General features: G+C 35.7%; 59 protein-coding genes and 9 pseudogenes (1 of these 68 running past the window's edge). 24 read left to right on the top strand and 44 right to left on the bottom strand.

Annotated features, from left to right (window positions below):
* Positions 1-22, top strand: the 3' portion of a protein-coding gene (locus tag CIB29_RS16870) for a DUF2935 domain-containing protein (RefSeq protein WP_198543958.1). It extends 743 nt beyond the left edge of the window; only the last 22 of its 765 coding nucleotides appear in the window; its start codon lies off the left edge, out of view; the stop codon is at positions 20-22.
* A gap of 118 nt (positions 23-140) precedes the next feature.
* On the opposite strand, the gene CIB29_RS16865 is transcribed toward CIB29_RS16870, so the two are convergent.
* From CIB29_RS16865 to CIB29_RS16820, 11 genes and pseudogenes are all read right to left on the bottom strand, one after another.
* Entirely contained in the window at positions 141-902 is a 762-nt protein-coding gene (locus tag CIB29_RS16865) for an alpha/beta hydrolase (RefSeq protein WP_094551670.1), read from the bottom strand.
* 38 nt (positions 903-940) lie between these two features.
* Positions 941-1,069, bottom strand: a complete 129-nt coding sequence (locus tag CIB29_RS19540) for a hypothetical protein (RefSeq protein ID WP_278335875.1) — start codon at positions 1,067-1,069, stop codon at positions 941-943.
* 59 nt (positions 1,070-1,128) lie between these two features.
* On the bottom strand, positions 1,129-2,319 hold the full coding sequence (locus tag CIB29_RS16860) for an O-antigen ligase family protein (protein WP_094551668.1): 1,191 nt from the start codon (positions 2,317-2,319) through the stop codon (positions 1,129-1,131).
* Positions 2,320-2,612: 293 nt separating this feature from the next.
* Positions 2,613-3,779, bottom strand: coding sequence for an LL-diaminopimelate aminotransferase (locus CIB29_RS16855; protein ID WP_094551666.1), 1,167 nt, complete (start codon positions 3,777-3,779; stop codon positions 2,613-2,615).
* A 916-nt stretch (positions 3,780-4,695) separates the two neighbouring features.
* Positions 4,696-5,040, bottom strand: a complete 345-nt coding sequence (locus tag CIB29_RS16850) for a YmaF family protein (RefSeq protein ID WP_094551664.1) — start codon at positions 5,038-5,040, stop codon at positions 4,696-4,698.
* 144 nt (positions 5,041-5,184) lie between these two features.
* Positions 5,185-5,499, bottom strand: a pseudogene (locus CIB29_RS16845) (HD-GYP domain-containing protein); the annotation flags it as partial.
* Between the two features lie 89 nt (positions 5,500-5,588).
* Complete coding sequence (gene dgoD, locus CIB29_RS16840) at positions 5,589-6,479, bottom strand: galactonate dehydratase (protein WP_094551660.1); 891 nt, start codon at positions 6,477-6,479, stop codon at positions 5,589-5,591.
* 783 nt (positions 6,480-7,262) lie between these two features.
* Positions 7,263-7,652, bottom strand: coding sequence for a HepT-like ribonuclease domain-containing protein (locus tag CIB29_RS16835; protein WP_094551658.1), 390 nt, complete (start codon positions 7,650-7,652; stop codon positions 7,263-7,265).
* Positions 7,642-7,944 (bottom strand): nucleotidyltransferase family protein, encoded by a 303-nt coding sequence (locus CIB29_RS16830; RefSeq protein WP_094551656.1) that lies wholly within the window; start codon positions 7,942-7,944, stop codon positions 7,642-7,644. Before CIB29_RS16830 ends, CIB29_RS16835 begins: the two co-directional genes overlap by 11 nt.
* Positions 7,945-8,289: 345 nt before the next feature.
* Entirely contained in the window at positions 8,290-10,776 is a 2,487-nt protein-coding gene (locus CIB29_RS16825; RefSeq protein WP_094551654.1) for a CHASE4 domain-containing protein, read from the bottom strand.
* Between the two features lie 202 nt (positions 10,777-10,978).
* Positions 10,979-11,329 (bottom strand): hypothetical protein, encoded by a 351-nt coding sequence (locus tag CIB29_RS16820; protein ID WP_094551652.1) that lies wholly within the window; start codon positions 11,327-11,329, stop codon positions 10,979-10,981.
* Positions 11,330-11,585: 256 nt separating this feature from the next.
* Between CIB29_RS16820 and CIB29_RS16815 the strand changes: the two genes are divergently transcribed.
* The 4 genes from CIB29_RS16815 to CIB29_RS16800 all read left to right on the top strand — a co-directional run bounded on the left by CIB29_RS16815 (position 11,586) and on the right by CIB29_RS16800 (position 16,564).
* The gene (locus CIB29_RS16815; RefSeq protein ID WP_094551650.1) at positions 11,586-12,827 is read left to right on the top strand and encodes an HD-GYP domain-containing protein; all 1,242 of its coding nucleotides are present in this window, start codon (positions 11,586-11,588) and stop codon (positions 12,825-12,827) included.
* Between the two features lie 379 nt (positions 12,828-13,206).
* Positions 13,207-14,283, top strand: coding sequence for a Fe(3+) ABC transporter substrate-binding protein (locus CIB29_RS16810; protein WP_094551648.1), 1,077 nt, complete (start codon positions 13,207-13,209; stop codon positions 14,281-14,283).
* 17 nt (positions 14,284-14,300) lie between these two features.
* Complete coding sequence (locus CIB29_RS16805; RefSeq protein ID WP_198543957.1) at positions 14,301-15,941, top strand: ABC transporter permease; 1,641 nt, start codon at positions 14,301-14,303, stop codon at positions 15,939-15,941.
* Positions 15,938-16,564: an ABC transporter ATP-binding protein gene (locus CIB29_RS16800; protein ID WP_094551644.1), complete on the top strand. Its 627-nt coding sequence runs from the start codon at positions 15,938-15,940 to the stop codon at positions 16,562-16,564. The genes CIB29_RS16805 and CIB29_RS16800 overlap by 4 nt, the downstream gene beginning before the upstream one ends.
* On the opposite strand, the gene CIB29_RS16795 is transcribed toward CIB29_RS16800, so the two are convergent.
* The 5 genes and pseudogenes from CIB29_RS16795 to CIB29_RS16785 all read right to left on the bottom strand — a co-directional run bounded on the left by CIB29_RS16795 (position 16,545) and on the right by CIB29_RS16785 (position 18,223).
* On the bottom strand, positions 16,545-16,748 hold the full coding sequence (locus CIB29_RS16795; protein WP_198543956.1) for a PAS domain-containing protein: 204 nt from the start codon (positions 16,746-16,748) through the stop codon (positions 16,545-16,547). The genes CIB29_RS16800 and CIB29_RS16795 overlap by 20 nt on opposite strands.
* Positions 16,749-16,808: 60 nt before the next feature.
* Positions 16,809-17,498 (bottom strand): rhomboid family intramembrane serine protease, encoded by a 690-nt coding sequence (locus CIB29_RS16790; protein WP_094551640.1) that lies wholly within the window; start codon positions 17,496-17,498, stop codon positions 16,809-16,811.
* A gap of 86 nt (positions 17,499-17,584) precedes the next feature.
* Positions 17,585-17,710, bottom strand: coding sequence for a hypothetical protein (locus CIB29_RS19535; RefSeq protein WP_278335874.1), 126 nt, complete (start codon positions 17,708-17,710; stop codon positions 17,585-17,587).
* Between the two features lie 78 nt (positions 17,711-17,788).
* Positions 17,789-17,953, bottom strand: coding sequence for a hypothetical protein (locus tag CIB29_RS18730; protein ID WP_198543978.1), 165 nt, complete (start codon positions 17,951-17,953; stop codon positions 17,789-17,791).
* Positions 17,944-18,223, bottom strand: a pseudogene (locus tag CIB29_RS16785) (DUF4320 family protein). The gene CIB29_RS18730 and the pseudogene CIB29_RS16785 overlap by 10 nt, the downstream one beginning before the upstream one ends.
* Positions 18,224-18,338: 115 nt before the next feature.
* Here CIB29_RS16785 and CIB29_RS16780 point away from each other — a divergent pair.
* Positions 18,339-18,611 (top strand): AbrB/MazE/SpoVT family DNA-binding domain-containing protein, encoded by a 273-nt coding sequence (locus CIB29_RS16780; protein ID WP_094551638.1) that lies wholly within the window; start codon positions 18,339-18,341, stop codon positions 18,609-18,611.
* Positions 18,595-18,861 carry a type II toxin-antitoxin system RelE/ParE family toxin gene (locus tag CIB29_RS16775; protein ID WP_094551636.1) on the top strand — a complete coding sequence of 89 codons (267 nt, stop codon included), beginning with the start codon at positions 18,595-18,597 and terminating at the stop codon, positions 18,859-18,861. Before CIB29_RS16780 ends, CIB29_RS16775 begins: the two co-directional genes overlap by 17 nt.
* Before the next feature lie 41 nt (positions 18,862-18,902).
* Here CIB29_RS16775 and CIB29_RS19335 read toward each other — a convergent pair.
* A pseudogene (locus tag CIB29_RS19335) lies at positions 18,903-19,049 on the bottom strand (type II toxin-antitoxin system Phd/YefM family antitoxin); the annotation flags it as partial.
* Between the two features lie 178 nt (positions 19,050-19,227).
* Here CIB29_RS19335 and CIB29_RS16765 point away from each other — a divergent pair.
* The 3 genes from CIB29_RS16765 (at position 19,228) to CIB29_RS19330 (ending at position 22,117) form a co-directional block, all read left to right on the top strand.
* Positions 19,228-20,439, top strand: coding sequence for a transposase (locus tag CIB29_RS16765; protein WP_094551634.1), 1,212 nt, complete (start codon positions 19,228-19,230; stop codon positions 20,437-20,439).
* A gap of 242 nt (positions 20,440-20,681) precedes the next feature.
* Positions 20,682-21,074 (top strand): hypothetical protein, encoded by a 393-nt coding sequence (locus tag CIB29_RS19060; RefSeq protein WP_198543955.1) that lies wholly within the window; start codon positions 20,682-20,684, stop codon positions 21,072-21,074.
* Positions 21,075-21,322: 248 nt separating this feature from the next.
* The gene (locus CIB29_RS19330; RefSeq protein WP_094551630.1) at positions 21,323-22,117 is read left to right on the top strand and encodes a transposase; all 795 of its coding nucleotides are present in this window, start codon (positions 21,323-21,325) and stop codon (positions 22,115-22,117) included.
* A 421-nt stretch (positions 22,118-22,538) separates the two neighbouring features.
* Here CIB29_RS19330 and CIB29_RS16750 read toward each other — a convergent pair whose 3' ends face one another.
* Positions 22,539-23,771: an IS110 family RNA-guided transposase gene (locus CIB29_RS16750; RefSeq protein WP_094551628.1), complete on the bottom strand. Its 1,233-nt coding sequence runs from the start codon at positions 23,769-23,771 to the stop codon at positions 22,539-22,541.
* 51 nt (positions 23,772-23,822) lie between these two features.
* Here CIB29_RS16750 and CIB29_RS19050 point away from each other — a divergent pair, with 51 nt between their 5' ends.
* The 3 genes from CIB29_RS19050 to CIB29_RS16735 all read left to right on the top strand — a co-directional run bounded on the left by CIB29_RS19050 (position 23,823) and on the right by CIB29_RS16735 (position 26,153).
* Positions 23,823-23,981 carry a hypothetical protein gene (locus tag CIB29_RS19050; RefSeq protein ID WP_198543954.1) on the top strand — a complete coding sequence of 53 codons (159 nt, stop codon included), beginning with the start codon at positions 23,823-23,825 and terminating at the stop codon, positions 23,979-23,981.
* 208 nt (positions 23,982-24,189) lie between these two features.
* Positions 24,190-25,536 (top strand): hypothetical protein, encoded by a 1,347-nt coding sequence (locus CIB29_RS16740; protein ID WP_094551624.1) that lies wholly within the window; start codon positions 24,190-24,192, stop codon positions 25,534-25,536.
* 95 nt (positions 25,537-25,631) lie between these two features.
* On the top strand, positions 25,632-26,153 hold the full coding sequence (locus CIB29_RS16735; RefSeq protein WP_157910349.1) for a hypothetical protein: 522 nt from the start codon (positions 25,632-25,634) through the stop codon (positions 26,151-26,153).
* A gap of 274 nt (positions 26,154-26,427) precedes the next feature.
* Here the strand turns inward: CIB29_RS16735 and CIB29_RS16730 are convergent, their stop codons facing one another.
* Positions 26,428-27,714: a transposase gene (locus tag CIB29_RS16730; protein WP_094546734.1), complete on the bottom strand. Its 1,287-nt coding sequence runs from the start codon at positions 27,712-27,714 to the stop codon at positions 26,428-26,430.
* A gap of 394 nt (positions 27,715-28,108) precedes the next feature.
* Between CIB29_RS16730 and CIB29_RS19690 the strand changes: the two genes are divergently transcribed.
* The 3 genes from CIB29_RS19690 (at position 28,109) to CIB29_RS16720 (ending at position 29,251) form a co-directional block, all read left to right on the top strand.
* The gene (locus CIB29_RS19690) at positions 28,109-28,276 is read left to right on the top strand and encodes a Spo0E family sporulation regulatory protein-aspartic acid phosphatase (RefSeq protein ID WP_117434616.1); all 168 of its coding nucleotides are present in this window, start codon (positions 28,109-28,111) and stop codon (positions 28,274-28,276) included.
* Positions 28,277-28,381: 105 nt separating this feature from the next.
* On the top strand, positions 28,382-29,065 hold the full coding sequence (locus CIB29_RS16725; protein ID WP_094551620.1) for a GntR family transcriptional regulator: 684 nt from the start codon (positions 28,382-28,384) through the stop codon (positions 29,063-29,065).
* Positions 29,066-29,119: 54 nt separating this feature from the next.
* Positions 29,120-29,251 carry a hypothetical protein gene (locus tag CIB29_RS16720; protein ID WP_423241315.1) on the top strand — a complete coding sequence of 44 codons (132 nt, stop codon included), beginning with the start codon at positions 29,120-29,122 and terminating at the stop codon, positions 29,249-29,251.
* Between the two features lie 157 nt (positions 29,252-29,408).
* Here CIB29_RS16720 and CIB29_RS19530 read toward each other — a convergent pair.
* From CIB29_RS19530 to CIB29_RS18720, 7 genes and pseudogenes are all read right to left on the bottom strand, one after another.
* A pseudogene (locus CIB29_RS19530) lies at positions 29,409-29,597 on the bottom strand (helix-turn-helix transcriptional regulator); the annotation flags it as partial.
* 489 nt (positions 29,598-30,086) lie between these two features.
* Entirely contained in the window at positions 30,087-30,632 is a 546-nt protein-coding gene (locus CIB29_RS19600; RefSeq protein ID WP_341444444.1) for an SEC-C metal-binding domain-containing protein, read from the bottom strand.
* 170 nt (positions 30,633-30,802) lie between these two features.
* Positions 30,803-30,901, bottom strand: a pseudogene (locus tag CIB29_RS18420) (SEC-C metal-binding domain-containing protein); the annotation flags it as partial.
* Positions 30,902-31,401: 500 nt separating this feature from the next.
* Complete coding sequence (locus tag CIB29_RS16700; protein WP_094551616.1) at positions 31,402-31,818, bottom strand: hypothetical protein; 417 nt, start codon at positions 31,816-31,818, stop codon at positions 31,402-31,404.
* Between the two features lie 27 nt (positions 31,819-31,845).
* On the bottom strand, positions 31,846-32,409 hold the full coding sequence (locus CIB29_RS16695; RefSeq protein WP_242965313.1) for a YkgJ family cysteine cluster protein: 564 nt from the start codon (positions 32,407-32,409) through the stop codon (positions 31,846-31,848).
* A gap of 155 nt (positions 32,410-32,564) precedes the next feature.
* On the bottom strand, positions 32,565-32,789 hold the full coding sequence (locus tag CIB29_RS16690) for an HNH endonuclease (RefSeq protein ID WP_198543953.1): 225 nt from the start codon (positions 32,787-32,789) through the stop codon (positions 32,565-32,567).
* A 291-nt stretch (positions 32,790-33,080) separates the two neighbouring features.
* Entirely contained in the window at positions 33,081-33,254 is a 174-nt protein-coding gene (locus CIB29_RS18720; protein WP_157910348.1) for a hypothetical protein, read from the bottom strand.
* Between the two features lie 234 nt (positions 33,255-33,488).
* On the opposite strand from CIB29_RS18720, the gene CIB29_RS16685 reads away from it, so the two are divergent.
* The 3 genes and pseudogenes from CIB29_RS16685 to CIB29_RS16675 form a co-directional block, all read left to right on the top strand.
* Positions 33,489-33,758 carry a hypothetical protein gene (locus CIB29_RS16685; protein ID WP_094551610.1) on the top strand — a complete coding sequence of 90 codons (270 nt, stop codon included), beginning with the start codon at positions 33,489-33,491 and terminating at the stop codon, positions 33,756-33,758.
* A gap of 18 nt (positions 33,759-33,776) precedes the next feature.
* A complete protein-coding gene (locus CIB29_RS16680; protein ID WP_094551608.1) occupies positions 33,777-34,187 on the top strand; it encodes a transposase in 411 nt (136 codons plus the stop codon).
* 12 nt (positions 34,188-34,199) lie between these two features.
* Positions 34,200-34,889: pseudogene (locus tag CIB29_RS16675) on the top strand (IS4 family transposase); the annotation flags it as partial.
* 46 nt (positions 34,890-34,935) lie between these two features.
* Here CIB29_RS16675 and CIB29_RS16670 read toward each other — a convergent pair.
* From CIB29_RS16670 to CIB29_RS16650, 6 genes and pseudogenes are all read right to left on the bottom strand, one after another.
* Positions 34,936-35,139, bottom strand: coding sequence for a hypothetical protein (locus CIB29_RS16670; RefSeq protein WP_094551604.1), 204 nt, complete (start codon positions 35,137-35,139; stop codon positions 34,936-34,938).
* Positions 35,140-35,166: 27 nt separating this feature from the next.
* A complete protein-coding gene (locus CIB29_RS16665; RefSeq protein WP_094551602.1) occupies positions 35,167-35,397 on the bottom strand; it encodes a hypothetical protein in 231 nt (76 codons plus the stop codon).
* 34 nt (positions 35,398-35,431) lie between these two features.
* On the bottom strand, positions 35,432-36,427 hold the full coding sequence (locus CIB29_RS16660) for a hypothetical protein (RefSeq protein WP_094551600.1): 996 nt from the start codon (positions 36,425-36,427) through the stop codon (positions 35,432-35,434).
* Between the two features lie 340 nt (positions 36,428-36,767).
* A pseudogene (locus CIB29_RS19780) lies at positions 36,768-36,892 on the bottom strand (PC4/YdbC family ssDNA-binding protein); the annotation flags it as partial.
* 22 nt (positions 36,893-36,914) lie between these two features.
* Positions 36,915-40,454: an Eco57I restriction-modification methylase domain-containing protein gene (locus tag CIB29_RS16655; RefSeq protein ID WP_094551598.1), complete on the bottom strand. Its 3,540-nt coding sequence runs from the start codon at positions 40,452-40,454 to the stop codon at positions 36,915-36,917.
* A complete protein-coding gene (locus tag CIB29_RS16650) occupies positions 40,451-41,560 on the bottom strand; it encodes a helicase-related protein (protein ID WP_094551596.1) in 1,110 nt (369 codons plus the stop codon). Before CIB29_RS16650 ends, CIB29_RS16655 begins: the two co-directional genes overlap by 4 nt.
* Positions 41,561-41,652: 92 nt before the next feature.
* Here CIB29_RS16650 and CIB29_RS16645 point away from each other — a divergent pair, with 92 nt between their 5' ends.
* On the top strand, positions 41,653-41,985 hold the full coding sequence (locus tag CIB29_RS16645) for a helix-turn-helix domain-containing protein (protein ID WP_094551594.1): 333 nt from the start codon (positions 41,653-41,655) through the stop codon (positions 41,983-41,985).
* 95 nt (positions 41,986-42,080) lie between these two features.
* A complete protein-coding gene (locus CIB29_RS16640; protein WP_094551592.1) occupies positions 42,081-42,275 on the top strand; it encodes a SymE family type I addiction module toxin in 195 nt (64 codons plus the stop codon).
* On the opposite strand, the gene CIB29_RS16635 is transcribed toward CIB29_RS16640, so the two are convergent.
* The 11 genes and pseudogenes from CIB29_RS16635 to CIB29_RS16590 form a co-directional block, all read right to left on the bottom strand.
* Positions 42,270-43,055, bottom strand: coding sequence for an HNH endonuclease (locus tag CIB29_RS16635; RefSeq protein WP_094551591.1), 786 nt, complete (start codon positions 43,053-43,055; stop codon positions 42,270-42,272). The genes CIB29_RS16640 and CIB29_RS16635 overlap by 6 nt on opposite strands.
* Positions 43,056-43,341: 286 nt before the next feature.
* Positions 43,342-45,135, bottom strand: coding sequence for a UvrD-helicase domain-containing protein (locus tag CIB29_RS16630; RefSeq protein WP_242965311.1), 1,794 nt, complete (start codon positions 45,133-45,135; stop codon positions 43,342-43,344).
* Positions 45,120-47,171, bottom strand: a complete 2,052-nt coding sequence (locus CIB29_RS16625; RefSeq protein WP_117434614.1) for an ATP-dependent nuclease — start codon at positions 47,169-47,171, stop codon at positions 45,120-45,122. Before CIB29_RS16625 ends, CIB29_RS16630 begins: the two co-directional genes overlap by 16 nt.
* A gap of 112 nt (positions 47,172-47,283) precedes the next feature.
* Positions 47,284-47,463 carry a helix-turn-helix domain-containing protein gene (locus CIB29_RS16620; protein ID WP_094551587.1) on the bottom strand — a complete coding sequence of 60 codons (180 nt, stop codon included), beginning with the start codon at positions 47,461-47,463 and terminating at the stop codon, positions 47,284-47,286.
* A 175-nt stretch (positions 47,464-47,638) separates the two neighbouring features.
* A complete protein-coding gene (locus CIB29_RS16615; protein WP_198543951.1) occupies positions 47,639-49,069 on the bottom strand; it encodes a recombinase family protein in 1,431 nt (476 codons plus the stop codon).
* An 86-nt stretch (positions 49,070-49,155) separates the two neighbouring features.
* The gene (gene ltrA, locus CIB29_RS16610) at positions 49,156-50,931 is read right to left on the bottom strand and encodes a group II intron reverse transcriptase/maturase (protein ID WP_094550212.1); all 1,776 of its coding nucleotides are present in this window, start codon (positions 50,929-50,931) and stop codon (positions 49,156-49,158) included.
* Positions 50,932-51,443: 512 nt separating this feature from the next.
* Entirely contained in the window at positions 51,444-51,659 is a 216-nt protein-coding gene (locus CIB29_RS16605) for a recombinase family protein (RefSeq protein WP_198543950.1), read from the bottom strand.
* 83 nt (positions 51,660-51,742) lie between these two features.
* Entirely contained in the window at positions 51,743-51,904 is a 162-nt protein-coding gene (locus CIB29_RS19045; RefSeq protein WP_198543949.1) for an SHOCT domain-containing protein, read from the bottom strand.
* Positions 51,905-51,918: 14 nt separating this feature from the next.
* Positions 51,919-52,308, bottom strand: a complete 390-nt coding sequence (locus CIB29_RS16600) for a recombinase family protein (protein WP_094551583.1) — start codon at positions 52,306-52,308, stop codon at positions 51,919-51,921.
* Between the two features lie 552 nt (positions 52,309-52,860).
* Complete coding sequence (locus tag CIB29_RS16595; RefSeq protein WP_094551581.1) at positions 52,861-53,271, bottom strand: sigma factor-like helix-turn-helix DNA-binding protein; 411 nt, start codon at positions 53,269-53,271, stop codon at positions 52,861-52,863.
* A gap of 215 nt (positions 53,272-53,486) precedes the next feature.
* Positions 53,487-53,693, bottom strand: a pseudogene (locus tag CIB29_RS16590) (IS200/IS605 family transposase); the annotation flags it as partial.
* Positions 53,694-53,857: 164 nt separating this feature from the next.
* Here CIB29_RS16590 and CIB29_RS16585 point away from each other — a divergent pair.
* Genes CIB29_RS16585 through CIB29_RS16575 form a run of 3 tightly spaced genes read left to right on the top strand, consistent with a single transcriptional unit; the run spans position 53,858 to position 57,106 of the window.
* Positions 53,858-55,117 carry a tyrosine-type recombinase/integrase gene (locus CIB29_RS16585; protein WP_094551579.1) on the top strand — a complete coding sequence of 420 codons (1,260 nt, stop codon included), beginning with the start codon at positions 53,858-53,860 and terminating at the stop codon, positions 55,115-55,117.
* A complete protein-coding gene (locus CIB29_RS16580; RefSeq protein ID WP_094551577.1) occupies positions 55,101-56,078 on the top strand; it encodes a tyrosine-type recombinase/integrase in 978 nt (325 codons plus the stop codon). Before CIB29_RS16585 ends, CIB29_RS16580 begins: the two co-directional genes overlap by 17 nt.
* Positions 56,075-57,106 carry a tyrosine-type recombinase/integrase gene (locus tag CIB29_RS16575; protein ID WP_242965309.1) on the top strand — a complete coding sequence of 344 codons (1,032 nt, stop codon included), beginning with the start codon at positions 56,075-56,077 and terminating at the stop codon, positions 57,104-57,106. The genes CIB29_RS16580 and CIB29_RS16575 overlap by 4 nt, the downstream gene beginning before the upstream one ends.
* 100 nt (positions 57,107-57,206) lie before the next feature.
* On the opposite strand, the pseudogene tnpA reads toward CIB29_RS16575, so the two are convergent.
* Positions 57,207-57,458, bottom strand: a pseudogene (gene tnpA, locus CIB29_RS16570) (IS200/IS605 family transposase); the annotation flags it as partial.
* Between the last annotated feature and the right edge of the window lie 213 nt (positions 57,459-57,671).

Raw genomic sequence — 57,671 nt, 5'->3', positions numbered from 1 at the left:
TAAGGAATTGAGACGCAAGTAATCTAAAGCCAAAATAAAGAAATGGAAGTAATGCCCACTGCAACTCCTCCCATTTCTTTATTTTATATCTCCCTATAGTAATAAGAAAAATAGCATCAAATAATCCTTGTAATACTCTCTTATGTATGTCTAGCTATAAAGTCTATAGTCGTATCGATTAATTCATTCTTCCAGTCCATTCTCTGAAATGTATGGTCGGCACCTTCAATTTCAATCAACTGGGCCTTTTCCCCATAAGTTTCCTTATATTTATATGAAGCCTGTATAGGTACAGTAGCATCTGCAGTTCCATGAACAAGCAATACATCACCTTTATAATGAACAGCCCTTCCATATACATCAATACCCTTTACGTCCTCAAGAAAATGCGGCCCTAACCATAAACCTCCAATGTCTATCCTGCCTTTTTCATCTACATAATATTCATTTTTTTGGGAAGCATATTCTGCAATTTCTGCCATATTCCCTGCCGGCGCCCAAAGGACCAGCGCCTTTACCCTATCAACTTCAGGTGCGGCCACGCTGGCAACCAACCCTCCCATACTCAGGCCTACCATAAATAAATTATTCTTGTCAGCATATTCAAGCTCAGACATAAATTTAAAGATATGCTTTGCCTCTTTAATTTCATTTGAAACACTCATCTCCTCGAACAACCCATCACTTTCTCCCGAACCGGAAAAATCAAACCGCACACTTCCCACACCCGCTTTTTCCAATTCCCTTGAGAGACGCACAAACATAAACTGAGGTTCCATCTTATTTCCTGTGAATCCATGATAGATTGCAACAAAAGGATATTTGCTTTTTCCTAGTTCTGGAATATGAATCATACCTCTTAAAGTTAAACCATCGCATCTTAATTCTATAGCTTGCTGCATAAAATATACCTCCTCTTATCTTATTTTCTTTATAATATTCACGCCTGAACTGGTTCCAATCCGGTCTGCTCTCTCATCATTGCACCACCCTTAACCTTTCTTCTAATTTTATCTTCCATCCCATTAAATAATATCTCAAATAGAAATATTGTCAATACTTCCAGCAAAATAAATAACCGACGCTTTTAACCTTAGTTACCGATAACCTCCTAAAAATGGTAATAATTTATCGAATATAAAAATATTGTCCAATAATTCTATTGCTATACTGAAACGCCAAACCATTGATGATTGCTGAACAACTAATGAATATAATACCTGCCTGTGGATTCATTATTGTAAAATCCAATAATCCTTGTCCTAAAACTGCGACTTCTATGCCGGCTAGCAAAGGTGTCAATCTGCAATGATATTGGTTAAGTACTTTAATCTGTTCAAACAAATAATATTTCATATATATAAAAATACCTAATCCTACTATCCCCATGGTGGTTGCTATCGTAATCCAAATATTATGCCCGTGAAAGGTTTTTAAATAATGGTAAACGCTATCGTTTGCAAAGTAAATTCCCATTAACCCCCATCCAGTAATAGGTTTATACTTAAACATATTGAAACAATTTGCCCAAATTGCCCCGCGGTCCTTGACTGAGTTAAATAGATTATGCCCCCTGGGAAACCATTCCGGAAAAATAAACATTAACGCTACCCCTGATATTAAAAGAAGTATTAGGAACACCATCCTTTTTTTATGTCCTGTAAAATAGGCATATACAGCTAATCCTAATATTAAGCCAATTATGGCCCCACGCGATCCCGTCATCAGTAAAACACTAATAAATAATCCTATTCCAAGTACATAAAACCCTTTCTTAGGTTTAGAAGAATTTTGATAAAAATAATAACATATAAGTGTCATGACCGCATACCAAATTCCTGCTACATTTGGATTACCAAAAGTTCCAGAAATTCTACTGCTTTCCCTGAATGAAACCAGTGGGTAAATTCCAAACAGGTGCTTCCACCATGCGGGCTCATAATGGATTGTTGTGTATCTCTCTATAATTCCAATAAAAGCAGACCCTATTGAAACGAATAAAAAATTTCCTAAAAGTTTTTCAATTTCTTCCTCATTATTGTAGTAATTTTGCAAATATACACTAAGAAAAAAATAAAACAGTATCGCCAGTGAGGCTACTGCAGAAATTTCATTTGTATTTATAACACCTACAAATAAAGACCAAATAAAAAGAAAAAACAATCCTATATCCCAAACAGTAACTAATATAAAATCGCCTTTTTGTAACATCCGAAATGTCGTAAAAATAGTGGGCACGAATGCCAGGTAAGGCGAAAATACTATCAACAAGGCACTAAATAATACTATATGCACTGCACCTCTTTCTATCTCTGCCATTTTCCGGTCCTACATACGCACCGACAGTAGGTAGCAAACTATTTATGTCATATAGTATTATTTTCACCAAATATTTTTATATTAACCGCCACGATCTACCTTTACAGATCACAAATATAGATGAAAATAGCCTGTACAGTAGCTTTACTCCCCACTCTTCCGTCGCATGAAAAGCGTATGCGACAGACCAACCGTTCCCAAGCCGCATTCCTTCTTTGTGCACCAATGAAAATTCTTTAATGTAAAATATATAGCTTATATAATTCCAGGAACTGAGCTGCAAGGCTTAATATCTATTTACCAATTGGATTGCTATTAACCCTTTCAAAAGCCTCTTTAAGCCTCTCATCACTTATCGTTAAGGATATTCTTATATACCCTTCTCCATAATCTCCATACCCATTTCCAGGCGCAACAACGATACCATACTTTTTTAAGAGCAATGATGCAAATTCACTGGATGAATACTGCCCCGGTGCCTTAACCCAGATATAGAATGCGCCTTCAGGCCTCACATATTCCCACCCAAGACGATCTAGACAGCCAAGTACGTAATCCTTTCTTCGCTCATAAATTTTTACCATATTTTTGATAAAAGAGTCACCATTATCCAGAGCTTCTATTCCTGCGACCTGGAGTGCCGTAAAAATTCCCGAGTCAATATTATGCTTCATCTTCTTCAGTTTTGCGATTGCATCACTGTTTCCTACTGCATAGCCCAACCTCCAACCTGTCATATTATAAGATTTGGATAAGGAGTGAAATTCTATCGCCGTATCCATTGCACCTTCCACTTGCAGTAAACTGGGCGCAACTACCCCATCATATGTAAATTCAGAATATGCATTGTCATTGCAAATGAGTATTTCATATTTCTTACCTATCTCAATTACTTTTTTATAAAAATCCAGGTTTGCTACCACTCCTGTAGGATTATTCGGGTAATTTATAAATAGGATTTTCGTCCTCTTTAATACTTCGATAGGAATCATTGAAAAATCGGGTAAGAAACCATTTTCTGGGATAAGAGGCATTGGATAGGGAATGCCCCCCGTTAGGGATGTGGCAAGCCTATATACTGGATACTGGGGATCCGGCACAAGCGTAAAGTCCCCATCATTTACAAGGGCAAAAAATATATGTGCTATTCCTTCCTTTGAACCTAGAAGAGCTACTATTTCATTCTCAGGATCAAGCTCGACTCCGAATCTTCGTTTATAGTATCGTGCTACAGCACTCCGGTACTCAATGCAGCCATCGTATTCCGGATAACAATGATATGTAGGATTTTTTATAGCCTCTATTGCTTTATTCACTATAAAATCAGGAGTTGAAATATCAGGATCTCCAATACCAAGGTTGATTACATCTACTCCCTTTTTTTGAGCCTCCTTAATCTTATTTTCTATTTCGACAAACAGGTACGGCGGTGCATTATCAAGTCTTCTTGCTTGCTTCATAAACAGCCTCCTTTAAAATCAGATTCAGGTTAATATATAAAAAGTGCTTGCATGATACATTAAGTCCTTCAACCTCATAAAAGTTTAACAAAATATAGTTATATTACATTAATATGCAGCGCCTATCATGTCCTAATCCTAGAACTTTCATTTATATATATACAGGTAATTCTTCTGCCTATGAAAACAAAAAAGGTTTTTATTATGATAAAAGTGTGAAAAAATGTATAAATATTAAAGGGCAGAATTTTCGCTCTGCCCTTGCACGGTTACCTCTATCACCAACAGAGGTAATCTCATGGAATATAGAATTATTTATATTACATTCTATGTTATGTGAATTATTTTTGTTACATTTTTATGTGTAAAAATCCTATTTTTTTGCTGCATATTCCTGGCAAGTATTAAAAACCTTATTTTTAACCTAAATGTACCTTATATAATCTTGCATAATGTGGAATTATTTAAAAATATTAACATTGTTTTCCGCATATGTTGATAATTCTGTGGATAACTCTGTGGATACTGTTGTTAACTTGTTGTGGAAGAACAGTCATCTACTATATATTGGGTTAACAAAATCTTTCCTTTAAAATCAAAACAAAAGAATATCCCTTAAATGGCTAAGGGATATTCTATATCTATATAAAAAAGGAGGGGAAATGAAAAATCTTTCTTATCTGAACTTTTGTAGGATAATAAACCAATGTATCCAATAAAAGTTTCAACAGTAAAATATTTCTTTAATGCTATAATACTACTAATTTCGCTATTTTTCAAGATATTTTTCTGATTTTAGGAATAAAAGACTATGGTACTAAGTCTTTAGAACCATATAGTTTCTGAACAAAACAATGCTTTTTCGTGTTTGTTGTATTTTTGAATCAAAATAAAAGAGCCCTTAAAAGCTCTATTGCTATTCAACAGAACTAGGACCAATAAGTGTAGCAAAGGTAAATCTATGTCTATGTCCTTCATCAACTGTTGTAAACGAGTCAACAAAGTGTATATGTTTGTTATCTCCTACCATAATATCAGGCCCTGCCTTTCCTTGAACCACATGTATATGATTTTCGACAAAATCCGTGTTACTACGAAACTCATGGACATGCCTACCGTTTCCTAACGGAATAGCTTCCCCTGTAACTCCAGCAAAACGATGGTTGTGCCTTTCTTCACCCGGCTCGGCAAACCCGGTACTTCCTAAGAACTCATGAACATGCATCCGTTCAGCAGTTTTAGATGGATTGTATATATTCATAGTTCTAACCTCCTTATTAATATTACATAATATAAAATATGTAAATATATCTGATCTTGTTACAACTATGAAAAAATTTTTCTCTATGCCCATGCTGAAGCTATTGATTGTAGGCTTTTCTCCAGCAGGATAGAGTTTATTCATTCAGGCTTTTACTTTACTGTGCAGGTTCCTGTCTTCTAACATCTGTACAAATATTAATACCAACTGTGGATCAAACTGGGTTCCAGCACACCTTAAAAGTTCTGCCACGGCTTCCTCGCAAGACATGGCTTTACGGTAGGGCCGGTCGCTGGTCATAGCATCATAGGCGTCAGCAATGGCCAGGATACGGCATTCTAACGGAATCTCTTCCTCCTTTAGCCCGAGAGGATAACCTTTACCGTCCCACCGTTCATGATGCTTGAGGACCCAATCAGCAATGGGAACCAGGTCGGGTGCGGACTGAGCAATTCGATGGGTATCCAGTGTAATCTCAATAGCTCTAATACCTCCATCATATAAAGCCTTCACTGTTTTATAAATTTTTGATTCATCTATTCCTCTTACTATAGAAACAATACCGCTTGTATAATATCTACCCCGCCATCATGTAACAGCTTTTTGAATCCCCAGCGGGTATAGTTTCTCTCTCCTGTTGCAATTGGTGTGCTTGTATATCGTTTGAGTTCAACAAATGCCTCTTCGTTTTCGCATAATACTGGCTCTTCTATAAACATTAATTTATATGGCTCTAATTCTTTCATTAGAACCTTTGCCATACCTTTGTGGACACGTCCATGAAAATCTACTGCTATATCCAATTTGTATCCGGCTACATCACGTATAGCCTGTACTCTTTCCAGCACATCCTGTACCACTGTAAACGAATCAATCCACCCTATTTCAGGAGTAGCATTCATTTTTATTGCCGTATATCCCTGCTCCATCTTTTCTTTAGCTGCCTCAGCAATATTCTGAGGCCTGTCTCCGCCAATCCAGCAGTAAACCCTGATTTTATCTCTTACAGCTCCACCAAGTAATTCATATACCGGTACACCAAGGGCTTTACCCTTAATATCCCAAAGCGCCTGTTCTATTCCTGAAATAGCACTTGTTAGTATTGGTCCTCCGCGATAAAATCCTCCTCTGTAAAGCACCTGCCATATATCTTCAATATCACCGGCACTTCTTCCTATAACATATTCTTTAATAGTATTTATAATCGATTTACATACAAATGTTCCCTGCCCTTGTCTAGTAATTAAAACTCCTATGGCACTTAATTTCTGAATAGCACTTCTCACCGTATTTCTACTTACATTAAACGATTTAGCTAATTCGTGTTCTGAAGGTATTTTACTATCCGGCTCCCAGTCACCATTCACAATAAGTTCCTTCATTTGAGCATATACTTCATCCACAACATTCTTTTTTTGAATTGATTTTATTTTTCCCATTATTCCCTTCTCATTCTTCCATTAACATATTGGTTGTTCTACAAGTTATATGCATATTACATTTCGCCACTAATTGTAAAAATCCTTCTTTATTTTAAAAAATTTTTTAATAAGGGAATTTTATGCAGGAACAGCAAGGGCATTAGAGATAAGGGTATAAAAAATGCACTTGGAAAAAAGACAAAGAAAAACAAGAGATTCGTTGCATTCATCTCAAACAAAAAGAAACGCCAAACAGTGCATTGCCTTACGTTTTGCTTAAATCCTCGAAGAGTCTGCCCTCATCTATGGCAATCTTACAGCCCTGGCAATCACTTGATTATTGTGGTTGCGGTATGGCTCAATGGAATCGGCGCTGCGGCCGCTGTGTGTCCTTATTTTTGCGGCGTCTATGCCTGCTCTCCGGACACAGCCTTTAAGGATGTCGAGGTAGTTGCGGTAGGAGAGAGGCATTCCATAGCATTTTCCCTTTCTGAGATTAAGGAAAAGGTACTGACTGATAATGCCCTTTCATTTCGCAAATGAGCCACATCCTAATATCTTCTTGATTTCCTTGATTACGACAGGTCTTACCCTGTGCCCGAATTTATATCTGATAACCCTTGCTATCACTGATTTAAACTGATGTCATTTTATCAAAAAACGCACTTTCCTAGACAATTAAAAAGCTTGGTATAACTATAGTCTAATTTTATACTTTCTTATGCAATAAAAAACACGCTCAATCACTTCAGATTAGCGTGTCCTTCTACTTGCTTAATCCATTGAAATACCTGTAATTTTTTATTCATCTTCGGGTTCATTGGTGCTCTCCTGCATTAGAACATCAAACTGTTGAATAATGCTGGAACAATAATCTTTCAGTTTCGGAATATCGCTTGTAATGGTTTCCCACAAGCTCTCATCGTCAATTTTACCATAGTTGTGAGCAACCACATTGCGTAATGCCTTGATTTGTGTCCATGGCATTCCGGTATAGGTTTGTTTGAAATCATCCGTGAGATGTGTGGTTAGTTCTCCAATCTGCAACACGCAAAGAGCTGTGGCATTCTTATAAACGGAATCTCGTGCAAACACCGTATAATCCTCTCCAAACCGCTGGATTGCCTCTGAAATATCATTGCAATATGAAATGATACGCCGGAGTACATCAGCGTTTCGGTTATCCCCCATATAAAAGCACCTCCTCCTTCTGTATTTTACGAAGAAAGTCATCCTCCAGACTTCCCGTTGTCAGAATATCGACTTTCATCTGCAAAGCTTCTTCAATTTCTGTATACAGCCCGCATAGAGCAAACATCCCTTTAAGGGACCCTTTATCTATTCGTAAATCCACATCACTGTTTTCAGTAACATCTCCACGGGCATAAGAGCCAAACAGATACACACGTTCCACACCGTATTTCCGTGCAATCGGTTCTACAATAGTCCTGATTTCTTCTATCGTATACTTTTTCGCTGACATAGCTCTTGCCTCCTTTGAACTTTACTGTATCTATAGTGCTGTTTATTATATTATATCACAGCCCTTTTCAGAAAATCCACCCGAATCTGGAATGGGTTTGTGTCAAGTAGAAGTTTGCAATTTTCTTATTGATTCATCCTGTATAGAGTATAAATGTTATATTATTATAATTTTTTTATATTATTACAATATCTAAGAAAAAACCTTATTAATCCATCATAAGCGTTAAGTTAAGCCACATTATGGTAAGTTTACAATAATTACAACTTGAAAAATGACAAAAAATATGGGAACCTCGAAGCTATTGATTGCAGGCTTTTCTCCAGCAGGATAGAGTTTATTCATTCAGGCTTTTACTTTACTGTGCAGGTTCCTGTCTTCTAACATCTGTACAAATATTAATACCAACTGTGGATCAAACTGGGTTCCAGCACACCTTAAAAGTTCTGCCACGGCTTCCTCGCAAGACATGGCTTTACGGTAGGGCCGGTCGCTGGTCATAGCATCATAGGCGTCAGCAATGGCCAGGATACGGCATTCTAACGGAATCTCTTCCTCCTTTAGCCCGAGAGGATAACCTTTACCGTCCCACCGTTCATGATGCTTGAGGACCCAATCAGCAATGGGAACCAGGTCGGGTGCGGACTGAGCAATTCGATAGCCAATCTCACAGTGTCGCTGCATTTCGGCAGCTTCCTCAGAAGTAAGGGGACCCGTTTTAAAGAGAATGCGGTCCGGTATGCCCACCTTACCAATATCATGAAACTGGGCCAGGAGACGCAGGTCTGTTGCCTTGTGCTCAGGCAATCCGGTGGCCTCAATCATATCTATCATTAGGTCTTGCAAACGATCAGCATGACCCTCAGTGATAAAATCCCTTGCCTCCAATGCCTTCATCAGGGCCTGGACAATCGCACTGCGGTTACTTTGGTTATTACAAAGTTTTTTTCGATACATGTTGTTGTCTGCCTCCTTGAAAAGGTCAGTTATACTTGTAGATGTTTCACTGCTAACTGCAAACCCGACGGATATACTCAGAGGAAGTTCCGGGTTTAACGCGTTATACCTGGCAACGGTCTCCTGGATCCTGTGGCAGGCATTTTCTACTGCAATCTGGTCACTTTTTGGAAGCAGCACAGCAAATTCGTCCCCTCCGATGCGGGCCACTACATCTCCTTCGCAAAAGGATTCCCTGATTAGGTTGGCTGCAACCACAAGCAGGGAGTCTCCGGCTTTGTGCCCCAGGGTATCATTAATAAGTTTAAGCCCATCCACATCACACAGGATTATGCCTACCGGAGCAAGGCGTCCATGATCAAGGTGGCACATCTCTTCTTCGAAATAGGCACGATTATAGAGCCCGGTAAGGGAATCGTGCAAGCCAAGATATATTAATTTTTTCTCCATCTGTTTGCGCCCGGTAATGTCCCGGCAGATAACTTGCATCGCAAGCTTACCCTCATAGGTAATGGGAGCGGACGCAACCTCAACATCTACATCTGTCCCATCGAGTCGGATAAACTTTCCTTCAACCAGCGACGTTTCTTTTCCCTCTTTCCTTATATCCCGAACCCGTTGCCTGGCAATTTCCCGGAAATCCGGGTGTACTATATCAGTTAATGATTTGCCAATTATCTCCTGATCACTTACCGCTCCCATAAGTTTTACTCCTGCATTATTCACAAATACAACCTGGTCTTCTATATAGTCATAGACGGCAATTGCATCAGGAGATAGTTCCACTAGGCGGCGGTAACGATCTTCGCTCTCCTGCAGTTTCCACTGGGACTGCTCCAGTGCTGTGAGCATCCCATTAATAGAATTGGCTAGAGATGCCAATTCATCTCTTCCAGTCATCGACACACGCTGCGAAGGATCACAGTTTACACCAATTCTACTGACGCTGGCAGTAAGACGAGTTAACCGAGAAAGCACCGCCTTCTCCAAAAGCAGCAGGATTACCAAACCAAACACCAAACCGGATGTTAGGAGTGATAAAATAAGATAGAGCATGCTATTCTGGCCTTGCTTGTATATTGCTCTGGGACTATCCACTCTCAACATAAGACCAGGCTTTCCGTAAATATCCTTGATCACACTATATCCCGCTATGGAATCTTTGCCCAGCGGGCGGATGCAAATAGGTTTCTCATCCGTCAAAGAGGAAAAGGCCGCCTGGAAATCGGGTATTCTTTGTATATCAGCGATTTGGTACATTGTGAGAGATAAATGTGTTATTTCAGCCAGCCGCTTAATTTCTTCAGAATCCAGATATCGTCCCATAATCAATGCCCCGCGGATAGGACCTTTATATTCACTGGTCAGGATAGGTTGCGAAGCAATAAGCATGGGACCTTCAGGTAGGAGAATGATCCCTGTTATGCTGCTTTCTGTAGCAGTGTGACGCAGCAGTGGGCTGTTGTCCGAGAGGTGTTCCTGTAAACTCTTAGGAACGGGTAACTCTTTCCCCTTCTTCAGGTCAAATCCTTTACCAAATACAATCCGGCCGGAAGAGTTGACAAATAGCATAAGATTGAGCCTTAGCTTAGCAAAAGTCTCATCAACGAGATTTGCCTCAACATAGCCTTTGTCCTCGCTTTCAATGAAGGCGTAAGTATCGTCCCACCCGGCGTAATCGCCAGTCGTAATATTCAAAGTTGAGAGTTCATCGTACAAGGCACTCAGAATTCGTTCCACATTCCGACGGGTAATTTGTTCCTCTAATTTGATAAAACTGTCCAGTAAAATAACTTTCAATGTGGCATATAAGACTACCATCAAACCCGCAAGTGTTGCGCCAATGATAATCAGTGTTTTTTTACGTAGTGTCATATGTTTGCACTCCAAATCCAAGCTGTTGAAAAATTAAGTTTTGTTGTAGTTAAAACTTTTTCTATTATCAGTTGCTTTGATCTTATTGCTATTATAATTATAATTTAAATTCCACTGCAGAAAGTAAGAGTTCTTGTATCTTTAACATTTGTATTATCTATTCGACATATTAATAGACCGATACCCTTTTAATATTAGGACATCAATTTATTAATAAATTTCGATAAAAATTCCAAAATTCCTTCTTGTTTTTTTCTATTTTTTCTATAAAGACTCTTTCAATATTCTCAAGAATTTTTGATATAAATCTATCCTTATCTTTTATCCGGCGGTTGACCACCCTGATGATGAAAGCTGCCTTCAGATTTTCTCCATCCACCGCCTTGATACTGCAGCCTTCCGGCCCTTTTTTATCACGATTCCTGCAAATCCGCACGTACTTTATACTTTGGTTGCCTGCCCCAGCGGATTTTCCGAAAATGGGCGCCGTAGTTGCCGCAAATAATTTTTCCACAAAAGGCATACTTGTTGCTGTGCCTGCTGCGTTTTTCATCGGTAACGCCTTTTAGCCTGGGCTTCCGCTCCATTTCCTGTTGCACCTTCTCAAAGGTTTCCTTTATAGACCTTCTTGTATTTGTTCGTTGATTTTATGCTAAACTATCTTTTTACATATAGTAAATATTCGTATATATTGGCAAGTAACAATTCATCAAGAAGAGGAATTTTTAAATTAGTATAGAATAATAAATAATAATGCAAAAGTGAAAGTACCAAAAACTATATTTGAATTATTTAAGGAGGATTCTATAATGGTTAGCGAAAATGATGTTTATCCCATAAAGAATTCAATTCCTAGTAACTATATTCGAAAGCAAATCAAAGATCTTTTGCCCGGTGATATTGTTTTACATCCTATTTATCGATCAGATGGCTTAATGCTAATTAATAAATATAAAAAGCTATCTTCATCACTAATTAAGATAATACATAGACATATTACTCCGGACTTACCAGTTTTGGTTGCTTCATCAGAAAGTGATTATGAAATATTTTTACAAGGCACAGGGTCTTCCAATGCAGAATTTATTGAAAATTTAAGCAATTTAGCGGAGGAGTACAATAGTGTTGCTTCGATAGCAATATCTACGGATTCTTTAATGCAAGAACGCTCGACTGTAGTCGAAACTAACGAAATGGAGCAAAAAACAAATATGCCGTCAGAAAATAACTATTTTATAAAATTATTTTCATCTTCACCTTTATGGATGACTTTCGATAATAGATTGGAATCAGATGTATCCAAAACTAGGGCAGCTAGTATTAAGAATGATTTACTAAATACTCTATCCAGTGATAATATTTTTCTTAAATTATTAAATAAAATTAAAGAATATAATGATGTACTACTAATCCACAGTATAAATACTACTTGTATCTCTCTTATGATTGGACTAGTTTTAGAACTTAATAATGGTGACTTAATTGATTTAGCAATTGCCTCACTATTCTCAAATGTTGGCTTTACAGAGGTCCCTAAAGATAGCTTTAAAGACTACCTACGAGATATTAATAGTCATACGCACCTGTTAAAGAAACATCTTGAACTATTTACAGAGCTAACTTCTGAGTCTATTATGCTTAGAAAAAAGTCAATTATATACGGTATTCTGGATCATCACGAATATTATAATGGTAAAGGCTATCCAAATAGGAAAAAGGGTAATCAAATTAGTCTATTTGGAAGAATACTTTCAATTGCTCAATCCTATGATGAAATGGTAGGAGGATATTTGGATGGTAGGGTACTTTTACCTAGAGAAGCTTTAAAAGTTATTTATGAAAATAAAGATATGAAATTTGATCCAAAGATTTTAAATATTTTTATTTATAGAACTACTTATTATAAGATAGGTGAAACAATATTCCTTTCTAACAATCAAAAAGGTGAAATAATTGGCTTTACAGATTTTTTAGAGTCACCCCACCTTCCAATTGTACGATTAGAAAATGGGAAAATTATCGATCTATCCAAAAATACTTCGTTTTATTAAGCAAAAAATCCCCGGAAGAACTCCGGGGATTTTTTATTTATTTCTTGCAGGGCAACACACGGGGACAGGCAACACACGGGGACAGGTCCTCTGTCTTGTAAAAACCGCACAAGACAGGATGTCCAGTCCCCGAGTCCTGTAACGGTTGTTTAAAGCGTATAGCACCTCAACCCGCGAACAAACCGCCCTGCGCTTTAAACTTCTGTTAATTACAATGAGACCGGCAATAACGAGGACAATAACATCTAAAAAGTTTTTATGATTAATCCCTAGTTTTCTTATAGGTTTACACACAATAGGACTTGACAATTCAAATTTTATGATTATAATTAATATTGATAATGATTATCAAATTCATTTTTTTGGGAGGTACATACATATGAAAGTTTTTAAATCTACTACTCTACTTGCGATGGGTCTATCTGCAATCATGTTATTTACAGGGTGCTCATCTACTTCTGAAAGACCATCAGAAAACAACTCAAAAGCTGATGAAACAAAGCCTAAAGTTGTTAACCTTTATACAGACAGGCATTATGACTCAGATGACAAGCTCTACAGCGCTTTTACAGAGGAAACCGGAATTAAAATAAATGTTGTCAAAGGAAAATCCGACGAGTTAATTGAAAGACTCAAAACTGAAGGTGCAGACACAGAGGCAGATCTACTTATTACAGCAGATGTAGGCCGATTACATAGGGCTAAGGTATCTTCGCTTCTTCAGCCTGTTGACAGCCAGGTACTTAAGACCAACATACCTGAAAACTTAAGAGATAAAGAAAACTACTGGTTTGGATTAACTAAAAGAGCCCGTGTCATCGTTTATGCTAAAGACAGGGTAAAGCCTTCAGAGCTATCTACTTATGAGGATTTGGCAAATCCTAAGTGGAAAGGTAAAATACTGGTCAGGGGTGCAGACAGTGTTTACAACCAGTCGTTACTTGCATCCTTTATCGAGACCATGGGTGAAGAAAATGCTAAGAAATGGGCTTCCGGAATCGTCGCAAACATGGCAAGAGCGCCTAAAGGCGGCGACAGAGATCAGGCAAAAGCAATAGCTGCAGGTGAAGGTGATATTGCAATCATGAATACCTATTACTTTGGCCATATGTTAAATTCATCCGACCCGGAGGAAAAGAAAGCAGCTGAAAAATTGGCAATATTCTTTCCTGACCAAAATGGCACTGGTACACACATCAATGTATCCGGTGCAGGTGTAGTAAAAAGTGCAAAGAATAAGGAAAACACAGTAAAGCTTCTTGAATTCCTGGCAAGTGAGAAGGCTCAGAAGTCCTTTGCAGAAGCCAACTACGAATATCCTGTCCTTAAAAGCGTTGACTCCTCCGACCTCTTGAAGTCATGGGGTTCCTTTAAAGAACAGCCGATAAGTTTGTCAAAGCTGGGTGAACTCAACGAAAAAGCAGTAAAGATTTTGAATGAAGTTGGTTGGAAATAATGAGTATTCAAGGAAAAATGAATATACAAAGAAAAGTCAGTATGCGCTCCGTGCTGGCTTTTCTCTCAATAATAATAATAAACCTACCGATTATAGCCATCGTAAGCAGGGTTAATTTTTCATCAAATAGTAATTGGAAGCATTTTAAGCAATATCTTCTGCCGGATGCAGTCAGCAATACACTTCTTCTAGTTATAATTACATTATTGCTCTCAGGGACTATAGGTGTACTACTAGCTACTGCTGTTGCGCTTTTTGACTTCCCATTGAAGCGTTTTTTTGAGTGGGTTCTTTATATTCCAATAACCATTCCACCCTATATAGCTGCTTACGTTTATGCAGGAATGCTGAGCTATACAGGCGTAATTCAGCGATTATGCAGAGATTGGGACATATCGCTTCAGCCTCAATGGCTGGATATTATGAATATACGAGGTGCAGTTTTTATTTATTCTATCACACTGTACCCTTACATTTATGGAGTAGTGAAATCTTTTTTGGAGAATCACTCTGGAAACTTTATTGATACTGCAAGAGTACTTGGTTACAAACCAATAAAGCTTTTTTTGAAAGTCATTCTCCCTCTGATTCGCATTCCTCTCATTGGTGGATTCATGCTGGTTATGATGGAGGTTGTGAGCGATTATGGCGTCATAAAATACTTTAATATTCAAACAGTGAGCTCCACCATCTTCAATTCATGGTTTGGCATGGGAGAAACAGGAGTTTCTATACGCCTCTCTTTCTATGTAATGATTTTTATAATTGCACTACAGGTAATAGAAGAAATAATGAGGGGAAGAAAAAAATATAATCTAGGCAGCGGACGTGCAAGGCCAATTACTGCAATAAAACTGAAAGGGTTCAAAAGATATGCGATGATTTTCTTTTTAATTCTGTTTATTACTGTTGCATTCCTGATCCCTGTAGGTCAAATGGTGGTCTGGGCAATCCTTGCCTTCCAAAAGGTAAGCCTTGCAAACCTAAGCCAGATAATATTCAACACCTTGCTTTACAGCACTTTGGCTACCATAATCATTCTCATACTCAATATTTTGATTGCTCACAGCCGAAGATGGATGAGTACAAAATCCGGTTTTATTATGAGCAAGCTGACTCAATTAGGCTACTCTATGCCTGGCGCGATCATAGCAATAGGTACTATAACAATTTTCGTTGCCTTTGATGGCTTGTTGCATCCACTGTACCGCTTTTTTGACCCAAATGCTAAAAAGCTGCTGCTTAGTACCAGTGTTACTATGCTTGTGTTTGCATTTGTAGTCCGTTATATGGCTATAGGGTACAATAGTGTAAACTCTGCCTTTGCAAAGGTCGGTCTAAAATATAACGATGCTGCAAGGACTTTAGGAATAAGCAGAACAAAAGCAATGCTGAAGGTTGAGCTTCCCATGCTAAAAAACTCCTTAATCGCCGGTTTTATACTTACGTTTATTGATATCTTAAAGGAGCTTCCACTCACTCTGCTTTTGCGTCCATTTAACTATAATACCCTTGCAAGCAGAGTCTATGAATATGCAAATGACGAAAGAATTCACGAAGCTTCGGTACCCGCACTGATAATTATTTTCTTGAGTATCCTGGCTGTAATATTGCTTGTAAGGATAAATTCCAGAAAAGGAGGGATAAAGAAAAAATGAAACTTGTCATCGAAAACTTAAACTTCAGCTACCATACAAAGGCAGAAAGGATATTTAACGGATTTAGTCTCTCAGTTGAGGAGGGTGAGATTCTAGCTGTTTTAGGAAGCAGCGGTTGTGGAAAAAGCACACTGCTTCGCATAATATCGGGGTTGGAAGAGAACGCGCAAGGAATCATAAGGGTTGGAAATACAATTTTTCAGGACCAGTCAGTCTTTGTACCGGTTGAAAAAAGGAACATAGGGTTTATGTTCCAGGACTACGCCCTTTTCCCTTTTATGACAGTTGAACAAAACATTAGATTCGGTATGAAGAAGCCATGTTCTGAACAGTTACATCAATTGCTGGAGTTAACGCATTTGGAAGGCTTGGAAAAAAGATATCCTCATGAATTGAGCGGAGGCCAACAGCAAAGGACAGCTTTAGCCCGAACCCTTGCTTCAAAGCCAGCGCTTCTTTTAATGGATGAACCCTTTAGCAACCTTGATACAAATCTGGTGGATGAATTACGAAAGGATTTAAAGCAAATTATAAAATCGCAAAAAATCACTACTGTTCTCGTTACACACAATAGAGATGATGCAGACTACTTTGCTGATAAAGTTATACAGCTATCTTCTTAAAGTTTAAGACAGGTATATTGAGTGAATACGTTTTGCCGAGGATGGTTTCTCTTTTTAAGCCGGTCATTTCTTCAAAAGCAGAGTTTGTATCCAGGAAGATATAGTCTACGGCCTCACCCTGCTCATTAAACAATATTTTGTGGTAAGCATAACCAAAGGGTGCCTGCTGCAAAACTTCCTGCATTGAGAAAGATAAATGCAGTTTATAAAAAAATTGAAATATAACTTTTAAAATTCTTTTGTTTTATATATACCTGTAACTTCTTCGTTTTAGGAAAAACTTATGAAGAACTGCTCCTCCAATAAAACCTCCAATATGAGCCCACCATGCAATCCCACCTGCCAATCTACCGTCAAAAAGTGTATATACTGCTCCTGAGTAAATTTGCGTTAAAAACCATACTAAGAGATATATAATTGCTGGAATATCAATAAAAAATGGTATAAAGAATAAAGGTATAAGAGTTACAATACGAGAATATGGGAACATTATAAGATAAGCTCCCATTACACCTGCTATTGCCCCGGAAGCGCCTATTGCAGGCACTGGTGATGTTGCGTTGAATATAAAGTGAGCAAAATTAGCAATTATACCGCATAAAAGGTAGAAGACTAAAAAGCGGGAATGTCCCATCAAATCCTCTACATTATCCCCAAATATCCACAGTGCCCACATGTTACTTATTAGGTGAAACAATCCTCCGTGAAGAAATACACCGGTTATAAGTGGATAATAGCTAAATATTGATACAGGTTGATTCTGTAATAACTCGTTAAATTCTCGTGGAATAAACCCGAAATAACAAACTAATCCGCTCAGTTGATTGTCAGGAATAATAAACTGAAGTAAAAAAACAAATATATTTGCAGTTATAATATAACGTATCATTAAAGGCTTGTGTCTACTTGGTATAGTATCTCTAATTGGTATCATTATGTATCCCCCGACTTTAAATCATTATTATACCAGTCTATTATTCCCGGTAGTGTCAAAAGTTTTTATATCTTAATCGCACGAACTTAAGTATTATCAGTATGTTGAGCCGCTTTTAGTGCATCCCCCCATACATTTTCCCTTTCCATCCTCTTAACTGTAACAAATTGTGCTTTTAAATCTTTGTCAAGCCCGGGCGTAAGCCCGTTCATTTCAGGCTTTACAAAGATTTATAAAGCATAATAGAATTCTAAAAGAGGATGGGTATATCTTAAGTATAGTATTGAAAGCTATCTAACAACAGCATCCCGAACACCGGAAGCAATAATCATCAGCCGCATGTATTCATATGTCCCGCACATAATGAATACTAATGCAAAGGCAACGGCAACCGCCAGCGGAAACGAGGAGCCTTTCTTTTCCTTTATTATACACTTTATTCTATTCATTTCCAATATACTTCCCCCTTTCCACTAGCCTTTGCCGTCAAAGTGATAGGAAAGGAGCCGAAGCACCTGCGCTCTTGCGCTGGTTTCGCTGCCCACACGTCCCGCAATTTCAGCCTCCCTGCACAGTTCATTGGCGAAGGTATCCGGCTGGTTTTTGGCAATGTAGAGAGGGAAAATCTTGACCGCAAGAACAATGACCAGCATTGCGCACAGCACCAGCACCGCCACATCAATGTAGCCTTCGCCATGTTTGGATTGCATGATTTTAATTAACATTATTCACCTCCAGTTTAAAGCGGATAGGTTTCGGGAACGCTATAGTTGACAAATTGCATTACTCATCATATAATGAAATCAGAAAGTATGAATTTCAGAAAAGGAGTTGTTTGCAATGTTGGTAGAGCTTCGTTCCCGTTCCCAAATTACCATTCCTGCTGAAATACTAAAAAAAATAGGGGCTGTAGAAGGCGATAAATTTGAGGTAATTGAAAAAGACGGCGGAATTTTTCTATGCCCGGTGGTTGTCTATCCTAAATCAGAAATGGAGAGGATCGCTAAGCTCATCAAGGATACCGATATTGAATCTCGCAATATTAAGGCTTATGATGATGTTTCCAAGATGTTTAGCGACATGGGTATAAACCTCGATGAAATACAAGATTAAACCTACAAAAACTTTTGAGAAAAACTTCAAAAGATTAACAGCAAAAGAGCAGAAAATCGTAGCAAAGAAACTCATGCTGATGATGGAGAATCCATTCTATCCATCGCTTCGCACCAAAAAAGTGCAAGGCTTTCAAAATTTATTTGAATGCAGTGTGAATATGGATATACGGATTCTCTGGCGGTATGACGGCGAAGATATTATCATTACCCTCGATATCGGCCATCACTCGGTAGTAGATAAGATTTGACGGCAATCTTATGTCTGCCGTTTTTCTTTGCCAAAATACCTTTCTCGCTTTGTGAACGCTTCAATATCCATAACAACCAGGTCGCCCTCACCATTTTTGGTAAGATAGACAGGTTCTCCTGATCTTTTGCACAGCTCCGAAATTTCATTATAGTTTTTTCTGATTGCTGCCGACGGCTTTATATTGATAAATTGTACTCCTTCCGTAGCATTATTTTACTCTTATCATATTTTTATTATACTGAGTTAATTTCATAATTTCTAACCCTTGAAATCAAAGGATTAGAAAAGGTTATAAAAAATAGTTTACCCCAATCCGATAAATAATTCGTCCAAATAATCCACAGAAAGGAGTAAACTACGAATTATGTATCGGCAAACAACATTATTTACTTTAGATCAAATTTTAGAAATTCAACCATTAACAAAATTACAAGCTATTTTAACATTTGTTGATTATTCAATTATGCTTGAAGCTTTTAAAATTGATGCCAGCAAGCGAGGTCCTAAAGGTTTTTCATATTCCAGCTTGCTCAATGCCTTGCTTGCAATGCAGATTGAACAACTTCCTACCGTTAAGGCATTGGTTAAAAGGTTAAAAACCGACCCTGTTTTAAGAGTAACCTGTGGTTTTGATGCTGTTGGTAAAACACCCAGTGCAGCAACTTTTTCAAGATTTATTGAAAAGCTTTCTAAAACAAATGTGCTTGAAAAGACTTTTCACCGAATGGTACGTAGAGCTAAAACCTTGGGACTTATTGATGGTACTCACGTTTCTATTGATGCATCAAAAATTGGTGCTTTTGAGCATGCTATACCAAAATCGAGGATACTGGAAAACAATCCTGAGTTTCCTCACTGGGGTGCCAAGCAAGATACCAACGGTAATATGATAAAATGGTTTGGCTGGAAGATGCACGCCGTAGTTGATACAACAAGCGGTATACCATTAGGGTATATCATAACCCCTGCAAATATAGCAGATATGGTAATGGCAATACCACTCATGAATAAGCTTAAAGAAGATTATGAAAACTTATTCAAACCATCATATTACATTATGGATACAGGCTATGATACACCAGCCATCTATCAGCATGCCATATTGCTTGGTGCTCAAGCCATCATATCCATTAATTGGAGAAATACAAAAATTCCGCCTGAAGGCATCAACTGGGAAGGTCAACTTGTTTGCACCATGAATTTTCCATATGTGAATGGCGGCAATGATAATGGAACCATTCGGTTATTATGTCCTCATACTTGCGGAAAAGCTAATTGTCCTATGGGTTCAAATTGGTGTACCACTGCAAAATCAGGGTATGTGGGCAAGGTTAAAATCAAAGACAATCCAAGGTTTATTTCTTATCCATTACGAGGAACAGAAGCATGGGATAATCTATATGACGAAAGAACATCTGTTGAACGTTTCTTTGGTAATGGAAAAGAAAACTATGCTTTGAATAATCTACGAGTAGCAGGATTAAAAAAAGCAAAAGTATTTGTGGACTTGACCTGCATTGCAATTATTGCTGCAAGAATTGCAAAAGCAGAACAATCAAAAAATATTGCAGCTTAATAATTTAATGATCAAAGAACAGGAGATGATATTTCATTAATTTAGAAACTTCATAATTGTGGATAACTATCTATTGCAGGGATAGTCTACCCTTTTTTGCACATTTTCAGTTATTTTAGCAAATGTTATCCACATTCTTGATTTTTGAATTATGAAATATCCTCAAATTAAAAAAAGTACTATACTTAAATAGTGGTGAAGTTTTCCTAACTAAAGAAAGTGCAGAAAAAATTGAACATGAATTGCTTAGTCTTGGAATAGATACGAACAGTATAAGAATCGATTCTGTCAATGCAGAGTATGATATTGTAAAGGGAAATAAACAATTGGCGCTTTACAACTCACTTTTTTATATGACTATCAATCTATTGTCTTTTTTACTCTGCGTTGTATCGATAGTTACAGTTTTTTTGGAATTGCGAAAAAAAGAATTTGGAGTTTATAAATTAATTGGAAAATATCCAATGAAAGTGATTGGTGGATTTATAATATTAAATTGGCTAAGTACCATCTTTACTGCTTTGGTTGTGAATCCGATTTTATTGCTTTTATTGTTCATCGAAGGAGCTGTACATGGAATTTTGATATCTAAATATATGAGAAACAAGGCAGTATTGGCACTAAAGGGTGAGTAAATGCAAAAGTAGAGGAAAAAAATGAGTCTGATTAAACTTGAAAATGTTTGCAAATCATATAGTAATCAGAAGTTTCGCATCTAAGAAAATAAATAGGGAGTAGGCCTTTGGCATATCAAGGATTAGATGAATTACGATTGAAATATGTAAATTCCGATTTTTACTGGAAAAAATTTAGGGTTTAAAAATAAAAACATCCTTTCTATAATTAAATTTTGCGATAAACCCAATAGAAAGGATGTTTTCAGATGAACAAAAGTTATTTAAAACAAATGCTCTCTTACTTTTCTAAGGTATACCAACTTGGAGAAAAAATCAAGAGGTTAAAAGATGGAAGATTGAGTCCGCAAATTGAAACTTCAACTATCTCATTTATAGTTCTGTTCGCATTTATTTGCAGACTTAGAAGTTTTAATAGATTAGAACATTGGTTGGAAAAAGGAAGATTTAAAAATTTATTTCCAAAGAAAACAAGATTGCCTCATATTGACGCCATTAGGCGTTCCTTAAGTAGCTTTGATATAGACAGTTTACATGATATGCATGATCATATAATAAAAACTATATTTAAAAATAAGGTGTTTAGAAATGGAACAATAGATGATATAAAAGTAGCTGCTATTGATGGAGTTGAAATGACTGGTATGGACATGAAGGTACGATTTATAAGGTTTGTTGAAGAAATCTATGACGTTGAAGATAAAAAAGAATCAAAGGAAGTATGGATTGTAACTACTAACAAAAGTATTTGTGCTGAAACTCTATGGAAGATAATCCATAAAAGATGGGACATTGAAAATAACGTATTTCATCAATTAAAAACAGAATGTCATTTTGATCATTGCTATTTGCATAGCCCTACGGGCATAGAGGCTACAGTTGGTTTTATGATAATAGCTTTTAACTTAACTCAACTATATTTCTTTAGAAATATTAGAGGATTCCGGAAGAAAGATTTTCTGCAAATAGATATAATAGAGGATTTAAAAGACGAAATGTTATTAATCAAGGATTGGGGCAATCCGATTTTTAATAGTGCATAGCCGAAATTAAAATTGGAAATATAGTTTCTTGCTATAATGGGGAGGGGGAAGGTATACCCAAATATCCGGACTACGGCCTTTTTATCTTCCAAAATTACAATAAAATAGAAAACATCAAATTTCCTATAAAGAAAATAGCTTGATTGGAAATTTGATGCAAAATTTGTGTAAATTAATAAAAAATATTGAATATAGTGAAATATATGGTATAATAGTAATTGTTAAGTGCTTAACTATAAAATATTTAAATTTTTAAAAATAAATTTATTGGAATCCAGTGGTAAAAAGTCAAGAGGTGATTGGAAAAAATTTTTGAAAATTTAATAGTTTTTAAGGGGTTTTTGGGACAAAAAGACCATCCTTAATAGACTTACCAAATTTAATTTACAAATATGGTAAGTTATGGAACACCAATTGGAAATTACTTTCCTTTTGGTGGCGTATAAAGCCGGTTGCTATGTAGCAGTGCATAGACAAGCCGGACAAATTTCCTGGCAGTCAAGGCAAGTGCACGTTTATGTGGCGTTTTTGGGGTTTTAGCATACTTTAACTCATAAAAGCGCTTAAACTCGGGATCATTCACTCTCACCTTGTTAGCGGCTTCTATGAGGTAGTATTTAAGGTATCTATTGCCGGAACGTATCATATGGGTATTCTCGGCTTTAAACTGACCCGATTGATGTTCGGACCACGCCAAACTCGCAAATTTAGCCAATGCAGCATGGTTTAGGAAACGCTTAATATTGCCGATTTCAGCTACTATACCAGCTGCATACACAGGTCCTACTCCCTTTATTGACTGTAGTGTATTGGGTATAAGGGCAAACTGTGTTTCAATGGCTTTATCAAGTGTTTCAAGCTGCTTTTTTAAAGCTTTAATGGCTACCAAGGATACAGCAAGCACTTGATTTACAGAGTCATTAACTGTTTTGGGCAGCCTGTAAGAACTTCTGGCAGCTTTCTTGATGGTTTCAGCCAGTTCATGAGGATCGGCAAAATGGCCTTTAGATTTCTTGTTAAGGAATTCAGCCAGTTTGTCCACATCCATATAAGCAATATCATCAACCGAAAAGAAATCCTCAATTATGGCTGTAGATGTAGCTCCAAACTTGTCAGAGAATATGTCTTCCTGAGCAAGGGTGCTGAATTTCAAAAACAGGTTGCTTAAGAACCGGTTCTTTTCCCGAGTTAAGTTTTTGGCCACATGGTAGCGCTCACGGGTAAGCTTTTGCAGGGCATCAAACTTTTCGTCCATGCAAACCTCCTTTGTAATACGTCCAAAACGGAGATTGTCAGCAATAACCCAAGCATCTACCCAGTCATTCTTTGGCAGTTCAGGATAAGCCTTTTTGAAGTTTGCAACCTGTTTGGGGTTAAGAACATGAATCCTTGGATTTAGAGCCTTGATTGATGGTTCTTGCCTTAGGAAATAGACAAGAGGATGACCATAGACTGAAGTGGCTTCCAAACCAATTACAAGGGAATCAAATTTGTTCTTACCCATGACTCCGGTAATTTTTTCAGAGAGGGATTTGGCACCGGGATGATTATTTGGGACAGAAAACCTTGTAATTTCAGCACCATCTAAATGGAGCAGCTGAACTTTATTATCCTTGCAACTTACATCAATGCCAACAAATAAGGAACTAGGCAAAGCAAACACCTCCTTTCAGAGCAAAGAGTATGAAAGCCATTGATTTAACCAATGCCCAGGTGCCTGATGCATCAACACCCTCGCCATAAGAATCCGCCCTGGAAACCAACTGTGCATGAATCTCCCGACTGCCATAAAGGAGAAAGAGGAAGCCAGGTAAACAACCAGTGGTTCGAAGATAACACCAGGCCAGGGGAACAGACTCCCTAAGAAGTAACCACATGGGTTCGACAAGGTAAAACAAAACTATCCTCAATGGCTGATACCATTGTACCATGGGCATTGAAAATATTAAATTATCAATGTTCATGAAAATTTCCAGTGAGTTTTTGGAAATAAAGGTCGAATTATTAGGGTTTGTAACTGGAAATTTCTTAACTTAAACCCTCCAAACACTATTATACGAGGTAATATCTATATGAAAAAAATATTATCAAGTATTTTTATATTTGTTACTGCTATATCGTTAGTATCTATTTGTGCTTTTGCTAATGATAGTGATATTAATAAAGGTACCACCATTGACAACATAACAAGAGATTTAAAAAGTGCTAAATTGTTAAAAGAGAGTGATGTAATAAAAATTGCTAAATATCATATTAATAATTATCTAAAAAATGATATTCAAACAAAAGGAAAAGAAATAGTAGCGTCTAGAGATTTTATTAATTTGTATGATATAAATGACAATCTTTTTGCATATATTGTTCCGCTAATTGAAAAAGGTAATGGAGAAATTGGCTATATTACTGTAGGTGCAATTGAAGATGGATATAATGTATATGAAATATTTATTGATAGTAATATAGTTAGTAAGATTAAAGCAAGTTTAAATGAACAGAGTAGGTTTAAGGAAAGTAAACTTGTATTTATTCCTCCAGTTTCTTATATAATTAAAGCGAATGAAGGAAAAAATATTAAGTATTTTGATATTTCTAAAAAAAATGAGCCATCTTATATGGATATAACAAATACTATTGATAACAATGTTGACAAAATCAGAAAACGTTATAATAAAATTAGGAATAATAGAAATAAAGTTCAACTCCAAAATATTTTAAAAAATAGTAATACAGAAAATTTAAATATTCAAACATCACAAATTAATTATGAATCAAGTGTAGATGAGGAGGATGTCAGGCTTGTAAATGAAGCAAAAGGTAAATTTGTCCCCGTTACTTATGGAAGTACAACTTATTATGGTGGCAGTCAGATGTGGTGGCCTGATGGTAGCACCAAAGAAACACGAGGTTGTGGGCCTACTGCAGCAGCAAATATAACCTGTTATTTAGCAAAGAAGGATAGCAGTAAATACGGGAAATTATATTCTCCTTCAAGTATGTCTCGAGCTGATTTTTTAAAACATATGGATACATTATATAGTTATATAAATCCTGGGATTTTAGGGGAAACATCTTTGGAGAATTTTACAAGTAATATTGAAAAATATGCTTCCGATAAAGGGGTCTCATTGAAGCGAGTGATAAGTAGCGCATCATTTACTTTAGATAATACAGCAACTTATATTAAAAACGGATTGAATAGTGATTGCCCTGTTGCCATTTTAAATCTTACACTGCCTGGAGGCGATTATGAATATGCATGGCATTGGATGACAATAACAAAATACTTTAGGGATGTTAATGATAATAGATGGATTGCTGTATCTAGTTGGGGAAAAAGATATAGTATTAATTATAGGACAGCATTCGATGCTATGGATGGTGATGGAGACCTAGGCGGTGGATTAATGTATTTCAAATAAAATATTTTGAATTACTATGATTTGATTTAAATAGTGCTATGTAATAAATATTCATAGCACTATTTAAAAACTAAATTATATTAAAAGAAAGGAACATGATGACTAGATTAATCAAACTTTTTTTAATTATTTTACTATTAATATATTTCACTGCTTGTACTGCTTATTCTAGTTTAAATATTCCGCAAATAACAGAATTTAAAAAAAATATTACATCTGAATATGAAGAAATAAATAGCTTAAAAGTTCAATATTCTGTATCTTGCTTATCATTTATATATTCATTTAAAAAAGAAATAAGTGAAAAGCAAATGTTTCATATTTTTTATAAAACAAAAGAACTAATTCTAAAAGAAGATTTTCAGGAAGAATTTTTTAAACAATTTTTTAAAAAATATTATAATAACACTGGTGAGCAAAAGATTTATCCAAATGTATCTATAACTTTTTATTTGCAGAATGATGAAAAAGACATATATCAATTTGAATCTTTATATTATAAAGAACCATATAATTCAGCTAGAGAGAACGAAATTGATGGATATAAAACATGGACATACTGGAACTTCAATGAAAATAGAGGTAAACCTGTTCCAAAACAAGGCATATGTGAATAATACTAAAAACATTATGAGGCTAGGTTGGTTTAGTGTAGAAAATTTCTTAAAATTAAGAATCTTCTTTTTTGAAACTAATTGAACAATTCGTGTTAGATCTTATATAAGAAAAAAGCGAAAAAGGATTCTAAAATTATAAGAATTAAGGGAACTCAATACGAGTTCCCTTTCATACGGGTATATTTGGCTCTGCATATCTTCCATCTTTGACAAGCATTGCAATGGTTTTAGGGTCTTTCCTGATTTTTATTATGGACATACCCCAAAATTTAATTTAAGAAACCAGCAAGCTCTTGCAGTATCTGAGTTCGAAGAGACTCAGCTGCTGCGATTTGGGCTTCTTTTTTGTATAGTTCAAAAATTCAGCAATACCAGTTTTGTGTTTCTTAAGCACTTCATAAATTCCATCCGCGGTACTGTAGTAAGGGAAAGGTGGTATGCCATGTACTCTTTTGGATATCTCCTGCAAAATAAAAATCATCTTCCTGCTACTTATGGATTTTGAAGTAAGAGAAATATAGCTCATTGCCATGGTTAATAAAAAGTTTATGTTTTTAAGCCTTTGATAGGACTGGACTCTTACATCTTCAAGCTTGTATTGATTTTTCTTAAATCTTATGAACTCTTCTACATTCCATCTGGATATGTAGCAAAGTATAGGTCTTAAACAGTCTTTACCATCTTTTATATCAAGGTTAGTTAAAAGCATAAGCCCTTTTCTGGCATACCCTCTTACAAAGACAAGGTTAAATACTTTGCCAGTAATCTCAGGCAACTCTATAGGCAGAAAACCGAACTGAATTTTTCTTTGCTTACCGTTCTTTTTCTTTATGATTGTTGAATATTTACCCTTATATTTTTTAACAAGGTCGACAATATTTATTTCCTTACCTTTGAAAATGACATTGCGGTTTTTCTTAAGCCTTATGACAAACTTTTGAGAGTTGTTTTCAAAATAATTAAAGAACAGTACATTGTCCATACCTCTATCCATGGTGTAAATGCCCTTGGTCCCGTATAAGCTTCTGAGCTTGTCCAAACACTTTATGATTTCTTCATTTTCACTTTTAAATCCCGGTTCACTTGGAGAGAATAAATCTGAATATATTGGGACAAGAAGCTTGTCTCCGTGGTTATATATAAGTGCTTCAAGTAGATAGTACCCGTCCATATTGGTTTCTTTTGTGCTTCCATCCCTGATCTTGCCCATATTTTCAAAGACTACGCCGTACTTTTTAACAATATCACTTAAGTCGATAATGATAGGCGTATCATGGTGAATATACCTTTTAACTTCAGAAGAGAGGTTCTTAAGTACATCATCAGTATAGGAGAATTTTTCAAGGTTACGGGAAAGGCGTTCTATAGTCTTTTTTAACTTTATATCCTCATTTAAAGAACGGGATATTTCAGCCAGTATTACTGTCTTGGATGCGAGTATGCCAAAGACCATGCAGGATAAGAATTTCTTAAAGGGAACAGGGAGACCCTGAGCCAATCTGGAACAAAAATTACAAATACTTCTTTTCAAATCATATGCTGTTTTGCTATAATCAAACATGTAGGAAAGCCCCTTTCTATGTGGTTTATGTGTTTTTTTTTCGATATCTTAACAATACCATAAATTTGGGGGCTTTTCTCGTGTTTTTACAAATCTGTGGACAAATTTCTCAAATCTCCTGATAACTTCTCATTTTCAGCTTCTTTTTGTGGATAATTTTATTAAAAGAAAAAAATGGGGTATGTCCATTAATTTTTATTATATTGACAAAGCATTAATTTTATTTTAAACTATGGATGATAATTTTTATATATGAGAAAAAAATTTTTATTTCTAGTTGAAAAATTTTTCCTATAAAAGTTTATTTAACTGACTTGACTTGTGCATCAATATGTAAATAACTGCAATATTTGATGCGTATTATTATTCACTATATTATATAAAGGTTTAAGACATGGAGAATACCGAAGTAATTAAAAAACAAATAAAACTACTACAAGATGAAATTAGTACTTTAATTGAAAGAAATAATTATACAGATTTTAGTCGGTTACTTAAGCTAAGTCAAAAGTTAGATGATATCATAAATAATTGGTTAATAGCTAATCAAAACAAAAGGTAGCCCGAATGCAATATACAATTGTTTACAATTAAGTGCACAATTTAAGTTAACTGAATTATTTACTATATAAATTATCTTTATCAAAGAAATCAAAGGTGAAAAAACATGGACAAACATACTTCAAAAGCAACGTTAATTGACACTATTTATCACAATATAAAAAGGGATATTGCTCAAAGAATATTAGAACCAGGAGAAAAAATAAATATAAAAAAGCTTTCTGAACGGTATGGCGCCAGTGAAACTCCTATTAAACAAGCTTTAAATCGTCTTATTTCTGAAAATTTGATTGAAAACATTCCACGAAAAGGCATGAAGGTAAAAACTCTTCAACCAGATGAAATTGATGAAATTTTTGATATGAGATTAATGCTTGATTTATTTTACACAAAGGAAATCATCACTACTGTTAACAATAATGATTCATTGCGTGAACAGTTAGAAAAAAATGTTAAGGAGCATCTTGAAATAGTTTCTAAACCTATGCCTATTGATGCTTATATCATTAATTATGAATATGATAAGATATTTCATGAACTTTATTTAAAAAGTTCAGGTAGCAAAAAAATTGTTGAAATCTTCCACAACCTCAATCCATATATGTACACCAATTATTTCTTTAGAAAGCAATCTCCTGACAGAGATGTTGCAGGCGTAAAAGAACATGAAGCTATTTTAAATGCCATCCTCTCACAGGATGAACAAGCTTTGAAAGAGGCAGTAACAACTCATATTCTCAATTCTAAAAGGACTGTTGGGCTTATTTTAAAAGTAGATAGAATGTTATAATTTTATTTGCACATATATTTTTTATATTTTATATTAGGAAAGGGGATTTTTGATATGAATTTATTTGATGTAACGGGTAAAAAGGCAATCGTAACAGGTGCTGCACAGGGACTTGCATATGGTATGGCTGAAGGTTTAATGGAAGCGGGAGTTGAGGTTGCAATTATTGTTCTTTCTGCTTTCTAATGAATGGGCATCTAAAGGAGTTAACGTTAATGCTATAGCTCCAGGATACATGGACACAGAAATGAATGTAAACTTCGATGTCGTTTTCAGTCATATCTTTGGATTTGAAAGCCTTAACAAAGCTTTGAGAAGCAGTTTCTTCTTTTTCTTCTGCTAGTAAAGTTTCCAAACTGATTCCAAGCACTTTGCTTATGGCATTCCCCTCATCCAAAGAAATTGCTCTTTGAGAATTTTCTATTTTAACTAAAGAAGGTCTGCTTATACCAATTTTATCTGCCAGCTCCTGCTGTGTCATTCCCAAGTTTTTTCTGATTGATGAAATTTTGTCATCTATGGTATTAAACATTTCTATCACTCCTCTATATCCACTATATAGAACTTTTTTATTTTTGTTAATCACATTATATGAGTATAAGTTCTAAAACGGAACAAATAATGTTGATTTTAGTTTTGCCAAAATCAAAATTTTTATTTACTAAGAAATTCAAGTGGTTTTTAATGTTAATGATATCCGTTTATTGTTGAATGCTTATCCTGAATTAAGTGATCGACTGTATTTATTATAAGTTTTGCCGTTCTTGGCAGTGTGCAAATCTTACACATACTGATTCTTCAATTAATTCGCTTTCTGAAAATATCTTTTTTGTACACTCAAGGGTTACCCAAAATCAGCAAATTTTCAAAGTGCCCCTAACCCTCTATCCATCAACCTTTTACCCTCTCAATCCTCGCGACGGCCTCCGTATGCCTTGAGTAGATGAAAAAGATGAATTTTCTTTAAGTAGGTTTTTAAAATACTCATTTCCAATATGCAACAATATTTTGTTCTCTACTTTTATTCATTTCCAAGACAACATTTTTTATATTTCTTCCCACTTCCACAAGGACACGGATCATTACGCCCCGGTTTGTATTCTACAGGTGACTCCATTTTCACCTTTTCCTCATTAGAATTCTCTTCTTTCATTTTTTCTTTAAACATTTTATAATGCCTTTTAAGTCTGTTCACATAGCTTCTATCATTTAAAACAATAGTTTTCACCAATTGCAGTAATTCAGGAGCATATTGGGACTGTCGACTTGCTGGGTTTAAACTGGGACCTTTTATCTCTTTGATTATACTTTCATCCTTATCCCCATACCACTTTTCGTAGAACTTTTCACTTTCCCAGCCGAAGTTTACCACCGCTACAAATTTTTTTTCTCTTTCGGATATTATATTGAACATTACCCTTCTACAGTCGCATTCAGGGTCTTTACAATACATTTCGAGCAAAGCATAACCACCTGATAATCTACCTGATTGACTGTTAACAAATATCTCCCTTGTTTCTCTCTCAGCTACACCAGGAAAATATTTATGAAATGGAACAAACTGCATATAATCCTCCTCTTTTAGACCTTACTATTGTTTTTTGCCTTTCTCGCTAAAAATGTTGATGAATCGTCATTGTAATATAAGCCTGTACTTCCATGTTAAAATAATCCTCGTCCCACATTTCCATTTCGTATATATGCCATGTTCCAGCAAAGTCCATAGTCAGTCCTCTTTCATTTATTACCGCAGCATTTTTTGTACTTCTTGCCGCTGCCGCACGGACACGGGTCATTACGTCCTATTTTTATACCCTCATTTCTAACAGTATTTCTATTCCTTCTCTCGTTCTCCATTGATGCTCTTCTCTTAAAGTATTCATTGGGCAAATATTCTTTGATATCTGTCTTCTCATAAAACGTTTTCTCAAAATATTCCTTTTCCTTGTTGAATTCTTCCTCACTAATAGAATCAGGCTTAACCCATGAATGTACAAAATTATACTCCCAAATACTATATCTAAGTCCTTCAATTAATTCCATCTTTGTATATTTTATAAACTCCAATGCTTCAAAATAATTATCATCTTCTATGGTTTATTGGCGGACCCATTTCTATGTTTGCTTTTTCCCATTCAATAATTGCTATTTTAACTTCCGGCTTTAATATCGGTCTTCCTTTTATGTTATTAATGAATCAATTAATCTCAACCATTCAGATCATAGGGTTGTGTTCCAATCAGCTTGGAAGAGTCCAATTCCTATCCATTGTACTGATTTTCATAATGTTTCGTATCTGATTTGTACTTTTCTTCGCAAGCATTTATTTCATCCTCTCAATTATTGCTTTTTCTGATAGCACTGACAAAACAATCATAGCTTTTATCAGTACTTCCCGTAAACACAAACCTATTATCTGAAAGTAAAAAGTCCATTAGCTGATTATCATCAAATGCTGGATAACCCTCACAGCACAACTCCAGGTATAGTTCATGGACAGTTCTTGGCTTTCTTTTTGTCTTTAGAAAATTATAGCAATAATCCAAAATATTATTATCTAGTCTCAGAATATTTGGCTTAATAATCCAGTTTATAGCTGTTTCATCTTTCCCAATTGCAAATAGTGCATCCAGAAGACTATGCTGAATTTTCGGATCATCAGGATACTGCTCAGCTTTCTGACATCTGTATTCTACCAAACCCTCCCAATCTTCCTGATCAAAAAACCCCGCATCAGCTTCCCATTCTTCCATCTCATCATATTCGTCTTCATATTCATCTTAGTTTCCCCATATTTCCTCATATTCAACTTTATAACTCTCAAATTCATCCCTGTAATGTTTCTTTAGCCTCTCAAATATTTCAAACACCACTGGACAAACAGCGCAGTTTTCTACAAGATTGATAAGCCTTGTCCATATTTCTTCTTTATCGGTAAAAGGATACTCTCTGCAATTCCCTGGCCTATACTCATAGATTGAACAACCACTTTCAGTCAAAAAGGGGCATGGCTTTTTATTTATTATGAACCCTTCATCTGTTTTGATAAGGTATTTGCTTTTGAACTCAGTTGCAGTTAATTTCAATTGCCTTGAAATTGCTTTTATTTCATTTTCTTCAACTATTGGTACAATAGCCTTGCAGCAATTGGAACAGTCAATACAGTCATAACCCTCAAACAGTTCTTTATGCAGCTTATGTACGATACTGTCCACCTCATCCGGGTCCTGACCTTTTAAGAATGCACGCAGCATCCAGTTCTCTTCTTCAACTCTTTTAAATGCCTTTTTCAGTTTATCAGGCGGTAGCACAATAATCCCTCCATCTATTTTTTCAATATTCACATGCATCACAACTTTTCAAGCATATTTTCTTATCACAGTACAAAGTTATTATCATTCTTCCAGTATTGCATTTGATTCTTTTATAGTGATTTAGTGCAACTACGCTGCTTTTAGTACTTCAAATTGAATGATTTCATCTAATAATTATTACGTAGCTAAAATAACTTCCTATGGTTCTTTTCAACAATATCTCTTAAGTTCTCAACCGAAATATTTGCTTTATGCAACATGGAATGGCAGTTCGGACATATAGGTCTTAAATCATTAACAGTGTCAACTATATATTCTTTACTTATCTCATTTAATGGTTTGATATGATGAACTTCGATGTACCCAATTCCAATATCACCATAAAACTCTTTAAAGTCAAATCCACACACAGTATTTATAGTCTGAAAGGTTGCCTAACTTTTTTCGCAGGTTCTTTGACATGGTCTCTATCACAGGAACCTTTATCGTCTTCATCGCAATAGAAAAAAAGCCAGCAATTTTCAATCTCCCGGTCTCCTCAAGATAATTCGAATCAAAATATATGTATGTTCTGCATTTGTCTCTTTTTTCATATTCAATGGCTTTGTTTTTAATAAAATCGGTAATGTCTTCATCTTTTTTACAATAAAAAAGAGAGAACGCGTCTCTTCATAAATTCTCATCAATGTCCTTTGCTTTAATCAAGCTTTGGAGCGAAGCAAACTCAATAATTTTCCCTCACTCCTTTTCAAATCAGCAATAACATTTCTGGAATCTATATTTAAAGGCTTTGTATTCTGAATTCCTTTTTCAAGCCTCTCAACGGTCTCTCTTTTTGTTACGGCAAAATCCTTTGTAAATGAAATTGTTGCCATCTTTGATCACCTCTTTTTCTTGCCTTCACTTTTATTATACTACCAGACAAATAAAATATCAAACATATTCAGATTTAAAATTTACATTCTCAAACTTCGCACCCGTAAAGGTGTTACCGAATCTTGAAAATTCAATACTTTAAGGCAATTATATATAGCAAAATCCTCATAATTGTGGTATGATGTAATCGCCAAAAAACAACATAAATTCCACAACTAGGAGGATTTGCTGATATGAACAATATACCACAATACAATGAAAATGAAAAGCAAATTATGCGTTCAATTATGAATTTCATAAAGAATTTCAAGGTCATAAGTGCCCTGAAAAAAGCAAATTGCTATAAAGAAAGTGGTATACCTGTTCTCAGCATTTTTTTCTATCTGTTGCAGCTTGTATATACCAAAAAGAGCATGTACATGAATTATCAAAACGGCACGAATCATCCAGGCTTTGCAAAGGATGTCGTGTACAGGTTTCTTAACTCCATGTATATCAACTGACAGTTATTTTTAGTACATTTGGCAGGAACCATCATCAATACCCATCTGTTAGGCTTAACTTCCGAAAACCGCATCAATGCTATCGTTATCGATGACACGTTTTACGGAAAGCTTAGAAGCAAATGCGTCGAACTTCTTGCCAATGTGCATGACCACGCAGGCAAGGGAAGTAAGTTCAAAAAAGGCTTCAGAATGCTCACTTTAGGCTGGACGAACGGCAACACCTTCATACCGCTTATCTTCAGCTTGTTAAGCTCGGAAGATAAGAAAAACAGGTATTGTGAGATGAAGGACGGTCTTGACAAGCGTTCTATTGCTTACAAGCATAGAACGCAAGCAATCACAAAGGCCCCGGCTGTAATGCTTGAAATGCTTAGAACAGTTGTTAAATCAGGTATCCAAGCAAAGCATGTACTGTTTGACAGTTGATTTTCTTTCTCGACCACAATCGTTGAGATATTTGAACTAAAGCTTCATACCATTGCCAGATTAAAAAATTCACCCAAAATCAAATACCTGATTGATGGGGAAAAGAAAACTTTGACTCAGATATACAATGCCAATAAGAAGCGCCGCGGGAAGTCCAAATACCTTCTATCCGTTGCTGCTGAGATTTATGATCAGCACGACAACAAGCTGCCTGTCATGATTGTGTTTGTGCGTGACCGAAACAACCGCAAAAAGTGGATTGCCTTAATCTCTACCGACATGAGCTTGCCCGAAGAGGAAATCATCCGTATATACGGCAAACGCTGGAGCATCGAGGTATTCTTTAAAGTATGCAAGTCTTACCTGAACCTGAACAAGGAGTTCCAGTGTCTTTCCTATGATGCAATGGTTGCACACACTGCAATTGTGCTGGTTCGGTACATGATGTTGGCTGTAGAATGCAGGAACAAAGAAGATGTACGCACGTTAGGAGAGATATTCTACCTTGCATACGATGAACTTCAGGATATACAGTTTGCTGAGACCTTGGCAATCATACTTAAAATCCTGGAAGAAACGCTTCAGGAAGTCCTGTTTCTAACAGATGAGCAGATCAGGCAGTTTATTGAAGCATTTATTCTCAAGCTACCAGAATACCTGTCAAGGAAACTGGTACAAAAAAAAGGCTTCTTAGCAAGTTAATACATTTATAATTGCCGTGAAATATTGAATTTTCAAGGAGCATAGTCTATTTTAGTGCTGCGAAGTTTGAGTTTAATATATAATCTAGATACTCTTCATCTAATAACGAATGTACTTTTCTTATTTTTAAACTTTTTTTCGGATATCTTGCAACTGTTTTACCTTTGATATTTTCTATTAAATCTTGATAATCTGAATCTAACCTTTTTATATTTACATTATTTTTGCATTGAGCATTTTCTTCATGCATATTAGCCCTCCTGAAACTTAATCAGTTTTACGACATATTCAACTCAATACTATCAACCGATACGTCTATTGAATTAACAGTAGTTTCTATGCTGCTCATAGTAGAAGCTATAGAGTCCAATTTGTCACAGATATTGGAAATTGAATATGCTTCTCCATTTGCAAGAGATTCTACATTTGTATTTAATTGTTCAATGTTTGAATTGATAGTAAGCAGTATATCTTTGATTTCCTGCATCAGCATTATCAATTCTTCCATTTGGAACACTCCTTCCTTTAATAGCCGGGTTTATCTACCTTATATTATTTTCAATCCACGATTGTAAAGAGCCATCATCAACAACAATGTATTTTCCTTTTTTGGTACCGTTATAATTATCAATAAAGTGACTATCTTTAAGATATTTTATAATATTTATAACCACATGATATGCAATGGTATATTTTGTAGTATCTAGAATAATTTTTTCATATTTTTCTTCTATTTTTCTTGGTTCAATATATTCTGTTCCATACTCCTCTTTCCGTTTGATAATACTATTTACAATAGTTTTAAAAAGCTGCTTGTCTAATGAAATACTAGCATATTTTTTTGGAAGTTTTATTAAGTTGCTTGAATTATCCGTTTCTAGTTTTTCAACTATACCTGTTTTGGCCTTTTCATCTTCTTTAATTCTTATTTTCAGTTCATCATGTGAATACCCGCTGATTCTTAAAATCTTTCTACATAAAGTGACTATAGAATTTGCATTATTGTTTACCATCACATATAAACCATTTGATATTTTTTTATAAAATCTTACATCAATAAGTGTCTCATCGTATGTAAAACACAATCTTGTTCTCCCTTTAAAGTCATTCATTTTATCCAAGTTATCTACAAAATCTTTATTTCTTTTGATAAGTTCTTCTAACAAAATTATTAGAATATCTCTCCAATATTTAACCTCGTATTTCTTTCCAAATAACAAAATCTCTTCAGGATTGGTATCTGTCCAATCCTCCAAATCATTATATCTTACATCTTGTGATTCACTATTATTCTCCAAACTATCATCTTTTGTTATAGATGCATATTCTTGTTTGATATTCTCCAATTTTGATATTAATTTGCTAATATTTTCATATTTTTGTTTGTAATCATCAATCTCATCAATATTATCATCCTGCAAACATTGAATCATTTTTTCCTTAATCAAGTTTCTATGTTGAGTCATATCTTCTATAACCCAATTAAAGTCATCCCAGACAATCTGATATATATCTTCTATATTATTTCTGTCTGCCATAACCCAACCTCCCATTTGTTTTGACTTCCCAATCCACGCTTATATTGGGTTTTATAATTCTGCCAAGTCTTTAGCAAACGGCCTCCATCAAGTCATTAATCGTTTCCCTAAGTAAAGTAAGGCTTTCAGACAAATCAATAGCCTTTTCAGGGAATTCATTTTTTATAATGCTTATAAGGTCATTCAACATCATGAAAATCAACCAACCTTAATTAAAGAATATACTAAATATTATTCTCCACAAAATGCTATATTCCTTTATTTTTTCACCGCAAGTTTCGACAAATTATATCTTTAAAGTACTGAAAGTTAAAGAATTCCCCAATTCATCTAGAGATCAATCTCCAATGTCATACTTCGGTTCTTTATTGTTCCAACTTACGAGATCAAGTTCTTTTTTTAGCCTTTTGCTGATTCTGATAGCATACCGTAATTTTCAATAATTTCATATTTGATGTCTATCATAATCATTCTTCCCTAATATTTTTTAGCTTGTATAAGTAGATAGTTCATTCCTAATCAATAATATTTCATCATCACTTATGTTAAATAAATTAAACAGAAGTTTATCAAATTCTACCTGACTCATATTTTCAAAAGAACTAATGTTCTCATCAATTGAATCATTAATAAGGATAGGCAGCTCTTTAAGAAAAGCATTCTTATATATTAAATATCCATTAGCTTTTGGTACAGACATTTTTCTGTACACGTAGGTAATCAAGTCTGAATTGAGATAAAGATATAGATACTTTTCATATTTCTGCTTCTCCTCTTTTAACTCAGCTCCACATGCACTGTCTGTATAATAGCAACTTCCTACTAGTACAAAATCATTACGAATATTTATTTCTGAGAAAACAAACTTTCTATTTTCAAAATGCCTCTTTTTCCTTGGATTCCAGAGCTCATACCACTTCTTATTACTTTTTAAAAAGTAATCTCGGCTTAACAATTTATCTTTATTTGACTCAAGGTATGAATATAAATTTGGACATTTCTGTTTTAGAATATTTTCAGAAATGCATATATCTTTTCCATCTTCAGCTTCTTCATAGGGATAAAACACAAATTGGTTCGAGTCAATTAATTGACCATTTCTTATATCCTTACCTTTATAAACTTTCTTTAAATAATCCATCTCTATACAATTTGAAGTAATAAATTCACCTGTTATCAAAAATACATCATTAAAACCGGTAACAATGCCCTGGGATATTGATTTAGTTATACTTCCAAAAGTAAAATTTGACATTGATTTCACTTTTTTTATAATTGTGTTGCTGCTTTCATTTTCAAGTGACCAACTTGGTTCTTTAAGTGAAACTTGCTCAATTTTAAAAGAATCTTCATCATTTAATGTAGTACCCAATACTTTAAACCATGTTTTTCTATTATCAGTATTTTTTTGTAAACCAAATATACATGTATAAGTTAATGCAGAATCAAATATCTGAAAGTCTTTGAAATCTGCAATATATAGTATTCGTGTTGTGTCAAGTATTAGTTTTCTTGTATTTTTACCATAATTACGCTTATAAAAATACGAAGGACATATAAAAGATAAAATACCGTCAGTTTTAAGTATTTTTAGACCATTTTCAATAAAAAGAACATAAAAGTCATATTTCCCATTTGCAACAAAGTAGTTTTGCTTAAAATAATCTTTATCAGGAACATGATGAAATCCGATATACGGTGGATTCCCAATAACAATGTCAAATCCACCCTTTTCCTTGAATATTTTTGCAAACTCCAGTTTCCATAAAAAATATGGTTTTGTCTTTTCTTTTAGGGATTGTTCATACTTTATCAATCCCTCTTTATTTTTATCCCTTGAAAGCTTTGCCCTTATTATAGAATCAATAATTTTATCTATGTTCTTTTTTATCTCCATCTTTTTAGCAGTATCTTCTTCCACAAAAAGCCTGTCCTGTTGTTCGAACAAGTCTTCCAGAAGCATTTCTATCTGATCCTGAAAAATGGATATCTGATAGCTCTCAAATGTATTATCTTTTGAGTGTTCCTGTTTTGAAAGTAAACTCTCATCAAAAAGTTTTATCCCTTCAAATTCATCTATCAGACTGTTGCCACACATAATATTGCAGTCAAGGTTAGGAAGCGGATGCGGGCATGGATTCTCCTCATCAATTTCCTGATCAACAACAAGGGAAAGCCAGAGTCTAAGCTTGGCAATATCAACCGCACTGCTTTCAATATCCACTGCAAAAATTGAATTTTTAATTGTTTCCCATTTTATCCTGTATGGATGCCTGTTCTTTCTTAATAAAAACCGTTCATACTTGTTCTCAGCTGGAATATCTCTAACAAGATATTCAGTAATGTTCATCTTTGCCTTTACAATTTCATTAAGCATACCAAGTGGAAATGCCCCAGATCCCACTGCCGGATCAGCAATTCTTACCTGCTCTAGCGCATTGTCTATCTTTTTCAGATTTTCAAAAACTGTTTTAGGGATTCTTTGCTCTTTATTACCTTCTTCAAGCGCTCTACTGCAGTCTTCATCTTTCATAAGTTCACCATAAAGTATAAAATTCTTAATATCCTGGTAAGGAACTCCGGTTTCATTTACAAGGTAGTTGATAAGGCTCTCCTGACACATATAGTGTACAATTTCACGTGGGGTATAAAAAGCTCCTTTACACTTCCTGTCTTTTGCATCAAGCAGGTTTTCAAATATCTTGCCAAGCATCTCAGGGTCAACGGCAACTTCTCTTTCAAGAGGCTCATCTTCATTAATGGTAAAATTATAGCGGTCAAAAATATCAAGAATACCATCTGCTTCTCTACCTTTTGTTTTTGAGTTGGAGAATATTTCATTGGGAATATTAAAATCATTATGCCGCCAGTCATAATTATCCAGAGGTTCAAATAGGCCTCCATTGAGAAACGGAATCTTACAGTTGAACTTTGGGTAATAATGGTTTTCTCCACGCTTTTTATTTAAAGCCTCATAAAATAAAGGTTCAAGAAAATCATCAAAAAAATTCTTATTTGTATTTTCGACACAATGGGTAAAGAGGTCTCTTATAAATGTTCTCGTCCCACTCCCCCACGGTTTTTCATACTCAGTTCCTTTAAAACATCCTGCCAGTATTTCACCCTCTTCGTCACTAAGCCTGCTAAGATTGTATGTATTGACTTTTCTTATGCCATTTTCACAAACTGGAAAAACTTTTAACAAAACATCCTTTCCAACTTTGTTTTGCCTATAAAATATCTTTTTAAACTCTTCTTCCGTTAATTGTCTGTTTTCAGGCAGTACCTTAACCCCAAGCCATCCTTTTTTCTGGAGAAAATACAAGAATACAAGCTGACCCATAAGTTTTTTTGCAAATTGCTCACTTGTGAAATTATGCCTTTCCGCCTCTTCTTTAAATGCTTCGTTATTATCAAGATACTCTTTGAGGTCATAATATTTTTCCTTATATTTCTCAAAAAAGTCCTTAGTTACAGTTTCAACGCTAAACGCATGTTCAATTTCATCAAGTGTCGGATTGTAACTCTCCCTTTCAAATATTGGCAGCAATTGCTCTTGTGCAGTGTGGCTCGGTTCACCCTCTCCAACAAGATATGAATATCTTTTAGCTGGCGTGAGATCAAGTTTAACACCTTTAGTTGTAAATTCATAGTCCAGCCTAACAAAAGATAATCTCCAGGTAGGTTCATCTTCACTGTAAAAAGCCACAATAGCTGCATCATATTGTTTATCTGAAATAAGCCTTGAAATAAAGTTCCTCTGCATACTCCTTGCTCGTTCTACGCTTCTTCCTTTTTTTAACTGAACAGCAAGTATTAAAATTTTATTATCTTTACTGTCTATATACTTGGCAACGTGCCTGTAGGAATCTATATAATACCAGTATTCCTTCCACACTTTCTCATTCCTTTTATATGGAGACAATATTTGAGGGCCATTAAAAAACTCTGTGGTAAACTTTACAAATCTCTCAATATCAAAAGGTTTCTTGAACGTTTCCTCAAGTATCTGCCTTTTTATACTCATGCGTCAACTTCCCCCTTGTAAAGAAATGCCGAAAGAATAACCTGCTTATTACCTGATAAAAAGTTTTTTCTGGTCTTTCTATCCTCTAAATATTTTTCTGGTATTCTGTCGTATATCTCATAGTATATCTGCATAGGGTCTGAAATTCCCTCAACAGACTTTAAAATTTCTTTTGTAAGGGACTGTGGAATTTCTCCATCCTCCCATAGTTTTCTAATCCTTATCAACATTTCATCTTGTTCGTCTGTAAAAGATTTGCATTTAGATATTGCTTTAAGCAGCTTTATCATTTTCGCATCATTACCGCTTTGCCTTGTTTTTTCTGTATCTATTTCATCATCTAACAATAATCTTTCATCGAAAGCATTTTTATTGCAATCAAGATGCTTATAATATTCTTGCGGCACAGGCAATACTGGCTCGTCTTTATCTGCTTTTATATACGAGATAGCATCTATAAACGATATTTCTCTTGTTTCGTCTCCATCTGTCATGAAGAACATTTTAAGGGATCCCTTTCTTATAAATGTCACAGTTGCATTTCTCTGAATACTTTTAAATCTTCTTGCGGCTTTAGCTTTTAAAGGAAGATGTTTTATTTTTTCAAAAAGTGTTTGGTCATAGTCTCTAATTTTTCTAATAACATTAAGGTATGCAAGCTCGGGATTACTGCCTTCTTCTTCATCTTCCAAACTTTCTTTTCCGGAAAGGACATTATACAATTTGTGTGAAGTAACTTGTTCATCTTCAGACAGATATTTGAAATCTTCACCTAAAGTATCATGAAATGCCTGAAGCTTCTGCATAATATTTTCTTCAAGAGGAACTTGAGCATTTGCCTGGGCAGTAGGAAAAAAGTTAAATACATATATCCTGTCATGTTCTGTTCCTACTCTGTTTATACGTCCTACTCGTTGCATTATTCTGGTAGGGTTCCAAGGTAAATCATAATTAACGATTACATTGGATCGGTGAAGATTAATACCTTCCGCAAGTATATCCGTTGTAATGAGAATATTAATTCTATCCTCCCTTTCTTTTGCAGCAGGATTAAAGTTCTTCTCTATTTCCCTTTTCAAGTAACTGCTGCTTTCACCACTGAACACAGCTACTTTTCAACCTATTATAAGCAAAATGCTTATGTAGTTCATTCTGAAAATTTGTATAATCTGTTATATTTTTATGCAAGGTGATATGAGTGTTAGAATTGGATTATAAGAAAATAGGCATAAGGTTAAAAGAAGAAAGATTAAAAAAGAATATCTCACAAGAAAAACTTGCAGAGTTAATAAACATGTCAAAAGAACATGTAAGCCATATTGAGTGCGGTACTACAAAACTTAGTCTTCCGACACTTGTAAAAATATGTAATGCATTAGAAATAACTCCAGACTTATTGCTCCTTGATTCTGTTTATAAGTCTAAGGAATACTTAAGAGATGAATTTGCAAGGCTTGTGAAAGACTGTAGTGAATTGGATATGAGATTAATTCTGGAAGTTTCAAAAGCAATTATTAACGTCAAGAAATAAATCGAAATCATAGCAATTTACTTGATTCTGTTCCTACCTTCCTTTATACTCCATCATGGCAAAAGTAAATCTTTTCCTGAATGGAGTGAAACCCTTTGAATAAGCGAATTTTGACAGTTTCATATTATTCAAGCTATAACTGTAAAGAAACTCCTTTTATCCGGCTTCATGGTAAATGGCTTGAAGATGCAGGGTTTAGAATTGGAGATAAAGTAGAGGTAATTGAGAAGCCGGAAGAACTGGTAATTAGGGTTGTGAAAGACGAAAAAATAAAACAGATAGAATTATAAATTCCTACGGTTCTTTTCAACTATATCTATTAAGTTTTCAACCGAAATATTTGCCTTATGCAACATAGAATGGCAGTTCGGACATATAGGTCTTAAATCATTAACAGGGTCAATTATATATTCTTTACTTATCTCATTTAATGGCTTGATATGATGAACTTCGATGTACCCAATTCCAATATCACCATAAACCTTTTCAAAATCAAATTCACATACACAGCATTTATAACCATATTTTTCAAGACATAGTTTTCTTACTTTTGGGTTACGTTCATACGCATTTACTGTGATCTTTTTCATCGCACCTTCAAAAAGACTTTCCTCTTCCTGTTTATCTATCTCGTACAGCATTTTAACATATTCATCCACAGCGTCTAAAATACTTAACCTTTTTTCAATAATTAGTTCATCTATTGCTTCTTTTAATTCAGGTCTTAAAATCCAAAGAAAATTTTTCCCATTTTTATGTCTCGCACCTAAAAACATTATATGCCAGTAATTAAACTTCGTACTATCATGTTTTTGCCAAGGAGCTTCTATTCCTAAATACTTTGTGATCCTCTTCCCTAATTGTCCAACATTCGAATTATATGATTTGGGTGATTGACCCCTTTTTATTGCTATGTCTGTCGCTGTCGCCATATGATTTGGCTCGTTGTAAACCATTAGAATTAAATCTAAATTATATGGTTTAACAAGTCTTTCATCAACGAGTATATTCTTCCATTGTTCTTTCGTAATATCAACTTTATCATTCCATTCAATCTTATTGTAATCCATTTTTTAACTCCTTTTAAGCAATCAACTTTTTTCGTAAAAGTTAACGAGTTTTTCTATATTTATTATTTACCTCATTATCCATTTGGTAACAATAAGCTGTTTTCTTCCCACGTCCACGGTAACATACCCATGTCCTTCCAAATCCTCTCCAACCCTTGCTCGAACCCCTTCACTCCCGATATAGCACTGTTATTGTCTCCACGTGCCTTGATGGCATGAACAAGATAATTTTTAGCTGGCTCAAAAACTATAGTAGAGCAATATGGATAACTGTCAATTCTAAAAATTAAACACTAATTATATTAAATAAACCCTCTAATATTGATAAATCATTATTAGATAATGATGGTATATTAATAAACAATCTCTCTCTCGCCCTACTTATTGCTACATAATAAATCCTGTGTTCTTCATTTCCGTTTAAATCAGGTCTCAAAAGAAAATCTAAATCTTTTTCATTATTTAAGACAACAAAAACATTATTGAATTCATCACCTTTTGCTTTGTGGATAGTCTTATCTTTGCTAATGTCTTCATTGAAATTCACACACAAGGCTAATTGTAAATAACTATGCTTTTCATAAAAAGTTTTAGCTGCACCACTTTTCAGATTTGAAATCTCCGGTTTAATTTTACTTTTCACAAATGAATAGAAATCAAAGAAAGACTTATCTTTGAATTCATCATAGTTTTTTAAGAGTAAACATAAATACTTAAGCGCTTCTTTTTTCCCTTTGCTTTTATCATTCTTCTCTCTAAACAATTGTTCTAATTCTTTAATTGCTTCTTTAAATTTTCCTTCATGAGCAAGTTCTGTTGCCTTTAAACAACTAATCACCACTTTACTTCTATAATGATTACTACTACTTGATTTGTCTATATCTGAAAGTTCGTCGATTAACTTATCATTAAAATACATTTCTCCGATTTCTTTCTTCATTACGTTCGATGTTATATTATCTCTTGATAATGAATATACTGGCTCATTATTACTTATTTCTATTGCCTTTCTAAGAGCGGCAACTTTATCGCCAATAATAATAATTGGTTTTTCTCCATCTATGTTTCTTATTTTATTCTGTTTAATATTTGTACGAACTTTATTTAATACATCAATGATTCGATTTGTACTTCTTCTATTGTCAGGTATTACATAATCCACTATGTGCGGCAATTCAAAAGAACGAAATTGTTTTGGGTCTGCACCTTGAAATGAATAAATTGATTGAGCCTCATCACCAATTATTCCAATAATAGTTTCTTTTTCACCTATTAATTTCAAGATAGCTACTTGAATTGGATTGGTATCCTGAAACTCATCTACGAAGAAATATGGGAATTTTGCTCGCAAAATAGTTAAAATAAAAGGGTACTTTTTTATAAGTTGATAACTAAAAAAGAGAACATCATCGTGATCTATAAGTCCTTCTTGCCAATAAAGTTTTTTATATTCTAGTAAGTCTGCTTCAAGAATATCCAGACATTTTTTATTTAAATATCTGCGTTCTATCTTTCCTTTGTTTTCTACTAAATAAAAGGCTTTTTCTCTGTCTCCTATAATTTTCAAATTATTGTAATGATCCATTTTATAACTTAACGACGATAACCAACCTATAAGTGCGCTTTTGTTAGTATCCAATTTTATCAGTTGGTTTATAGTATATGGGTGCTTTAGCTCATTAGCATAGGGATGATTTTCAATCCATTCAACAACTTTTTTAAAATGCAAAACAGGATCACTATGACCATCTAATTCCACTACATCCAAACCGTAATCAGCGGCTAAAAATGACACATATGGCTTTACAATATGCTTATATAAAAAGCTATGAATTGTAGAAACTTCGACTTGGCTTGTATTAGTTCCTAAGTTTTTCAAAATTGTTTCTACCGCAATATTTGTATACGTAATACAAGCAATCTTACGAGTTTTCTTTAGCCTTTTTGACGTATGTAAAATATTCTTTATATGTTTTACTACCCAATATGTCTTACCGGCACCGGGGCCAGCAGATACTCGAAAATGTTCTTCAATAGGAATTAGTGTATCTGAATTTATTGAGATCATTTGCATATCCATGCGATGGCTTTCTTAATATAATCAGGAACAATAAATTCTTTATATTCGGCAGTTCCCTTTTTTGTTAGATTTTCCTCTAACGCATATACTAATTCCATCGCATTTTCTCCTTTCCCAACTGAGTTAAGATATCGAGCAGCTATAATAGCTTTAGCTTTTTGATCGTCTTCCCATAAGGTATTTGTACATAAACTATCAATAATTCTTTGGTTTTCATCACTTTTATTTAACTTTTTTTCATATTCAGAAATCGGGCTTTTATTTTTATATAATTGCATGAGTTGTATAATTTCTTCTCTATTGCTCATCGATTCAGTTATTAATAAGTCAAGTGTTGGATTATTTAAAATTAAATCATATTCAAATGTTTTTCCGTAAACTTTATCTTGAGTAAATGAAACAATATTAGGATGCTTACCTTCTTCATATCTATCTAAACTGGTGTTGACTTTATACTCGTAAGTTGTACTATCGATATTCAATTCAAATGGATAGCATTTTTTAAAGTTTACGCCTTGATCTTTCTTCCTTCTCTCAGGATCTATATCGGTTAGGCAAACAACTTTTTTATTTATTGTATATGGCTTTTGAGAATCAAACAAATGTAAAAAATGATCAAAATATCTTCCACCTACATTTATTACTGCAATATGATTTTCCTCTAATGACTTCCCCTCATACCTTGCTAGAATTGATAAAAGTAATTGCTCGACTATTCCCTCTACTAAAATCACTTTTTGGGCAAAAAGCATATCTGATTTGGTTGCATCCAAAAAACGCTGAACATATCTTTTACTTTTTCCATCACTCGGAAATACTTTCCCTGGATATCCTACTAATGTTTCTCCTGCTTCATTATGCAGGCAAATCAGCTCATCTAATGAAACGGAAGAAGTAATGTGCGTTGAATGAGTTGTTACAAAAATCTGTCTTACTTTTTTCTCTGTTTTATTTTTTTTCAAAAATCTCAAAAACTGATATTGCATCGCGGGATGAAGGTGTGCTTCCGGTTCTTCAATTGCCAAAACAGGGAAAACTTTTGCATTACTTCCTAAATATTTGCCATCTGAATTTACTTGCATCTTAGATAAAAGCAACGACATGAAAATCAAATTATTATATCCGAGTCCATTGTGTGTTGCAGGTATTTTTATACCAGTTTCATACTCCACAATTAGCTTAAGCGCAGAGAACATTTCAATATCCGAAATGCTCCCCTCGAAATTTGGTATAGCTTTATGAAATGATGCCCCTGTATCCTTTGCGTATGAAAGAATTTGCTCCTTGCCTTGCTTCATTCTTGCCTGAAGGTCAAGAAGTAATGCATCTGCCCGCTCAGAAAAATCCTGCTTTTTCTTTTCTATTTCCGTCCTTTTATCTTCCTCTGACTTTGTGGCATCAGATTTTATTTCATAATCCATAAAAAAGTCTAAGACATTTCTTAGAAGCGTATTTTTGCCAGTAAGCATATCTCTTTCAACATCACGAATTGCATCCAAAAATTGAAAATCAAATTTCTGTAACGAATCGCTATCTGCAACGGTTTGGGTTATTGGGTCACCACCCCAAATTCTGTATACATAGAGCCTTATAAAATCGTGTTTTATTAACTTCCAAGCCATATCTAGATTTGTAGCAGATTTAATTATTTTTAAATATTTATCTCTTTCTTTTTCGGGAAGAAAAAACTCATAGGTTAATAATGCCTGATAAGGTTCGTTTAGAGTAGTAAGCCAATTACCTACAGTTACTAAGTCATCAGAATTTAAATCTTCATCAATACTTTGATTTATTGTAATAGCTATACTTATTTTTGGTGGATTAGCCTTCAATTCATCAAGTGTAATATGTTTATTAAAATCATCGATGTCTAACTGCTTTGTCACTTTAGAATCAAGCACTAATGCCAAGGCTTTTATTAGATTTGATTTTCCTGCATTATTATGTCCGATAATTACATTTACACCATCATTAAATTTTATGTCAGTGTTTTTAAAATTCCTAAAATTTACTATTTTAATATTGGATATGAACACATTATCCATCCCCTTTTGTTTTCACTTATATCAAATAATTATATTTGCTTTCTCTCATTTCCCGCTATAATTTTTAAATCACGTCATAATCAACCGAAAAAATACCAAAAGATTATATCTTGTCTTTATCTTTTGTACGAGCATCTGCAGGCTTGTCCGCTTCTTTTGGAATTGCCCATGCCCATCCTAACCGAACCGCCCCTGCCACTCGTCCTTGCTCACATAAGAGCTGAACCCTGCGCTGGGATATCCCCCATTTTTCTGCTGCTTCTTTTGCAGTAATATAATCCATTCTTTATACCTCGCAGAAATATTTTCCAAATAATATTATATACGAAGAAACGAATGAAAACAATGAATTCTGTGAATTATTTCTATGAAGGAACTAATCGAGCAAGTAATATACATGAATAAAACAGCCGTCATTATGCTTTCCATAGTTTGGCGGTTATCTCTTCTCGGTAATGTTATTTTATAGATAGCTCTTGTTCCATCTCTAAACCTGATTTGAATCTTATGAGAATCTTATCCTTTGACATGACCTTAATATTATGTACAAGCTGCCTGACAAGCTGGTTATCAAATTCCGATAAGTTGCAGTCTGCAGCGTTCAGAAACTTCTTCATATCCCCAATTCTTCTCTGGAAGCTGTCTTGACTGGCTTCCTGTTCAGTATATTGCGTTTTCTTCTTCTGGAGTTCTTTCAACTCGGAGGAGATTTTGGCATAATGCTCGTCAAAGTCCGTATTATCTGCTCCACATCTTGCATTTTCCTCTACGAAGCCTAACATCTCTTTTTTTAATTCCGCGATCCGTTTCTCTATTCTTGTTATGTCCATCCGTTTAGCCCGGTTGCTCATCACCAGCTGAATGTTGGACTGTAGAGTGTCCACAAAATCTCCCTTATCCTGTATGAGTGAATTAAAAGCATCTATAATGGCTCTATGTAAAACATCTTCATCAATTGTGGGAGATTTTGGGCAGTATTTTTTCCCATGCTCCAGCCTGTTAAAGCACCGCCAGACAATCCTTTTCTCACTATATGCTGTCCAGGATGCCCGTCTGTAAGGTTTGCCACACTCTCCACATATTAGTAATTCGGTTAGAGCATATTTTGAGCTGTATTTTCCACTGTCGGTTTTGACTCTTTTATCAGCAGATTTCTTAAGGCTGGCCCGGCGTGCTTTTTCTTCCTGTATCCGGTGAAACAAGTCTTTTGAGATGATGGCCGGATGGCTGTCCTCCACATAATACTGGGGGACAATTCCATTGTTTTTTACTCTTTTCTTGGTGAGATAATCTATTGTGTAGCTTTTTTGCAGCAGGGCATCTCCCATATACTTCTCATTGGAAAGCATCCTGTTGATGGTGGTAGTAGACCATTGGTTTTTTCCGGTAACCGTTTTTATACCGTTTTCCTCCAAGTATTTTTTAATTTGGGTAATGCTTTGACCCTCTAAATAAAGCCTGAAAATCAGCCTTACTATTTCTGCTTCCTCCGGCACTATCACCAATTCACCGGCCTCATTTTTCGTATATCCCAAAAACTTGTTGTGATTGACCATAACCTGTCCTTTCTCAAACCGGCGAACGACACCCCACCTTGTGTTGGTGCTTAAGGAACGGCTTTCTTCCTGGGCCAAGCTTCCGAGGATGGTGATGAGAAATTCTCCGGTACTGTCCAGGGTGTTGACGTTCTCTTTTTCGAAGAACACGCCGATGTTTTTCTCTTTCAGTTTCCGTATGTATTGAATGCAATCAAGGGTGTTTCTTGCAAAACGGCTGATGGATTTTGTCAGCACCAGGTCAATCTTGCCTGCCATGCAGTCTTCAATCAATTTATTGAACCCTGTTCTGTTTTTCGTACTGGTGCCGGTAATCCCATAGGCTAAGGGCACAAAATCCCTCGCCACCGAACCGTACGTACACCTCTCGACGTATACGGCTCTCCGTTAATAATTACCATATCATTTTAAAATTCAAATTAACTATGTATTGCCTTATGGCAATCCTCGCATACCACTAATGTTTTTCTATTTTTGATTTTCATTATCTGCTCCCAAAGCTTATTGCCTTCTAGTCCCTTTACACTTGAAACATGGTGAACCTCATAATTAGACTTTCCCCTGCTACCGCAAAGCTCGCAAACTCCTGCTTGCAGTCTTGCTCTAATAGTAGCATTGGTATTTACAGAATAAATGTGTCTAACAATATTATCATCACAGAACCCTTTGCAATCTTGAAGTTTTACAATTCTCTTTTCTCGTGTTTTACCTTTTTCTGTTTTATATTTTATTGCCCAACCTTTGCCGCTTTTATATTTGTCAATTACTTTACTTATTGAAGAATTATGCTTTCCTGCTAAAGTTGCAAGGCAGCTATATTCCATCAAGTATTGAAAATAATTAAGTTTATTATAATTGTTGGCTAGGTGGTAATAATTGAGTATTCCACGAATTTCAGCATTGTATCTTTCCAAGATTTCTTGGTCTGGGAGATATAGCCATCCTTTTCTGTGTATCGGGTGAAACTTTTTAGCTTTGCTCTGTCTAATGATACCTTTATCAAACATAAACTTTTCTATCTTCTCTAAAGGAACTAATAATTCTACAGTGCCATTCAGCTGACGTTTCTTGTGTCCTAATGAATTAGTTGATATTTGTTGATTACGTCTAACTGAAATGTCATATCCTAAGAACCTAACTTTTTCACTACTGTGAGTAATCAAAGTCTTTTCATCACTTAAGGTAAGCTTTAATTCATCATTTAGAAATTCTCTTAATTGTTCTTTAATTTTAATGCAATCTTCTTTATTTCCTCTTACTGCTATTAAAAAGTCATCAGCATATCTTACAAAAGCTATATTTTTATCCGTTTGTGATTTATAGGGTAATTTCAAAAGTTTCTTACTATATTCATTAATTCTTGAAATCAGAACCGGTTTTTCTTCATCAGTAGCATTTTTAAGTTTCTGCTGTAACCAATATCTTTTCCCTCTAATCTCGTCGTATGTTGGATTTACACACCTTGTTGCCGGCTTATCGAAGTTTTGTTTAATCTCCATGATTTTATTATCCAATTCATTCAGATAAATATTGGCAAGTATTGGGGATAAAATCCCTCCTTGAGGTGTTCCAGAATATGTTTGGTTATATCTGAAATCCTCTATATATCCTGCCTTTAGAAAACTACGAATAATGTTTATAAACTTACTGTCTTTAATTTTTCTTTGTAATATTTCAATAAGCTTATCATGGTCAATATTATCAAAACAGCCTTTTATATCTCCTTCTATAAACCATCTTGCACCTTTGAAATATGGAAGTGTCTGCTTTAATGCAGTGTGACAACTTCTATTAGGTCTAAATCCATGTGAAAAATCACTAAAAATCGGTTCATAAATAGCTTCTAAAAATCTACGCATAACTTCTTGTAATAGCTTATCTCTAAATGACGGTATTCCTAAAGGTCGCATTTTCCCATTGGATTTCTTGATATATTCTCTGCGTACCGGCTTGGGTTTATAAGTATTATTGCTTAATTCTTCTATTGAACTTTCTACATATTTCTTTCCAAATCCATCAGCAGTATCATTATCAATACCTTCAGTTGATGCTCCTTTATTGGAATATAATTTTTGGTATGCACTGTAATAAATATCTTCCCTTAAAAGATAACGGTATAAGCGAGTATATACTCCATCTTTGTGCTCATTTGAATTTTTATTGATACGCTCCAAAATTTCAGCTGTTGGTTTCATTCAGGATTCTCCTGCCTTTCAACTTTCTAATTTTGAAATTTATTAACTGTTTCCCTTCGCCATGTAATGAGCCTTACTCATCTCGGACTACTATGGAAACTCTGTTACCATACAAGTGAAACTTGCTTAGGTAATCCCCAGTTTAGCTTTGTTTCTTGGAAATGTGGATTGTCGGATATGCTTTCAGTCTGTTATAACACGTTCTCGTGCCTGCTCTGTAATTTATTGATAACTCTATATGCGACGAAGGTACATATAGATGTTACAGCTAAGGTATCAGGACATTTCCTTAGACCCTACGCAATGGCAGCTTAGACCTCACATTCGATAAATACAATCTTATCCTCATATCCACTTGTCATTGCAACATAAGTCGTGGCTTTTGTCCTAAGCCAACTTGTCGCTTTCCTATCATGCTATGTTCCTGTATCGGGTTTCCCCTTGCAGTAAGATAGGTTGACTACTGCGTTATCTTGCAGTGTAGTTCCATAAATTCTACTTTAAACAAAGCCCTAGTCTGGGCGCACTTCATCGGCGTAAATGCCGGCAAATGTCCAGGCATCGTTCGCTTCGATCAACTCGGTGTAGTGCGCTACCTGTGTCGAAAAGGACTGTTGCTGCTCATCGTGGTCTGAACTAACACGGCAGTATGCGCATACGCGCAGTTTAGGAATCGTTTTTTTCTCAGCTTTTTTACCGATCGGATTTATCACTGTGACCTTGGGCATACACATCCTCCTTTCCTTTTTCAGAACAAGATGTCCTGTCAGCAACACACAGTACCACACAAAATACACTATATCAAGTGTTTTTACATATATACCTCTACTAATTGCGGTTTGTACAAACGCTGATTTATTGCATCCACTTCTTTGTATTCGGAAAGTGTAATAAGACCCTTTTCGAGCAGGGACCTCAGCAGGGAAAGAGCCATTTTATATTTGATTTCATTGGTTATTTGAGTTTGTGACATAGTTTTTCCCTCCCTTATAAGTTCAGTGTGCTTATGATTTTTGAACCAATTTCACCGTGAACTCCCACCGTAATTTCGCCCTCCATGGGAGAGTAAACCCTGATTCCCTGATCATGAAGCCAACGGATAAAATCCAGCGTTTTTATGGCATCTCTCCCAAGGCGGGAGAGATTAATGATCAGAAGAACATCCATTTTGCCTGCAGCTGCAGCCTCAGTCACTTCAACTAGTCCATTTCTTTCAAATCTCAGACTGCTTGCCGTATCCTGTGAGACCCCAGCGATTTCAAAACCCATTTGCTCAGCGTAATCCGTAAGTTCTTTTTTCTGCCCTTTAAGGCGCCCATGCTCATCTTCAGGAGCATCAATGCGGCAGTAAAGCCACGCTCTTTTTCTTTGATCCATAATTCTGTGCCTCCTTATAAATTCATGTTTAATACCAGAAGGATGCAGCGGAGATTTTCGACTCCGCTGCATAGTTTCTGATATTAAAGGGGTTAGGGTTGTTCTTCATTTTCAGGCAATGCTTTATTCGACACTACTTCCCAAGCACGAGAGCAACAGCTTAAACTGCCCGTGGTCAGCAGGCATCACAGGAATCTCACCTCCCCGAAGGCCTCCGGGCTGCACTCTAGGACTCAACCTCGACCATGCAGGAGTATCATTGTAGGCTGTTCAGGTTTTGGCGAAACAATCTACCACAGATTGTTTTATGGTCAAACATTCTCGCTCGTCACCTTCGATGCCATCGTTTTGACGGACAATTAGTCCGCAGGCAGTCCTGGCGTGTTTACCAATGTCGCTTTCCGTTTCTGCGGCTGAACAGCTAATGTATTTGAGATGTTGGATATAGACGGCTTGCACCGATAGTTTTCAAAGAACAGTGAGGGGAAGAAAAAACCCCCTCACTTCTTTAAGGAAAAAAGTGAGGGGGCTATGCGCAATATTTTTAAATTTTTATAAAATTTTTTTTAGTTTGGAGAGTATTCTTGTTTTTCTGCGATTAATGTTTGATTGACTAATACCTAATTCCCTAGCTAATGCAGTCTCTGTTTTCCTATTGAAAAACAGTTCATGAATCAGCAGCCGTTCTTCTTCGGATATCATTTTCATAGCTAGCATCAGCTTCTTAAGCATTTCTCGCTTTATTATTATGTCCTCTATAGATTCTTCCGCTCTTGGCACTAGATAATCGACCTGAATACCCTTTTCTTCACATGCTTCAAGGGATATATCATGTATTGCAGCCAGTTTATCAAGATAGCGCTCCCTTTCTTTTAGCTGATAGTAAGCTTTATAGACTTCCTCGGTTACGACTATCCGTTTCTTTTTAGCAACCAATGTGTATTTGTTCTCCTTTTCTCTCATAAGCTTGTCCTCCATTTCCGGATTTTTTAAAATCTGAAAAATGAAGAACAAGGGGAGGAGAGCGGCATCTTACAAAGTGCCTATATAAACAATCATGACCACCCGTTAAACGGGTGGTTTGCTTTAGCCCTATAAGGGCATATTACTGGCTGTGTCTAAAGACACACTGAAAGATCTGCCAACCGCATATTTTTTCAGGCTACCCCTAAAGGGGTTTATTTTTTGCCTTTATTCACAGGCTCACCTGTAAACGGGTCTATGTACTCTTTTAAACTTATTTGATCATATGTCAGATCTTCTTGTAATTGATTTTTTATATGTTCTTCTATCACTTTTTTATTTCTGCCTACTGTATCTACATAATAGCCTTTACACCAAAATTGTCTATTTCCATACTTATATTTTAAATTTGCATGTCTATCTTATCCCGAAAGATTTGTTATCCCGAAATATGTATCCAACTCCTGATATACCTGAACATGAAGACAAAAATTTCGGGATAATATTTTTGTCCGTATTCTATGGCGTTCTATATAATTGTAAATAGCGGGATTTTCCCGACAACAATTACAGGAGGAATCGTCATATGAAGGAGACTATACTGCTGTCAAAATTAATTGATATGACAAAGCAGGATTTAATTGCACATGGTATTAAGAAAAAGACAATACAGTTATATCAGTGCTATGGGTTTAATCTCATCAGTCGTAAACATAATGAAGCAAATGAACTGTTTTACTCAGAAAAACTGGCGTTGGAAGTTGTTCGCCAAATACGGGCTGAATATGAAGCAGGGCTCATTCCAGAAACAAAATTCCGGATTCTCCGGACCATCGCTGAACGTATACATGAGTGCTATGAAACTGGGCACGTCCAATGGCGTCATCTTCCCCATTGGGGAATCAGAAAATTAAGTACTCCCTTTGAGAAATGCCTTAATAATTATGTTGACAAAAGGCTCCGTACCGGATGCAGTATCACGACCATGAGAGGACAAAAGCCAATCATCCGCCATTTCCTTTTCTTTTGTGAGGATAGAGGGTACGCCTCACTTGATCAACTATCCAAGGATGATATAGTGGAATATATAAATACTGTCGCAAAAAAATATTCACGGGTAGGTGATGTACTATCTGTCATACGTACTTTTTCTGATTACCTTACTGAAAACAAGATGATTTCTTTTGACATGAAACTGCTGTTACAGATACCGGCTCCAGCTCATCGCAAGTATTCATCCGGTTTTACCCAGGCGGAAGCAGACATGATAGTTTCAGCACCAGACCGTACTACAGCATGCGGGAAAAGGGATTTCGCAATAATGATTCTGGCAAAAAACACGGGACTCCGTTCCATTGACATCCTCGGGCTCAAGTTTTCGGATGTGGACTGGAACAGAAAAGAATTAAGGATAGTACAGCATAAAACAGACGTACCACTTACCCTCCCAATAGAAATACCGGTATGTAATGCCATAGCTGATTATATACTGCATGGCCGTCCTCAATCTGAATCACAGTATATATTTCTAAGGGCAAGGCCGCCATATAATCCGCTAAGAAGCTGGAGTGGTCATTCAATTGTCCGTCGGAACGCCATTGCTGCAGGAATAGAGTGGGTTTCCAATAAACGTAATGGGATGCACAGCTTCAGGCGCGGACTTGGAAACTGGATGCTGGAAGCAGAGATTCCATTGGGAACCATAAGTGAAGTTCTCGGACATACAAGTAGTGATTCTACAAAACCATATCTTGCACTGCAGGAATCGTATCTGGGTAAATGTCCCCTTAGCCTTGATGGAATCCCATGTCTGAGAAAGGAGCTGACAAATGAAATATACATTTAATAGTAAACTCAGCAATTACATTGACGGGCTGATAAACCAGAAACATTCTGTTGGCTATCCTTATCTTGAAAGTGAAAGAGTTCTGAAAAATTTCGACCAATTCTGTTTGATGAATTTCCCGGAAGAAAAAAGTCTTACGGTTGAAATCGGACAGCATTGGGCTGTCGTTAGTCCAACCGAGAGTGCAGTTACTTTTCAAAACAGGATGGCACCTGTCCGAGAACTTGCGCGCTACATACAGAGGCTTGGTTTTGATGCGTATGTTATCCCTATGGAAGTGGGACCTAAATGTACACGCGGGAAGAAAAAAACTCCCCATATCTTTACCGACAGAGAACTGGAATTGTTTTTTGCGGCAGTTGACAGTCTTGAGATAAACAAACGGTGTACATTACGGCATCTTGCACTTCCGGTCATTTTCCGAATGCTATACTGTTGCGGGCTCCGTCCACATGAAGCACGAATCCTCGAAACTGCGGATATTGATTTGAACAACGGCAAAATACAGATACGGGAATCCAAAGGGCATAAGGACCGTCTAGTCATAATGCCACCTGATTTATTAGAAATCTGCCGAAATTATGCACGACTGCTTCAGAAAACATGTCCGGGAAGCAAATATTTCTTCCCTTCGCAATTGGAGCACCTAAACCCATACACAGGTATTGGTCTCGCCAAGCTGTTCAGGACGTGCTGGAACTCTGCCGGCATTGATACATATGGTGGTGATAGCCCCAGGCCATATAGCTTTCGTCACACTTTTGCTACGAGGCGTCTCTACCAATGGATGAAAGAGGGCAAAGACATAGAAGCAATGATTCCATACTTGAGTGCATATATGGGGCATGAACGGTTTTCGGATACAGCTTACTACATTCACCTTGTGCCGGAGATATTCCCACATATGTCGCAGATGGACTTTTCATCATATGAAAAACTTTTGCCGGAGGTGGGTTTGTGAACATCAAAGATATAAGTTTTTACAGGACAATGCGCGATTTCCTAACCGTTTACCTTCCGAGACAGAAATGCTACAGTCCTAACACAGTAAAATCTTACCGCCTGGCTTTAAACCTTTTCATAGGATTTCTTGGCTCAGAAAAGAATATCCCTCTATCTAAACTATCCTTTGGTTGCTTTAATGCGGAAAATGTAGCAGACTTTTTGGACTGGTTCCAAAATAACAGACGCTGTTCTTCGTCAACAAGAAACCAGCGTCTCATGGCACTGCGATCCTTTTCAAAATATGCCGGGCTGCAGGATGTTGCAAATCTTTCTGTGAGGATGGAGTTGACAAAAATTCCAATACAGAAGGCGCCAAAGAAAATCGTAGAATTTTTGACTGAGTCGGCACTAAAGGCATTGTTGGAAGCTCCTGACACTAGGCGCAAAGCAGGTATGCGTGACAGGTTTTTTATGATACTGATGTATGATACGGCAGCCCGATGTCAGGAGATGTTGGATGTTAAACTGGGGGATTTCGTCCTTGATGGTAAAAACCCATATGTACATCTTTTAGGAAAAGGCAGAAAAACAAGAACGGTTCCTTTGATGGACAAAACGGTTCAGCATCTTAATTTATATTTGGAACAGTTCCATCAAGGCAATACATGCCGTGATGATTATCTTTTCTATACAATAAGCCATGGGGTAAAGCACCAGATGTCCCCCGACAATGTGGAAAAATTCATGATGAAATATGGTAAATGTGCTGCTCAAGTATGCGATGAAATTCCAAAACGTGTTCATCCTCACCAACTCCGCCATACGAGATCAATCCATCTTTACCGTGGAGGAATGCCGCTTGCATTGCTTGCTGAATTTCTGGGCCATGTAGAACTGGAAACCACCAGAGTTTATGCATATGCTGATACAGAGATGAAAAGGAATGCTATCCAGAAAGCCTGCTCAAAAGAGAATAAAATAGAGGAAACGGTCATCTGGGATGAAGATGATGAGGAAACACTACGTAAATTATTGGGTCTATAGAATTTAGTTATCCCGAAATATGCAGACGCAAATCCTTGCAAACACTATAATAAAAAGCATTCTTCGGGATAACAAATCTTTCGGGATAAGATAGGTTATCCCGAATTCGGGATAATGCATCAAATATCATAAGCGAACTCTTTCCTTTTAAATATCCCATAAACTGTGACACACTTAATTTCGGTGGTATACTCACAAGCATATGAATATGATCTTTGCATGCATTTGCTTCTATTATTTCTACTCCTTTGTATTCACATAGTTTTCTCAATATCTTCCCTATATCTTCTTTTATTTTGCCGTATATTATTTGTCGTCTATATTTTGGTGCAAATACAAGGGTGCATTTAATTTAGTTGATGAATAATATTCCAAGGAAAGAATTTCATTTGAAAAGAGACAAAAAAATAGTCTAAGATACCCATGTAAATTAAATTTTAAAAAGGGGTGTCTTAGACTATGATCAAAAATACCAATGAGATTTTAACACAAAATCTCATAAAAGTCGAAGGTATTTTAAGGAATTTTGTTGAGGAAGCAATAAAAAAAGAGCACGAAGGACAGC

It is taken from the genome of Petroclostridium xylanilyticum (genome assembly GCF_002252565.1).
Taxonomy (GTDB): Bacteria; Bacillota; Clostridia; order SK-Y3; family SK-Y3; genus Petroclostridium; species Petroclostridium xylanilyticum.
This window is presented reverse-complemented; position numbering and strand designations above follow the sequence as displayed.

Coding starts and splice junctions, on each gene's coding strand:
- CIB29_RS16620 (WP_094551587.1), bottom strand. CDS start 47,463: ATGGATTATATTACTGCAAAAGAAGCAGCAGAAAAATGGGGGATATCC.
- CIB29_RS16765 (WP_094551634.1), top strand. CDS start 19,228: ATGTATCGGCAAACAACATTATTTACTTTAGATCAAATTTTAGAAATT.
- CIB29_RS16865 (WP_094551670.1), bottom strand. CDS start 902: ATGCAGCAAGCTATAGAATTAAGATGCGATGGTTTAACTTTAAGAGGT.
- CIB29_RS19050 (WP_198543954.1), top strand. CDS start 23,823: ATGCCCAGGTGCCTGATGCATCAACACCCTCGCCATAAGAATCCGCCC.
- CIB29_RS16805 (WP_198543957.1), top strand. CDS start 14,301: ATGAATATACAAAGAAAAGTCAGTATGCGCTCCGTGCTGGCTTTTCTC.
- CIB29_RS16585 (WP_094551579.1), top strand. CDS start 53,858: ATGAAGGAGACTATACTGCTGTCAAAATTAATTGATATGACAAAGCAG.
- CIB29_RS19600 (WP_341444444.1), bottom strand. CDS start 30,632: ATGCAGTTTGTTCCATTTCATAAATATTTTCCTGGTGTAGCTGAGAGA.
- CIB29_RS16825 (WP_094551654.1), bottom strand. CDS start 10,776: ATGACACTACGTAAAAAAACACTGATTATCATTGGCGCAACACTTGCG.
- CIB29_RS16725 (WP_094551620.1), top strand. CDS start 28,382: ATGGACAAACATACTTCAAAAGCAACGTTAATTGACACTATTTATCAC.
- CIB29_RS16685 (WP_094551610.1), top strand. CDS start 33,489: ATGAACAATATACCACAATACAATGAAAATGAAAAGCAAATTATGCGT.
- CIB29_RS16780 (WP_094551638.1), top strand. CDS start 18,339: ATGTTGGTAGAGCTTCGTTCCCGTTCCCAAATTACCATTCCTGCTGAA.
- CIB29_RS16830 (WP_094551656.1), bottom strand. CDS start 7,944: ATGTCAGCGAAAAAGTATACGATAGAAGAAATCAGGACTATTGTAGAA.
- CIB29_RS16700 (WP_094551616.1), bottom strand. CDS start 31,818: ATGGAAGAATGGGAAGCTGATGCGGGGTTTTTTGATCAGGAAGATTGG.
- CIB29_RS16795 (WP_198543956.1), bottom strand. CDS start 16,748: ATGCAGGAAGTTTTGCAGCAGGCACCCTTTGGTTATGCTTACCACAAA.
- CIB29_RS16730 (WP_094546734.1), bottom strand. CDS start 27,714: ATGTTTGATTATAGCAAAACAGCATATGATTTGAAAAGAAGTATTTGT.
- CIB29_RS16595 (WP_094551581.1), bottom strand. CDS start 53,271: ATGAGAGAAAAGGAGAACAAATACACATTGGTTGCTAAAAAGAAACGG.
- CIB29_RS16580 (WP_094551577.1), top strand. CDS start 55,101: ATGAAATATACATTTAATAGTAAACTCAGCAATTACATTGACGGGCTG.
- CIB29_RS16660 (WP_094551600.1), bottom strand. CDS start 36,427: ATGGCAGACAGAAATAATATAGAAGATATATATCAGATTGTCTGGGAT.
- CIB29_RS16720 (WP_423241315.1), top strand. CDS start 29,120: ATGAATTTATTTGATGTAACGGGTAAAAAGGCAATCGTAACAGGTGCT.
- CIB29_RS16670 (WP_094551604.1), bottom strand. CDS start 35,139: ATGCATGAAGAAAATGCTCAATGCAAAAATAATGTAAATATAAAAAGG.
- CIB29_RS16775 (WP_094551636.1), top strand. CDS start 18,595: ATGAAATACAAGATTAAACCTACAAAAACTTTTGAGAAAAACTTCAAA.
- CIB29_RS16665 (WP_094551602.1), bottom strand. CDS start 35,397: ATGGAAGAATTGATAATGCTGATGCAGGAAATCAAAGATATACTGCTT.
- CIB29_RS16740 (WP_094551624.1), top strand. CDS start 24,190: ATGAAAAAAATATTATCAAGTATTTTTATATTTGTTACTGCTATATCG.
- CIB29_RS16630 (WP_242965311.1), bottom strand. CDS start 45,135: ATGGATATGCAAATGATCTCAATAAATTCAGATACACTAATTCCTATT.
- CIB29_RS16810 (WP_094551648.1), top strand. CDS start 13,207: ATGAAAGTTTTTAAATCTACTACTCTACTTGCGATGGGTCTATCTGCA.
- CIB29_RS16800 (WP_094551644.1), top strand. CDS start 15,938: ATGAAACTTGTCATCGAAAACTTAAACTTCAGCTACCATACAAAGGCA.
- CIB29_RS16855 (WP_094551666.1), bottom strand. CDS start 3,779: ATGAAGCAAGCAAGAAGACTTGATAATGCACCGCCGTACCTGTTTGTC.
- CIB29_RS19330 (WP_094551630.1), top strand. CDS start 21,323: ATGAACAAAAGTTATTTAAAACAAATGCTCTCTTACTTTTCTAAGGTA.
- CIB29_RS16735 (WP_157910349.1), top strand. CDS start 25,632: ATGATGACTAGATTAATCAAACTTTTTTTAATTATTTTACTATTAATA.
- CIB29_RS16635 (WP_094551591.1), bottom strand. CDS start 43,055: ATGGATTACAATAAGATTGAATGGAATGATAAAGTTGATATTACGAAA.
- CIB29_RS16860 (WP_094551668.1), bottom strand. CDS start 2,319: ATGGCAGAGATAGAAAGAGGTGCAGTGCATATAGTATTATTTAGTGCC.
- CIB29_RS16820 (WP_094551652.1), bottom strand. CDS start 11,329: ATGAAAAACGCAGCAGGCACAGCAACAAGTATGCCTTTTGTGGAAAAA.
- CIB29_RS16655 (WP_094551598.1), bottom strand. CDS start 40,454: ATGAGTATAAAAAGGCAGATACTTGAGGAAACGTTCAAGAAACCTTTT.
- CIB29_RS19690 (WP_117434616.1), top strand. CDS start 28,109: ATGGAGAATACCGAAGTAATTAAAAAACAAATAAAACTACTACAAGAT.
- dgoD (WP_094551660.1), bottom strand. CDS start 6,479: ATGGGAAAAATAAAATCAATTCAAAAAAAGAATGTTGTGGATGAAGTA.
- CIB29_RS16600 (WP_094551583.1), bottom strand. CDS start 52,308: ATGGATCAAAGAAAAAGAGCGTGGCTTTACTGCCGCATTGATGCTCCT.
- ltrA (WP_094550212.1), bottom strand. CDS start 50,931: ATGAAACCAACAGCTGAAATTTTGGAGCGTATCAATAAAAATTCAAAT.
- CIB29_RS16835 (WP_094551658.1), bottom strand. CDS start 7,652: ATGGGGGATAACCGAAACGCTGATGTACTCCGGCGTATCATTTCATAT.
- CIB29_RS16790 (WP_094551640.1), bottom strand. CDS start 17,498: ATGATACCAATTAGAGATACTATACCAAGTAGACACAAGCCTTTAATG.
- CIB29_RS18720 (WP_157910348.1), bottom strand. CDS start 33,254: ATGGCAACAATTTCATTTACAAAGGATTTTGCCGTAACAAAAAGAGAG.
- CIB29_RS16850 (WP_094551664.1), bottom strand. CDS start 5,040: ATGAATATATACAATCCATCTAAAACTGCTGAACGGATGCATGTTCAT.
- CIB29_RS19535 (WP_278335874.1), bottom strand. CDS start 17,710: ATGAACGGGCTTACGCCCGGGCTTGACAAAGATTTAAAAGCACAATTT.
- CIB29_RS19045 (WP_198543949.1), bottom strand. CDS start 51,904: ATGTCACAAACTCAAATAACCAATGAAATCAAATATAAAATGGCTCTT.
- CIB29_RS16815 (WP_094551650.1), top strand. CDS start 11,586: ATGGTTAGCGAAAATGATGTTTATCCCATAAAGAATTCAATTCCTAGT.
- CIB29_RS16605 (WP_198543950.1), bottom strand. CDS start 51,659: ATGCCCAAGGTCACAGTGATAAATCCGATCGGTAAAAAAGCTGAGAAA.